Origin of the sequence: Leisingera sp. ANG-M1, from assembly GCF_000813745.1 — a bacterium.
Classification (GTDB): domain Bacteria; phylum Pseudomonadota; class Alphaproteobacteria; order Rhodobacterales; family Rhodobacteraceae; genus Leisingera.
Map to the genome: position 1 here is coordinate 1 of NZ_JWLC01000012.1, position 57,020 is coordinate 57,020.

55 protein-coding genes (1 of these 55 running past the window's edge) are annotated in these 57,020 nt (G+C 63.2%); 25 read left to right on the forward strand and 30 right to left on the reverse strand.

Features of this window, described 5'->3' with window-relative positions; translation table 11 throughout:
* The 7 genes from RA19_RS10470 to RA19_RS10500 all read right to left on the reverse strand — a co-directional run.
* The coding region (locus RA19_RS10470) for a formate--tetrahydrofolate ligase (RefSeq protein ID WP_039162093.1) at positions 1–321 on the reverse strand (321 nt) is incomplete at its 3' end.
* Between the two features lie 302 nt (positions 322–623).
* Positions 624–1,955, reverse strand: coding sequence for a type III glutamate--ammonia ligase (glnT, locus tag RA19_RS10475; RefSeq protein WP_039162263.1), 1,332 nt, complete (start codon positions 1,953–1,955; stop codon positions 624–626).
* A gap of 76 nt (positions 1,956–2,031) precedes the next feature.
* Complete coding sequence (locus RA19_RS10480; RefSeq protein ID WP_039162264.1) at positions 2,032–3,363, reverse strand: FMN-binding glutamate synthase family protein; 1,332 nt, start codon at positions 3,361–3,363, stop codon at positions 2,032–2,034.
* 17 nt (positions 3,364–3,380) lie between these two features.
* Complete coding sequence (locus RA19_RS10485) at positions 3,381–4,064, reverse strand: GltB/FmdC/FwdC-like GXGXG domain-containing protein (RefSeq protein WP_039162266.1); 684 nt, start codon at positions 4,062–4,064, stop codon at positions 3,381–3,383.
* Between the two features lies 1 nt (position 4,065).
* Positions 4,066–4,962 (reverse strand): class II glutamine amidotransferase, encoded by an 897-nt coding sequence (locus RA19_RS10490; protein ID WP_039133913.1) that lies wholly within the window; start codon positions 4,960–4,962, stop codon positions 4,066–4,068.
* A 133-nt stretch (positions 4,963–5,095) separates the two neighbouring features.
* A complete protein-coding gene (locus RA19_RS10495; RefSeq protein WP_039162267.1) occupies positions 5,096–5,311 on the reverse strand; it encodes a hypothetical protein in 216 nt (71 codons plus the stop codon).
* A gap of 11 nt (positions 5,312–5,322) precedes the next feature.
* Complete coding sequence (locus tag RA19_RS10500; RefSeq protein ID WP_039162269.1) at positions 5,323–6,696, reverse strand: ammonium transporter; 1,374 nt, start codon at positions 6,694–6,696, stop codon at positions 5,323–5,325.
* 555 nt (positions 6,697–7,251) lie between these two features.
* Here RA19_RS10500 and RA19_RS10505 point away from each other — a divergent pair.
* The 4 genes from RA19_RS10505 to RA19_RS10520 all read left to right on the forward strand — a co-directional run bounded on the left by RA19_RS10505 (position 7,252) and on the right by RA19_RS10520 (position 11,098).
* Positions 7,252–8,397, forward strand: a complete 1,146-nt coding sequence (locus tag RA19_RS10505; RefSeq protein WP_039162270.1) for an aminomethyltransferase family protein — start codon at positions 7,252–7,254, stop codon at positions 8,395–8,397.
* Positions 8,398–8,469: 72 nt separating this feature from the next.
* On the forward strand, positions 8,470–9,081 hold the full coding sequence (locus tag RA19_RS10510) for a dimethylamine monooxygenase subunit DmmA family protein (protein ID WP_039162271.1): 612 nt from the start codon (positions 8,470–8,472) through the stop codon (positions 9,079–9,081).
* Entirely contained in the window at positions 9,078–10,043 is a 966-nt protein-coding gene (locus tag RA19_RS10515) for a PDR/VanB family oxidoreductase (protein WP_039162272.1), read from the forward strand. The genes RA19_RS10510 and RA19_RS10515 overlap by 4 nt, the downstream gene beginning before the upstream one ends.
* Before the next feature lie 11 nt (positions 10,044–10,054).
* On the forward strand, positions 10,055–11,098 hold the full coding sequence (locus RA19_RS10520; RefSeq protein ID WP_039162273.1) for a heme-dependent oxidative N-demethylase family protein: 1,044 nt from the start codon (positions 10,055–10,057) through the stop codon (positions 11,096–11,098).
* Positions 11,099–11,409: 311 nt separating this feature from the next.
* Here the strand turns inward: RA19_RS10520 and RA19_RS10525 are convergent, their stop codons facing one another.
* The 7 genes from RA19_RS10525 to RA19_RS10555 form a co-directional block, all read right to left on the reverse strand.
* Entirely contained in the window at positions 11,410–12,066 is a 657-nt protein-coding gene (locus RA19_RS10525) for a helix-turn-helix domain-containing protein (protein WP_052261749.1), read from the reverse strand.
* Between the two features lie 230 nt (positions 12,067–12,296).
* On the reverse strand, positions 12,297–12,905 hold the full coding sequence (locus RA19_RS10530) for a hypothetical protein (RefSeq protein WP_039162275.1): 609 nt from the start codon (positions 12,903–12,905) through the stop codon (positions 12,297–12,299).
* Positions 12,856–13,563 (reverse strand): ABC transporter ATP-binding protein, encoded by a 708-nt coding sequence (locus RA19_RS10535; RefSeq protein ID WP_039162276.1) that lies wholly within the window; start codon positions 13,561–13,563, stop codon positions 12,856–12,858. Before RA19_RS10535 ends, RA19_RS10530 begins: the two co-directional genes overlap by 50 nt.
* Positions 13,553–14,320 (reverse strand): ABC transporter ATP-binding protein, encoded by a 768-nt coding sequence (locus tag RA19_RS10540; protein WP_039162277.1) that lies wholly within the window; start codon positions 14,318–14,320, stop codon positions 13,553–13,555. Before RA19_RS10540 ends, RA19_RS10535 begins: the two co-directional genes overlap by 11 nt.
* Positions 14,317–15,297 carry a branched-chain amino acid ABC transporter permease gene (locus tag RA19_RS10545; RefSeq protein WP_152615737.1) on the reverse strand — a complete coding sequence of 327 codons (981 nt, stop codon included), beginning with the start codon at positions 15,295–15,297 and terminating at the stop codon, positions 14,317–14,319. Before RA19_RS10545 ends, RA19_RS10540 begins: the two co-directional genes overlap by 4 nt.
* On the reverse strand, positions 15,290–16,159 hold the full coding sequence (locus tag RA19_RS10550) for a branched-chain amino acid ABC transporter permease (RefSeq protein WP_039162279.1): 870 nt from the start codon (positions 16,157–16,159) through the stop codon (positions 15,290–15,292). Before RA19_RS10550 ends, RA19_RS10545 begins: the two co-directional genes overlap by 8 nt.
* 75 nt (positions 16,160–16,234) lie before the next feature.
* Positions 16,235–17,524: an ABC transporter substrate-binding protein gene (locus RA19_RS10555; RefSeq protein ID WP_039162280.1), complete on the reverse strand. Its 1,290-nt coding sequence runs from the start codon at positions 17,522–17,524 to the stop codon at positions 16,235–16,237.
* A 479-nt stretch (positions 17,525–18,003) separates the two neighbouring features.
* Between RA19_RS10555 and RA19_RS10560 the strand changes: the two genes are divergently transcribed.
* Positions 18,004–18,729, forward strand: coding sequence for a FadR/GntR family transcriptional regulator (locus RA19_RS10560; protein WP_039162281.1), 726 nt, complete (start codon positions 18,004–18,006; stop codon positions 18,727–18,729).
* Between the two features lie 6 nt (positions 18,730–18,735).
* Here the strand turns inward: RA19_RS10560 and RA19_RS10565 are convergent, their stop codons facing one another.
* Positions 18,736–20,037, reverse strand: coding sequence for an ABC transporter substrate-binding protein (locus RA19_RS10565; RefSeq protein WP_039162283.1), 1,302 nt, complete (start codon positions 20,035–20,037; stop codon positions 18,736–18,738).
* Between the two features lie 162 nt (positions 20,038–20,199).
* On the opposite strand from RA19_RS10565, the gene RA19_RS10570 reads away from it, so the two are divergent.
* The gene (locus RA19_RS10570; protein WP_039162284.1) at positions 20,200–21,546 is read left to right on the forward strand and encodes an NAD(P)-binding domain-containing protein; all 1,347 of its coding nucleotides are present in this window, start codon (positions 20,200–20,202) and stop codon (positions 21,544–21,546) included.
* 91 nt (positions 21,547–21,637) lie between these two features.
* Positions 21,638–22,642, forward strand: coding sequence for a GlxA family transcriptional regulator (locus RA19_RS10575; protein ID WP_039162285.1), 1,005 nt, complete (start codon positions 21,638–21,640; stop codon positions 22,640–22,642).
* A 4-nt stretch (positions 22,643–22,646) separates the two neighbouring features.
* Here RA19_RS10575 and RA19_RS10580 read toward each other — a convergent pair whose 3' ends face one another.
* Positions 22,647–23,627: a sterol desaturase family protein gene (locus RA19_RS10580; protein WP_039162286.1), complete on the reverse strand. Its 981-nt coding sequence runs from the start codon at positions 23,625–23,627 to the stop codon at positions 22,647–22,649.
* A gap of 99 nt (positions 23,628–23,726) precedes the next feature.
* Here RA19_RS10580 and RA19_RS10585 point away from each other — a divergent pair, with 99 nt between their 5' ends.
* On the forward strand, positions 23,727–24,671 hold the full coding sequence (locus RA19_RS10585; RefSeq protein ID WP_039162287.1) for a LysR family transcriptional regulator: 945 nt from the start codon (positions 23,727–23,729) through the stop codon (positions 24,669–24,671).
* A gap of 32 nt (positions 24,672–24,703) precedes the next feature.
* On the opposite strand, the gene RA19_RS10590 is transcribed toward RA19_RS10585, so the two are convergent.
* From RA19_RS10590 to hpaR, 5 genes are all read right to left on the reverse strand, one after another.
* On the reverse strand, positions 24,704–25,285 hold the full coding sequence (locus RA19_RS10590; protein WP_039162288.1) for a sarcosine oxidase subunit gamma: 582 nt from the start codon (positions 25,283–25,285) through the stop codon (positions 24,704–24,706).
* Positions 25,278–28,289, reverse strand: a complete 3,012-nt coding sequence (locus tag RA19_RS10595; RefSeq protein WP_052261750.1) for a sarcosine oxidase subunit alpha family protein — start codon at positions 28,287–28,289, stop codon at positions 25,278–25,280. The genes RA19_RS10590 and RA19_RS10595 overlap by 8 nt, the downstream gene beginning before the upstream one ends.
* Positions 28,290–28,300: 11 nt before the next feature.
* Positions 28,301–28,588, reverse strand: coding sequence for a sarcosine oxidase subunit delta (locus tag RA19_RS10600; RefSeq protein WP_039133862.1), 288 nt, complete (start codon positions 28,586–28,588; stop codon positions 28,301–28,303).
* A 16-nt stretch (positions 28,589–28,604) separates the two neighbouring features.
* The gene (locus tag RA19_RS10605; RefSeq protein ID WP_039162290.1) at positions 28,605–29,855 is read right to left on the reverse strand and encodes a sarcosine oxidase subunit beta family protein; all 1,251 of its coding nucleotides are present in this window, start codon (positions 29,853–29,855) and stop codon (positions 28,605–28,607) included.
* Between the two features lie 272 nt (positions 29,856–30,127).
* Positions 30,128–30,568, reverse strand: a complete 441-nt coding sequence (gene hpaR, locus RA19_RS10610) for a homoprotocatechuate degradation operon regulator HpaR (RefSeq protein ID WP_039162291.1) — start codon at positions 30,566–30,568, stop codon at positions 30,128–30,130.
* A 114-nt stretch (positions 30,569–30,682) separates the two neighbouring features.
* On the opposite strand from hpaR, the gene RA19_RS10615 reads away from it, so the two are divergent.
* The 8 genes from RA19_RS10615 to RA19_RS10650 all read left to right on the forward strand — a co-directional run bounded on the left by RA19_RS10615 (position 30,683) and on the right by RA19_RS10650 (position 38,418).
* Complete coding sequence (locus RA19_RS10615) at positions 30,683–31,075, forward strand: 5-carboxymethyl-2-hydroxymuconate Delta-isomerase (RefSeq protein ID WP_039162292.1); 393 nt, start codon at positions 30,683–30,685, stop codon at positions 31,073–31,075.
* A complete protein-coding gene (gene hpaE / locus RA19_RS10620) occupies positions 31,075–32,586 on the forward strand; it encodes a 5-carboxymethyl-2-hydroxymuconate semialdehyde dehydrogenase (protein ID WP_039162293.1) in 1,512 nt (503 codons plus the stop codon). Before RA19_RS10615 ends, hpaE begins: the two co-directional genes overlap by 1 nt.
* Positions 32,587–32,665: 79 nt before the next feature.
* A complete protein-coding gene (gene hpaD, locus RA19_RS10625; protein WP_039162294.1) occupies positions 32,666–33,520 on the forward strand; it encodes a 3,4-dihydroxyphenylacetate 2,3-dioxygenase in 855 nt (284 codons plus the stop codon).
* Between the two features lie 13 nt (positions 33,521–33,533).
* Complete coding sequence (gene hpaD, locus RA19_RS10630) at positions 33,534–34,514, forward strand: 3,4-dihydroxyphenylacetate 2,3-dioxygenase (RefSeq protein ID WP_039162295.1); 981 nt, start codon at positions 33,534–33,536, stop codon at positions 34,512–34,514.
* 61 nt (positions 34,515–34,575) lie between these two features.
* Entirely contained in the window at positions 34,576–35,988 is a 1,413-nt protein-coding gene (locus tag RA19_RS10635; protein WP_039162385.1) for a pyridoxal phosphate-dependent decarboxylase family protein, read from the forward strand.
* Positions 35,988–36,839: a fumarylacetoacetate hydrolase family protein gene (locus tag RA19_RS10640; RefSeq protein ID WP_039162296.1), complete on the forward strand. Its 852-nt coding sequence runs from the start codon at positions 35,988–35,990 to the stop codon at positions 36,837–36,839. Before RA19_RS10635 ends, RA19_RS10640 begins: the two co-directional genes overlap by 1 nt.
* A complete protein-coding gene (hpaH, locus tag RA19_RS10645) occupies positions 36,836–37,636 on the forward strand; it encodes a 2-oxo-hept-4-ene-1,7-dioate hydratase (RefSeq protein ID WP_039162298.1) in 801 nt (266 codons plus the stop codon). The genes RA19_RS10640 and hpaH overlap by 4 nt, the downstream gene beginning before the upstream one ends.
* An 11-nt stretch (positions 37,637–37,647) precedes the next feature.
* Entirely contained in the window at positions 37,648–38,418 is a 771-nt protein-coding gene (locus tag RA19_RS10650) for an aldolase/citrate lyase family protein (protein WP_039162300.1), read from the forward strand.
* Between the two features lie 190 nt (positions 38,419–38,608).
* Here RA19_RS10650 and RA19_RS10655 read toward each other — a convergent pair whose 3' ends face one another.
* The 4 genes from RA19_RS10655 to RA19_RS10670 form a co-directional block, all read right to left on the reverse strand.
* Entirely contained in the window at positions 38,609–40,189 is a 1,581-nt protein-coding gene (locus RA19_RS10655) for a DUF4139 domain-containing protein (RefSeq protein WP_241479054.1), read from the reverse strand.
* Between the two features lie 169 nt (positions 40,190–40,358).
* Positions 40,359–40,691, reverse strand: a complete 333-nt coding sequence (locus tag RA19_RS10660) for a hypothetical protein (protein WP_039162304.1) — start codon at positions 40,689–40,691, stop codon at positions 40,359–40,361.
* Positions 40,692–40,814: 123 nt separating this feature from the next.
* Positions 40,815–41,837, reverse strand: a complete 1,023-nt coding sequence (locus tag RA19_RS10665) for an aspartate-semialdehyde dehydrogenase (protein WP_039162306.1) — start codon at positions 41,835–41,837, stop codon at positions 40,815–40,817.
* Positions 41,838–41,919: 82 nt separating this feature from the next.
* Entirely contained in the window at positions 41,920–43,092 is a 1,173-nt protein-coding gene (locus RA19_RS10670; RefSeq protein ID WP_039162309.1) for an MFS transporter, read from the reverse strand.
* A gap of 129 nt (positions 43,093–43,221) precedes the next feature.
* Between RA19_RS10670 and RA19_RS10675 the strand changes: the two genes are divergently transcribed.
* The 4 genes from RA19_RS10675 (at position 43,222) to RA19_RS10690 (ending at position 47,452) form a co-directional block, all read left to right on the forward strand.
* A complete protein-coding gene (locus RA19_RS10675) occupies positions 43,222–44,385 on the forward strand; it encodes a DUF3095 domain-containing protein (protein WP_039162312.1) in 1,164 nt (387 codons plus the stop codon).
* Positions 44,386–44,774: 389 nt separating this feature from the next.
* Positions 44,775–45,134, forward strand: coding sequence for a hypothetical protein (locus tag RA19_RS10680; protein WP_052261751.1), 360 nt, complete (start codon positions 44,775–44,777; stop codon positions 45,132–45,134).
* A gap of 85 nt (positions 45,135–45,219) precedes the next feature.
* Positions 45,220–46,602: a leucyl aminopeptidase family protein gene (locus RA19_RS10685; RefSeq protein WP_039162317.1), complete on the forward strand. Its 1,383-nt coding sequence runs from the start codon at positions 45,220–45,222 to the stop codon at positions 46,600–46,602.
* Between the two features lie 4 nt (positions 46,603–46,606).
* Positions 46,607–47,452: a C40 family peptidase gene (locus tag RA19_RS10690; protein WP_039162320.1), complete on the forward strand. Its 846-nt coding sequence runs from the start codon at positions 46,607–46,609 to the stop codon at positions 47,450–47,452.
* A gap of 95 nt (positions 47,453–47,547) precedes the next feature.
* On the opposite strand, the gene RA19_RS10695 is transcribed toward RA19_RS10690, so the two are convergent.
* The 3 genes from RA19_RS10695 to RA19_RS10705 form a co-directional block, all read right to left on the reverse strand.
* Complete coding sequence (locus RA19_RS10695) at positions 47,548–47,892, reverse strand: DUF2794 domain-containing protein (protein WP_039162322.1); 345 nt, start codon at positions 47,890–47,892, stop codon at positions 47,548–47,550.
* 115 nt (positions 47,893–48,007) lie between these two features.
* A complete protein-coding gene (locus RA19_RS10700) occupies positions 48,008–48,697 on the reverse strand; it encodes an ArsR/SmtB family transcription factor (protein WP_039162325.1) in 690 nt (229 codons plus the stop codon).
* A 74-nt stretch (positions 48,698–48,771) separates the two neighbouring features.
* Complete coding sequence (locus RA19_RS10705) at positions 48,772–50,466, reverse strand: Y-family DNA polymerase (protein ID WP_039162328.1); 1,695 nt, start codon at positions 50,464–50,466, stop codon at positions 48,772–48,774.
* Between the two features lie 136 nt (positions 50,467–50,602).
* Here RA19_RS10705 and RA19_RS10710 point away from each other — a divergent pair, with 136 nt between their 5' ends.
* Positions 50,603–51,079, forward strand: coding sequence for a c-type cytochrome (locus RA19_RS10710; protein ID WP_039162388.1), 477 nt, complete (start codon positions 50,603–50,605; stop codon positions 51,077–51,079).
* A gap of 57 nt (positions 51,080–51,136) precedes the next feature.
* On the opposite strand, the gene RA19_RS10715 is transcribed toward RA19_RS10710, so the two are convergent.
* A complete protein-coding gene (locus tag RA19_RS10715; protein WP_039162330.1) occupies positions 51,137–51,754 on the reverse strand; it encodes a TetR/AcrR family transcriptional regulator in 618 nt (205 codons plus the stop codon).
* A 146-nt stretch (positions 51,755–51,900) separates the two neighbouring features.
* Between RA19_RS10715 and mbfA the strand changes: the two genes are divergently transcribed.
* Positions 51,901–52,875 carry an iron exporter MbfA gene (mbfA, locus tag RA19_RS10720; protein WP_039162332.1) on the forward strand — a complete coding sequence of 325 codons (975 nt, stop codon included), beginning with the start codon at positions 51,901–51,903 and terminating at the stop codon, positions 52,873–52,875.
* 306 nt (positions 52,876–53,181) lie between these two features.
* Here the strand turns inward: mbfA and RA19_RS25770 are convergent, their stop codons facing one another.
* Complete coding sequence (locus tag RA19_RS25770) at positions 53,182–53,922, reverse strand: hypothetical protein (protein ID WP_152615738.1); 741 nt, start codon at positions 53,920–53,922, stop codon at positions 53,182–53,184.
* Positions 53,923–54,131: 209 nt separating this feature from the next.
* Between RA19_RS25770 and RA19_RS10730 the strand changes: the two genes are divergently transcribed.
* The 3 genes from RA19_RS10730 to sthA form a co-directional block, all read left to right on the forward strand.
* The gene (locus tag RA19_RS10730) at positions 54,132–55,055 is read left to right on the forward strand and encodes an AEC family transporter (RefSeq protein ID WP_039162334.1); all 924 of its coding nucleotides are present in this window, start codon (positions 54,132–54,134) and stop codon (positions 55,053–55,055) included.
* A 296-nt stretch (positions 55,056–55,351) separates the two neighbouring features.
* Positions 55,352–56,185 carry an S-formylglutathione hydrolase gene (gene fghA, locus RA19_RS10735; RefSeq protein WP_039162336.1) on the forward strand — a complete coding sequence of 278 codons (834 nt, stop codon included), beginning with the start codon at positions 55,352–55,354 and terminating at the stop codon, positions 56,183–56,185.
* 18 nt (positions 56,186–56,203) lie between these two features.
* Positions 56,204–57,020, forward strand: the 5' portion of a protein-coding gene (sthA, locus tag RA19_RS10740; protein ID WP_039162337.1) for a Si-specific NAD(P)(+) transhydrogenase. It continues 680 nt past the right edge of the window; 817 of the gene's 1,497 nt are visible here — the first part of the coding sequence; it begins with the start codon at positions 56,204–56,206; the stop codon falls past the right edge of the window.

Consider the following 57,020-nt stretch of genomic DNA (forward strand, 5'->3'; position numbering starts at 1 on the left):
CTTCATGCCGAAGTTCGGGCCCAGGCTCGCTTCGCGGATACAGATCATCGCATTCTTGCCGATCCGGTTCAGGCCGTCGCCCAGGCCCACGGTGGTGGTGGTCTTGCCTTCGCCCGCAGGCGTCGGGTTGATCGCGGTCACCAGAATCAGCTTGCCGTCTTCTTTGCCCTGAACCGAGTTGATAAACTCCTGGCTCACCTTCGCCTTGTCGTGGCCGTAGGGCAGCAGATCGTCGTTCGAGATCCCGATCTTCGCGCCAATCTCCTGGATCGGCTTCTTCTGCGCTTCACGCGCAATCTCAATGTCACTCTTGTAGCTCATGGCCCTCTCCCTGTTGCCATCTCTTCCGGTTCAGGCCCCGCCGCTGATTTTCCCCGCGAGGCAAGATATATTCCTATTACTCAAATTATTTTCCTGCACGTCAACACATTCCTGCAGGATTTTGCCTGAAAAACAGGGGGATTTTGCTGTTTCTGCCGCGGATCGGAAACAGGCCGAATTTCACCCTGGGTGAAAGCGGCGCATATGCGGCAAAGCCTGCCGCAAACAAAAGAGGCCCGGGCGATGCCCGGGCCGTGCGTAGTCCAATCCGAAGACCGGACAGGGGGAATCAGAGGCAGGACTCAGATATCCAGCGTGTTGTCCTTCTCCCAGCGGGAGAAGTGATTGACGAAGGAGTTCCACTCCTGCTGCTTCATCTTCATGTAGGCGTTGGAGAACTCCTCGCCCATCATGCTCTTCAGCTCTTCGTCCTGATCATAGAAGCGCAAGGCATCCAGCATGTTCAGCGGCAGCTTCGGCGCATCGGTGATGGTGTGGCCTTCGGCATACATGTCGATGTCGTGGCGCGGGCCGGGATCCGCCTTGGTGCGGATGCCGGAGAGGCCCGCGGCGATGATCACCGCCTGAAGCAGATAGGGGTTCACCGCACCGTCGGGCAGACGCAGCTCAAACCGGCCGGGGCCCGGGACACGCACCATGTGGGTGCGGTTGTTGCCGGTCCAGGTGACGGTGTTCGGCGCCCAGGTGGCACCGGACATGGTGCGCGGCGCGTTGATCCGCTTATAGGAGTTCACCGTCGGGTTGGTGATCGCCGCCAGCGCCGAGGCGTGTTTCATGATGCCGCCAAGGAAGTGGCCGCCCTGCTCTGACAAGCCCAGCTCAGCAATGTCACCTTCGCCCTTTTCGCCGGCAAACACGTTGACGCTGGCGTCCTTGCCCGGCGCGTCCCAGACCGAGATATGCGCGTGGCAGCCGTTGCCGGTCAGGCCCTCAACGGGCTTGGGCATGAAGGTCGCCCGGAAACCGTGCTTTTCCGCGACGGATTTGGCCATGAACTTGAAGAAGCTGTGCTTGTCCGCGGTCGCCAGAGCGTCGTCAAAGTCCCAGTTCATCTCCCACTGGCCGTTGGCGTCTTCGTGGTCGTTCTGATAGGCGCCCCAGCCCAGCTCCAGCATGTAATCGCTGATCTCGCGGATCACATCGAGGCGGCGCATCATTGCCTGCTGGTCGTAGCAGGGCTTCTCCGCAGTATCGAAGGGGTCCGAGATCTCTTCGCCTTCCGGGGTCAGCAGGAAGAATTCGGCTTCGATGCCGGTCTTCACATGCAGGCCCTCGTCCGCGGCTTCCTTGATCAGGCGGCGCAGCACGTTGCGCGGCGCCTGGGCGACATCCTCGCCTTCCATCACGCAGTTGCCCGGCACCCAGGCGATTTCCTTGTTCCAGGGCAGCTGGATCACTGCCTCCGGATCCGGCACCGCCAGCATGTCCGGATGCGCCGGAGTGAGGTCGAGCCAAGTGGCAAAACCGGCAAAGCCGGCCCCGTCTTCCTGCATATCCGCAATCGCCCGTGCCGGCACCAGTTTGGCGCGCTGGCCACCGAACAAGTCGGTGAAGGAGATCATGAAATATTTAACGCCTTTTTCTTTTGCGAAAGCAGCCAGATCTGTCGTCATGGTCCTACTTCCTTTCCCTGTTGCATGTTGCTTGTAAAAGAGGCGCGGCCAGTAACCAGCCGCGCCCCGAAAATCATCAGAACCCTGCTTTGCCCGGGTACCAGTCGGTGCCCGCCAGCGGCACGCGCGCCATAGCGGCGGCCTCCATGGTCAGGGCGCACAGATCCTCGGGTTCGAGGTTGTGCAGGTGGTTGTGGCCGCAGGCGCGGGCAATGGTCTGGGCTTCCAGGGTCATCACCTTGAGATAGTTGCGCAGACGGCGGCCCGCATCAACCGGGTCGACGCGCTTCATCAGCTCGGCGTCCTGGGTGGTGATGCCCGCCGGGTCCATGCCTTCGTGCCAGTCGTCATAGGCGCCGGTGGTGGTGCCCAGCTTCTGGTACTCGCTCTCCCATTTCGGGTCGTTGTCGCCCAGCGCGATCAGCGCCGCGGTGCCGATGGCCACCGCGTCAGCGCCCAGCGCCATCGCCTTGGCCACGTCCGCACCCGTGCGGATGCCGCCGGAAACGATCAGCTGCACTTCGCGGTGCACGCCCAGGTCCTGCAGCGCCTGCACGGCAGGGCGGATACAGGCCAGGGTCGGCAGGCCGACATGCTCGATGAACACGTCCTGGGTTGCAGCGGTGCCGCCCTGCATGCCGTCCAAAACCACAACGTCGGCGCCGGCTTTCACGGCCAGTGCAGTGTCGTAGTAGGGACGGGTGCCGCCCACTTTCACATAGATCGGCACCTGCCAATCGGTGATTTCGCGCAGCTCCAGGATCTTAATCTCCAGGTCATCCGGGCCGGTCCAGTCCGGGTGGCGGCAGGCAGAGCGCTGGTCGATGCCTTTGGGCAGGCAGCGCATCTCTGCAACCCGGTCCGAGATCTTCTGGCCAAGCAGCATGCCGCCGCCGCCGGGCTTGGCGCCCTGGCCGACCACAACTTCGATGGCGTCCGCTTTGCGCAGGTCATCCGGGTTCATGCCGTAGCGGGACGGCAGATACTGATAGACCAGTTTCGAGGAATGACCGCGTTCTTCCGGGGTCATGCCGCCGTCACCGGTGGTGGTGGAGGTACCGGCTGCGGATGCGCCGCGGCCTAGGGCCTCTTTTGCGGGGCCGGACAGCGCGCCGAAGCTCATGCCGGCGATGGTGACCGGGATATCCAGCTCAATCGGCTTCTTGGCGAAACGGGTGCCCAGGGTCACTTTGGTTTCGCATTTCTCGCGATAGCCTTCCAGCGGGTAACGCGAGACCGAGGCGCCGAGGAACAGCAGGTCATCGAAATGCGGGACCCGGCGCTTGGCGCCGCCGCCGCGGATGTCGTAGATCCCGGTGGCTGCCGCGCGGCGGATTTCCGCGTTGATCGGGTTGGTGAAAGTCGCCGACTGGATCGGCTCGGTACGGGGGATGTTCTTGTTATCCATGCCTTTTGATCCTGTCCTTAGTACGCTTGCGCGTTGTCGACGTCGAAGTTGTAGAGCTGGCGGGCCGAGCCGTAGCGCTTGAACTCTTCCGGCTTGGCGTCGGAGCCCGCGCGTTCCAGCAGATCCTTGAGGATCTCGATATGCTCGGGCCGCATCTCTTTCTCGATGCAGTCGGCGCCCAGGCTCTTGACCGAGCCGCGCACGAACAGGCGCGCTTCATAGCAGCTGTCGCCCAGCGCATCGCCGGCATCGCCGCAGACAACCAGGTTGCCCGCCTGCGCCATGAAGGCGCACATATGGCCGATGTTGCCGTGCACGACGATGTCGATGCCTTTCATCGAGATACCGCAGCGCGAGGACGCATTGCCCTTGATGACCAGCAGCCCGCCATGGCCGGTGGCACCGGCATACTGGCTGGCATCGCCTTCGACGATCACCTGGCCGGACATCATGTTCTCGGCCACGCCGGGGCCAACCGAGCCTTCGACGCGCACGGTCGCCTGCTGGTTCATGCCGGCACAGTAATAGCCGGTGGAACCCTTGACGGTCACGTCGATCGGCGAGTCCAGGCCCACGGCAATCGCATGGCTACCCTTGGGGTTGACGATTTCCCAGGCAGTCTTGTTGGTTCCGCCGTTCTGCTCCTGCAGGGTCGAGTTCAGACCGCGCAGGCCATTTGCTTCAAGATCGTATGTCTGCATCTTAGTGGTTCCAGAAGTAAACGGTTGCGGGTTCGGGCTCCCAGACCTTGGCATCTTCGATGCCCGGCAGGTTCACCAGCGCGCGGTATTCGGAACCGAAAGCCACATACTGGTCGGTTTCCGCCATCACGGCCGGCTTACAGGCGATCGGGTCGCGGACCACGCCAAAGCCGTCCTTGGTGCCCACCACGAAGTTGAAGAACCCGTCCAGGTCTTCCAGGGTGCCTTCCAGCGCTTCACCCAGGGTGGCGCCGTTCTGCATCTTCCAGGTCAGATAGGCCGCGCCGACTTCGGTGTCGTTCTGGCTTTCGATCCGCACACCGTCGCGGCGCAGCTTGCGGCGCAGCGAGTTGTGGTTGGAAAGCGAGCCGTTGTGCACCAGGCACTGGTCCGAGCCGGTCGAGAACGGGTGTGCGCCCTCGGTGGTCACGGCAGATTCGGTGGCCATACGAGTGTGGCCGATGCCGTGAGTGCCGCTCATGCCGCGCACGTCGAAACGCTCGGCGACTTTCTCGGGCAGACCCACTTCCTTGTAGATCTCAATGGTGTCGCCTGCGCTCATGACGCGCATGCCGGGGCGCAGCTCGGCCAGCGCGCTGCGCGCCTCTTCGGCCTTGCCCGCGGCCACATCCAGCACCGCGTGGGTATCGATCACCCGGATCGACACATCGCTGCTCAGCGCTTCGGCCAGGGCGCCGTCCAGCCCGTCAAAGGCCTCCTCCGGCGCATCCGACTGAACGGTCAGCTTGGTGCGTCCGTCCGCTTCGGATCCGTAGATTGCAATGCCCGCACTGTCGGGACCGCGGTCCGTCATGGTGATGAGCATATCGGTGAGCATATCGCCCAGTTTTGGCTCTAGTGATTTGTCTTTCAGAAAAAGACCGACAATCCCGCACATGGGTGTGCCTCCTGCTTTTCATCTCGAATCAACGCTAGCAGTTTGCCGGCAGTCGTTCAACTCTTATGAAACTTATTTTCCCCTGAAGGAAAGAAAAGGCGCGCCGTCTGGCGCGCCTCTGGTTGGGTCCGGGTCAATACTTCTCCAGCAAAGAGTGTATTTTTTCCCTATCTCCCATCTGCTTAGCCTTCTTGAGGTGTTCGCCCTCTCGGACAAACTGGATCCGGTGCCAAGCGATCCAGAAGATCACCCCCAGGACAACCATCAATCCTTCTGATCCTTGGAAGGGGTAAACCGGGCCCACTTCTGCCAGGTCGACTGCCCAGCTGTCGTATCCGATCGTAGACATTTCAAATCTCCTTATTCAGCTGGAACGCCGCCGCCATTCACCGCAGCCTTGTCGGCGGCAATGATTTCGGCCTTGGCATCTTCGTAGGCATGGTGCTCGGCGTAATCGAGGCCCTGCAGTTCCACCTCTTCCGGGATCCGCAGCACGCCGGCAGCGGCCTGCATCTTGGCGATCACAAAGCCCGGCAGCCAGCCCAGCACGCCAAACATGATCACCGCACCGATGGTCTGGCCAACCGGGTTCACCGCGGCAAAGCCTTCATACGGGGAGCTCGGTGCGCCCCACAGCAGGAAGCCGGAGATGATCAGGCCGACAACGCCCGAGTAGCCGTGCACGGCAACCGCGCCGACCGCATCGTCGATCTTGAAAGTGCGCTCGACCCAGTAGTGCAGCTTGTAGACGATCACGACACCAACGGCGCCCACCAGCATCGCCTGGATCGGGTGATACAGGTCATTGCCCGCGGAAGCAGTGATGATGCCCGCCAGGCCGCCGGAGAAGGTCCAGAACGCATCGCCGCGCGACACCACATAGGCCGCCATCAAACCGCCAGAGAGCGACATCAGGAAGTTGAAGGTGATCGCGGACAGCGACGTCGGAGCCAGATAGATGTTGGTTGCCGTCCAGGTTTCGCCGGTGATCAGACCGCCAATGCCTTCGGGCGAGATCGCCGGAATGTTGCAGGCGGCATAGAAGCCCCAGAAACCGGAGTAGATCAGGAAGATACCAATGGTCAGCATCCAGGGGTTATGCGGCGGGATATCGCGCGGGGTGCCGTCAGCGGCAAACTTGCCCAGGCGCGGGCCCAGCACCATAATCACGCCCAATGCGTAACCGCCGGCAATCGCGTGGATAACACCGGACGCATAGGCATCGTGGTAGCCCAGATACTTCACCATCCAGCCTTCGGCATGCCAGCCCCAGGCCGCGTCGATGATCCAGAACACCGAGCCGATCATCACCGCATGCACCCACAAGGCGGACGAGCGGATCCGCTCGATCACCGCGCCGGACACGATCGAGGCAGCAGTCCAGGAGAACAGCAGGAACGCTGCCCAGAACACGCCGGTGATCCGGTCGGAAAGGTTGGTGCCCATGTTTTGCGACCACGGCAGGTTTGCCGAACCAGCGTCGTGGTTCAGGCCGCCGAAGAACGGGAAGCTGGGGAAGGCCCAATAGATCCACCAGCCGAAGAAGAAGAAGGTCACCGTGACCAGCGGAATGATCATGATGTTCTTCATCAATGTGTGCATGTGGTTGCGGTGGCGGCTGGCGCCGACCTCATACATGCAGAACCCCACGTGAATGAGGAACATGAAGACAACGGTCACCCAGTAATAAAACTCGGTGAACACCGTTGTTAACGCGTTCAGATTTCCATCCAATTTTTTGCCCTCCTGTTGGCAGTGTTCCCGGGCATTTTTTGCCTCTTGGGAATATTATTTTACCTTATTATTGGGTCTCAGCGGGCAGACCTGTCAATCTTCATGTGAAAATTTGTTCACCAGCAGGGAACTTCATGCCGCTTTTGGCGCCCCCTTCCTGCCGCTTTCCAGACCAGTTAAGTCCCGGGCGCCCAAAGACTTAGCGCTAACTGGCCCTGACCGGTTCCGGGCGGCGGCACCCCATTGCTGCGACCGCCAAACCCATGCCCCAACTGCGCATTTGCGACGGAATCACGCGAATCTCCGGCACTGCGCCCGCATGATTCTCCCCCGGAACGGGTTGGCCAGCGCTTACTGCAACCGTAAGCCTGATGTCGAAAAAGACCATTTCAGGCCAATTCATGCCGCAAACCCATTCGAAACCGGCATTTTCGGCAAAATCTTTTTCCTGTTAGGAATAATCATTGACATTGAACCCCCTCCCTTGGCTAACTGGACCAGACCAATGGAACCAAATCAAGAATTTTGGTCCGCACCAATAGGGAGAAACGAACAATGGCCATCATCTGGCGGACTTCAGCACTGGCCCAGCGCCACAAGGAAATCGGCGGCGAGCTGGAAGATTGGAACGGCATGGGAACCGCCTGGTTCTATGACCACAGCCCCGAGCGCGCCAAAGCCGACTATGAGGCGATCCGCACCAAGGCCGGCCTGATGGATGTGTCCGGCCTGAAGAAAGTCCACGTGGTGGGCGAGCACGCCGCGCAGGTCATCGACCGGGTCACCACCCGCAACGTCGAAAAGATCATGCCGGGCCGCTCCACCTATGCCTCGATCCTGAATGACCAGGGCAAATTCGTGGACGACTGCATCATCTACCGCCTGTCGGTGAACAGCTGGCTGGTGGTGCATGGCACCGGCACCGGCATGGAGCAGCTGAACACGGTCGCGGCCGGCAAGAACTGCTCGGTGATCTTCGACGACAACATGCACGACATGTCGCTGCAGGGCCCGGTTGCCGTGGACTTCCTGGCCGAATACGTGCCCGGCATCCGCGATCTGGCCTATTTCGGCATCATCCAGACCAAGCTGTTCGGCTGCCCGGTGATGATCTCACGCACCGGCTACACCGGCGAGCGCGGCTATGAGATCTTCTGCCAGGCCAAAGACGCGGTTCACCTGTGGGACAGCATCCTGGACAAGGGCAAGGGCATGGGCATCGTGCCGGTGCAGTTCTCCACCCTCGACCTGCTGCGCACCGAAAGCTACCTGCTGTTCTATCCGGGCGACAACTCGGAAACCTACCCGTTCGACAACGAGACCTGCGGCGACACCCTGTGGGAGCTGGGCCTCGAGTTTACCGTCTCTCCGGGCAAGACCGGCTTCATCGGCGCCGAGAACCACTATGCCGCCGAAGGCAAAGAGCGGTTCAAGATCTACGGCGTCCAGCTGGAGGGCACCACCCCGGCGGATGAAGGCGCAGACCTGCTGCAGAACGGCGAAAAGGTCGGCGTGGTCACTTACGGCATGTACTCCGACGTGAACAAACACAACGTGGGCATCGCGCGGATGCCGGTGGCTTGCGCCAAGCCGGGCACCGAGCTGACTGTCCGCAACGGCGACGGCACCGAGATTGCCGCCACCGCCGCCGAGATGCCCTTCTACGACAAGGACAAATCGATCCGCACCGCAAAGGGCTGATCCGGATCCCGGGCGTCTCCATCCCGGAGGCGCCCGCTTTCGTTCACCCGGACTGCAGGAAAAGCGACCCACATGTCTAAGACCGTATTCCCCCCTTCGATCAAAAGCCGCCCCGTCTACGGCGAGCTTGAAGCCCGCGCCGGCAGCGGCCACCTGATGATTGCCGACGCCGAGGGCGCTGAGGCGATCCTCGATCTGGCCAAATCCGCCGACGCGGCGTTCTGGGCCAAGGCCCATATCATCTACATCCCCAAGGGCACCGGCACCAAATACAGCAGCCAGCTGGAAGAGCTGGGTGCTGGCCAGTACTACGCAGGCCCCTCCTACGAGGCCGCGCAAAGCCGCATCCGCCGCGCTCTGCTGGACTGCCACATGGGTACCCAGGTATACCTCACCGGCACCGAAAGCCTGATGGGCCAGGCCATGGCCGAGGCCACCGCCGCCGGCATTCCGCATACCGCGATCCAGACCGAGCACCGCGGCTCCACCGCGCGGCGCATGCAATGCGTGCACTGCAAGGGCATCACCGAGGACGTCACCACCGACCCGTTCGAATGCAGCCACTGCGGCCTCAGCCTGTTCGTGCGCGATCACTATTCGCGCCGTCTCGCCGCCTTCCAGGGCGTGCGGGTGGATGCCGAAGATCCGGGCAACATCCCCGAAAAAGTGGAGCTGTTCAAATGAGTGCTGGCACCGCAAAACTGAATGTCACCGTGGCCGAGGTCAAACCGATCAACGACCTCGTCACCCGTTTCAAATTCGTCCGCACCGGCGGCGGCGACCTGCCCACCTTCTCGGGCGGCGCCCATACCGTGGTGGAAATGCAGGACGGCGATATCACCCGGCTCAATGCCTATTCGCTGATGTCCGACCCGGCCGACCGCGGCGCCTACATGATCTCGGTGCGCCGCGATGACGAAGGCCGCGGCGGCTCCAAATTCATGCATTCCCAGGTGAAAGAGGGCATGGAGATGGTGATCTCCAACCCGGTCAACCTGTTCTCGCTGGATCTGCGCGCCAAAAAGCACCTGATGCTGGCCGGCGGCATCGGCATTACGCCGTTCATTGCCCAGATGCATCAGCTGTCTATGATGGGCGGCCAGTTTGAGCTGCATTACTCGGTACGCACTGCCTCGCTAGGCACCTATGCCGAAGAGTTGTCAGCGCAGTACCCGGGCAAGGTGCATATCTATCACGACGACCAGGACGAAGCGATTGACCTCAATACCCTGCTCGCTACTCAGCCGCTTGGTACTCATGTCTATGTCTGCGGCCCCAAGGGCATGATCAACTGGGTGCACGGCACCTCCGAGGACATGGGCTGGCCGCGCGAGGCTGTGCATTCCGAGGAATTCCTGGCGCCTGCATCGGGCAAGCCGTTTGAGGTGAAATGCGCCGTGTCCAACAAAGTGGTCCAGGTCGGCGAGCACCAGTCTCTGCTGGAAGCACTGGAAGCGGCGGGCATCGACGCCCCCTATCTCTGCCGCGGCGGCGCCTGCGGTCAGTGCGAGACCAATGTCATCGGCTATGACGGCAAGTTCCTGCACTACGACCACTGGCTGACCGACGAGCAGAAGGCAGGCGGCAAGCACATCATGCCCTGCGTCTCGCGCTTTGAAGGCAAAACCCTGGTCCTGGACCGCTGAGGGAGACAGATATGACCATCCAATTCAACGACGAAACCTTCCACGGCGACTTCACCTTCAAGAACTCGGACTGGGCGATCAAACGCTTCCCCTTCCCGTTCCACGAAGACAGCTACATGTATTCCGTGAACATGGAGCCGCATAAGTCCTACCGCCCCGGCTCGGTGTTCGAAAAAACCTTCGACGTGGACGAGCATTATGTGGCGGAAATGAAGGACCGCGCCCGCGTCCTGGCCGACGACCCGCTGCGCTGCCAGTCGCTGCCGCATATGACGCTGGCAGGCTGGGACCTGGTCGAGCTGATCATGGAAGCCAAAGCGGCCGAATACCCGGATCTGTTTGAACTGCATAAAGACGGCAACCGCTGGCGCTGGATCAACAAGCCGCTCGGCATCGACGACACCTTCACTTTCCTCGATGAAAGCACCCTGCCTTACGGGCCGATGGAATACATCACCCGCCAGACTCAGGGCGACTTTGCGGTGCTCGACCAGCGCGACGACAACCTGTGGATGGATGCCGGCATGGTCACCACCCAGGCCGACTGGTCTCTGGACTTCGACATCGGCATGAACTTCTTCGAATGGCACGCGCCGGTGCCGAAGGCGCACGAGATGGGCATCTTCGTCCGCGCGCTGAAGTTCCTCTTGAACATCCAGCAGGGCCAGCCCGCCCGCCGCCTGAACTGGACCATGACGGTCAATCCTCTGCTCGACACCTCCCCGGAGAACTACCACAAATGGGGCACCATGAAGCAGGGGCTCACGATGGAGAACATCGGCGAGAAGCAGCACCTGCGGGTCGAACTGCAGACCTTCTTCCGGCTGCCGCGCTCCAACGCACTGGTGTTCCCGATCCGCTGCTACCTGATCCGGTTTGAAGATCTGGTGACAGTGCCGAAATGGGGCCGCCGCCTGCACCGGGTGATCCGCGATCTGCCCGAGGAGCTGGCCACCTACAAGGGCTTCATCGATAACCGCCCGCTGATGGTGGAATGGCTGTCGCAGTACGACGACGGCAGCCCGACCTCGGACGGTATCTGGCCCGACGATTGATCCCGAGCGGACCTGGCGGGCCGTCCCTACCCCCTGTCACTTAGGCCCGCCTCACTGACTGCCGTTGCTTTGCGCTCCGGCAGTTTCTTTTTTACCTATAGGGGGGGTGCTCCCGCCCCTGCATCAGACGGCTGGCTTCGCCTGCCCCCTGTGCAGCGTTGGGCCGGGCAGCGCGCTTCGCGCGCTGCGGGCGGCAGATAGCAAGCTTAAGGCAATACGCAACCGCGCCGCGCATCGCGCGGCGCTACGCCCAACTGCGCAAGGACATCTTCAGATGTTCCTGAAGCAGGCGGGAGCACACCCGCCGCAGGTCAGCTCGACTGCGGATAGGAAATGATCGACAGGTAGCGGGCCGGCAGTTTCACCAGCCCTTCCGGCCCATGCGGCGCGTCGGCATCGAAGAACAGCGTATCCCCGGCCTTCAGGGAAAACACCTTGTCGCCATGCCGGTAGTCCACTTCGCCCTCCAGCATGTAAAGCATCTCGATGCCGTCGTGCTGGAAGGTCGGGAACACATCCGACTCTTCGGTGAGGGTGATCATGTAGGGTTCAACCACCACACCGGATGCATTTGCCCCCAAGTGACCTAAAAGCTGGTATTGGTGCCCAGCCCTTGTGCCCGCACGCTCAGTCTCCATCCCCTCGCCCGATCTGGTATGAACCGCCTCCCGGGTTTCTTCAAAGCGGCGGAAGAACGACGTGATCGGCACGCTCAAAGCATTGGCCAGCAGCTGCAGCGTGGTCAGCGACGGCGAGGTATTGCCATTCTCGATCTTCGACAGCATCCCGATCGACAAGCCCGTCAGATTGGCCAGATCCGCCACCGTGATCCCCTGCTGGCGCCGGAACGAGCGGACCTCGCGGCCGATCGCTACTTCCAGGACTTTTTCCGCGCCATCGCGGACTCGATGCGGATCTTGGGAAAGGTTGTTGGCCACTGCGTCGGTATCGTCTTTGGGTTTTGCCACTGTGTTATCTTCCTTCTGGACGGCCTCTGACAAGCGCGCAGCGGGGATTACGCAAAAACTTTTACGGACACAAGAAACCACGCGAAAATTATTTTACTGCCATTACCAGTTTTTCCCAAGCCCTCACCGTCACAGGAAAGAAATTTGTTGCCCCGCCGCTCCAGCCCGGAACATCGAAACCCGGGGCCAAGGGCCCCGGGCTTGCTCCAGCTGCCGCAAAACGCAGCGTCTCAGTCATCCAGCAGCAGCAGACAGGCCCCGAGCACCTTGCGGGTGCCATCAAACACCACCGGCTTCTCACCGCGCCACCGGCTGGCATGACGGTGGTCCACGGGCCAGCCGGACGTCAGGCTGCGCAGGGTCTCTTCCGTTTCAGAAGCAATCGCACCGATCCTGATTTTGAGATTGCCGTGGTAGGTCTCCCGGTGCAGCGCCTCCATACGCAAATGAAACAGCGACGAGCGGCTGCGCGGAGCGATAAACATCTCCGCCACTTGCTCCGAGGCCCCGCTCCAAACCCGCAACGCGCGGGCTTGCAGCTTCTCAGCCTCCTCCAGCGCCCCCGACCGGAACGCCAGCACCGCCAGATTGGCGGGGGCTGCGGCCTGCCGCAAGTCTGCGCCAGGAAAGGCAATCCGCGCCAGCAGACCAGCCAGCCGGAACAGGCGCATCGCCTTGCGCACATGCCCCGCCGCAGCCTCTGCCAGCGCCCGCTCCATCAGCCGCTCCCAGATCAGGTCGGCGCGGGACCAGCCAGCCGCGCGCGCCACCCGCATTTCCGCGTCCTGCTTAAAGCCCCAGATACGCGGCGCGGACGTGTTCGTTTCCGTGAAGCTCATCTGCAGGTCCCTCCATTGCTGCATTTCCGGTTTCCAGGACATAGGCGTAGTCAGCCAGTTCCAGCGCCAGCTCCGCATTCTGCTCGACCAAGACGACCGACAGACCGTTGGCGTTGATCTCCTCAACGATCTGAGCAATTTCCTCGACAATCACCGGCGCCAGCCCCATCGACGGCTCGTCCATCAAGAGCAGCCGCGGCTTGGACATCAGCGCGCGGCCGATGGCCAGCATCTGCTGTTCGCCGCCCGACATCGTCTTGGCCATCTGGGTGCGCCGTTCGCGCAGCCGCGGGAAACGTTTGAAGACATCTTCCAGATCCGCCTCAATCGCTTCCTTGTCCTTGCGCAGGAATGCCCCGGTGCGCAGGTTCTCCTCCACCGTCATGTCGGGGAAAATCCGCCGCCCCTCCGGCACATGGGCGATACCGTTGGCCACCACCTTATGCGCGGGCAGATGGTCGATCCGCTTGCCCTCAAAGGTGATCTCGCCCGCGGTGATCGGCAGCATCCCCGACATCGCCCGCAGGGTGGTGGTCTTGCCTGCCCCGTTGCCACCGATGATGGTGACGATCTTTCCCTCCGGCACCGCCACCGAGATGTTCCGGATGGCGTTGATCTTGCCGTAGTTGACGGCGATGTTCTTCATCTCAAGCAACATGGCGCGCGCCTCCCAGATAGGCCTCGATCACCGCCGGATGGTTGCGGATCTCCTGCGGGCCGCCCTCGGCCAGGAACTTGCCAAAGCTCATGCAGGTGATGTTGTCGCACAGCCCCATGATCGCCTGCATGTCATGCTCAACGATCAGGATGGTGATCCCGTCGGCCTTAAGCCGTTTCATCAGATCCATCATCTGCCGGGTTTCTTCCGGGTTCATGCCGGTGAAGGGCTCATCCAGCAGGATCACATCCGGGTGGCTGGCATAGGCCACCGCCATGCCCAGCGCCCGCTGATGCCCGTGGCTCAGGTCGCCCGCCCGCTCCTGCATCACGTGATCCAGGCCAAAGAACTCCAGCGCCTCCTTGGCCCGCGCCTCGGCGCCGCTGCGGTCTTCCTTGTCCCAGCCGATGATCGCGGCAAAGATATTGGGGCGGAACGGCATATGGGTGCCGACCAGCGCATTCTCCAGCACCGTCAGCTCGGCAAACAAAGTCGAATGCTGGAACGTCCGCACCACCCCGCGCCGGGCCACCTCATGCATCTGCAGGCCGGAGATATCCTCCCCCCGCAAGAGCACCTGCCCCGATGTCGGCTTGTAAAACCCCGAAATCATATTGAACGTCGTGGTCTTGCCCGCCCCGTTCGGGCCGATCAGACCGTGGATCGAGCCATGCGCCACCTTGAACGACAGGCTGTCCACCGCAATCAGGCCGCCAAACCGCATGGTCAGGTCTTTGACTTCAAGAAAATCGGTCATTCTGCCGGGCTCCGTTCCGGCGCGCCGCCAGCAGCGCGTCTTTTGGTGAGTTTCTGCACGATGCTTTCCAGGCCGTTGGGCAGGAACAGGATCGACAGGATCATGATGGCGCCGTAGATCAGCGGCCGCATCTGTTCGAGCCCCAGCTCGCGCAGAACAACTTCGTTGATGACGGTCAGCACCACACAGCCCAGGATCGGCCCATAGAAAGTCGCGGTGCCGCCAACAATCGCCCAGGTCAGCACAAAGACCATCAGGTCGATGTCAAAGGCATTGGGGTTGATGGTGCCCACGTAATGCGCCAGCAGCGCGCCGGAGATGCCGGCAAAGCCCGAGGCAATGGCAAAGGCCAGCGTCCGGTAGGCCCGCACATTCACGCCCGAGGCCTGCGCCAGCTTGTCCTGCCAATGCACCGCATGGAAGGTGAGGCCAACCGGCGACTTCTCAATCCGCCACAGGATCCACAGGCAGACCGCCACAACAACGCCTGCAAAGTAGTAGTAGGACGTCGGCTCGAAGAAATCGAACTGGTAGAAGCCAACCGAGAAATCCGGCATCGGGTCGATCCCCTTGATCCCCTTGGCGCCGCCAAATGGATCACGGAACCGTTTCCACAGCAGGCGGATGATCTCACCGGCCGCAAACGAGCCTATCAGGAAATAAAACCCTTTCATCCGGAACAGCGGGAAAGACAAAAGCACCGCAATCAGTGCCGCAATGACCCCGCCCAGCAGCATCGACACCGGCACATAGACGCCCAGCTTCTTGGTCAGCAGCGCCGAGCTATAGGCCCCCACCCCCATGATCACCACGTGCCCCAGCGACCATTCGCCGGTCAGGGTCAGCAGCCGGTAGCTCGCCACCAGCAGCACATTGATGGTCAGGAACACCAGGATTTCCTGCTGCGAGAAGCTGAGCCCATGCGGCAGGGCGATCAGCGCGGCCAGCGCCGCAATCCATATCAGGAACTTAGGCACGGTCCGCACTCCCAAACAGGCCAGTGGGCTTCACGATCAGCACCAGCAGCATCAGCGACAGCCCGACGATGTCGGCCAGCACGCCGTCCCAGAAAGTGGTCACGAATGTATGCACCAGCGCATAGGCAACCGAGGCAACGATGGCACCCTCCAGCGAGCCGACCCCGCCGACAATGATGACGATGAATGCCGTGACGATCACCGAATGCCCCATATGCGGGTTGACCGAGACCAGCGGCGCCGTCAGCGCACCGGCAATCCCCGCCAGGCCTGCACCGATGAACATGGCAATCCTGGCGGTCTGGGTGATCGAGATGCCCTGCAGCGCCGCGGCTTCAGGATCCTGGGCAGACGCCCGCAGCGCCCAGCCGAATTTTGTCCGTTTCAGGAAGTACCAAAGCGCCGACAGCAGCACGATGGCGGCGATGATCACATACAAACGCGCCACCGGCAGCCGCACTTTCTCGGAGAACGCAATCACCTCCTGCGTGACCGGCGGGATATGCACCATCCGCACGCCAAATCCCATCACCGCCAGCGCCTGCAGAATCATTAGGAACCCGATCGAGGCCACCAGCCCGCCCAAGGGGTTGTCCTTCAACGGCCGGAACAGTGCCTTCTCCATCAGCAGGCCCAGGCAGCCCACAAACAGAAGCCCCGCCGCCACGGCCAGAAAAAACGGCACATTCAGCCCGGCATATAGCGCCACAATGGCATAGGCGCCCGCCATGAACAGTTCGCCATGGGCAAAGTTGATCACCCCCATGACACCAAAGATGAGCACAAGCCCCACAGCAACAAGGGAAATATAGCTCGCAGCATACACGGCGTTGAGGCCGGTCTGCGCCAAAAGGTCCAGCATTGGATTGTCTCTTTTTTCAGTCGGTCCCGCGGTGCGGGGACTTGTCCCGCACCGCCTGATTGCCTGCCTGAAAGGTCAGCTGCGCTGATCCCACATCTGGTCATAAGCTTTCATATGCTTGACCAGCAGATCGCCATGTTTGGCGTACCAGTCCGGGATTGAGCGGAACTCCTTGATCGTGGCCTTGCCGCCCTCGATCGCCACCACCGGCCAGTCGCCGACCAGCGCATTGTCGATGCCAAAGAGCTCGGTGCCCCACCAGTCGGCATCGCCAAAGGCATGTTTGCCCTTGCCCTGCTTCATCGCCGAGGCCACCGCATCCGGGCTGGCCGACCCGGCCTTCTCAGCCGCCGCCTTCCACAGATCCATGATCGAGGCATATTCCCAGCTCACCGCGCCCCACTGGCCCGGATGCCGCTTGTTGAACTCGGCAAAAAAGCCGTTCGGGTCGGTGAAGTTGATGTTGTCGCCATTCAGCGCCGGATCATCAAAATCCGGGAACTGGAAGACGAACCCTTCCATGAACTCTTCCGAGGTCTTGGCGATCATCTGATCATAGAAATCCGCGGTGCAGGAGATGATCTGCCCCTTGAACCCCTGCTGGAACAGCTGCTCAGCAATCGGGTGCACATAGTCGGAATAGCAGGTGTCGAGGCAGACGATATCCGGGTTCTTGCTGATCAGGCGGGTCACAACCGGGGCAAAATCGGTGGTCGCCGGGTCAAACAGCAGCGGATCGTCCAGCATCTCAATGCCCGCCGCCTCAAACGCGGCCAGGTAGGTCGCCACCGAGGGCAGCCCCAAAGCATCGTCCTGCGCGCACATCACCGCGGTTTTCAGCTCCGGCTTGTTCTCGGCCAGCCACTCCACGCCGGTGACGTTGTAGATCGGATGCACCTCGGCCGGCGCAATCAGCGTGTTGGTATCGGGCGACAGGTCCGACGGCAGCAGGGTCGAGAACAGCATGCCGGTCTTGTCCGCCACCGGCTGCACGCCGGGCCAAGTGTCGCCGCCCAGCATCATGATGAAACTCACACCGTCCTCGCGGATCAGCTTGGTGGCGCCGGTGCGCGCCTTGGCCGGGTCGTATTCGTTGTCATAGGCCACGAACTCGACATTGTGGCTGCCATCGCCCAGCTTGATGCCGCCCGCGGCATTCACCCGCTCGGCCCAGATCTCGCAGCCGTCCAGCCCGGGCTTGCCCCAGGCCGCCACCGCGCCGGTCAAAGGCGCCAGAAAGCCGATCTTGATGGTGCTGCCCGCTGCCAGCGACGCGCCCGGCAGCCCGGCGCTCATTGCGGCAGCTGCTGTCGAATGAAGGAACGTCCGCCGGGTCAGCCCCGATTTCACGATCTTGGAAATCATCTTCTTCTCCCATGTTGGACCCGCCTGTTTGTTTTTGCGGCGGTGTGTTCTGCGGAATGAGGCCCACTTGCGGGACCCGCGGGTTCAGCCCAACGTCACTGAACCAGTTAATCCAAATTGGACCCATCCTGGCTCAAGGCTGGCAGCCACATGGTTCACCGTCAAGAAATTTTCTTTCACTTTCGGGACCGAAAAGGCACCAAAACCAGACCAAAGGCACAGAAATGCGGCAAATGAAGTCTTAAAAACGGCATTAAAACATGCCTTTACCCCTCACCTTAACAAGGCAAGCAGAAAACCAATTTTTGAACCAATTTCCGCATCTTTCTTGCCGTCCGGTGCGGAAACCGGTAGGCTGAAAGCCAATCACAGCTGCGTCAGATGGTTGCAAAAAGGCCTCTAAAGCCGGTATTGGCACCTCTGTTGCAGTGACCAGGAGCAGGGGATTCTCCCGCTCAGCCGGCCGGGAAAACCAGATTATGAGCTCAGCGGAAGAAACCACGTCGCAGATCCTGACCACCCATTCGGTGGGCGCCACCGTGCAGGTGGTGATCGACACTTTGTTTGCCCGCATCAAATCCGGCACCTATCCGGTCGACACCCGGCTGCCATCGGAACGCACCCTGGCCTCGGAACTGGGTGTTGCCCGCAATACCGTACGCGAAGCATTGGATGTGCTGGCTGCGCAAAACGTGATCCACCGCCGTCCGGGCTCCGGCAGTTTTGTCAAATTCCGCTCCGATCCCAAGCCCGAGGCCACGTACTCCTCGCTTGCCAAAGAAGTCTCGCCGCTGGACCACCTGGTGGTACGCGGCATCCTGGAGCCGGAGCTGATCCGCCTGGCCGTGATCAACATGACCCCGCGCCAGATCGAGGAACTGGACGAGATCCTCTCCCGCATCGAGGCCGTGCGCACCGACACGGATGCGTTCATCGAGGCGGAGGAAGACCTCTACCGCAAGATCGCCGAGGGCTCCGGCAACCCGCTACTGCATTCCTGCTACGAGCTGACGATCGAGGCCTGCCGTCTTTCCTACCGCACCGCCCTGCGCCGCCGCCACCTGACGCCGCAGCGGATGCAGGACTACCAGAAGCGTTACAACACGCTGTTCAACGCCATCGCCTCGCGGGATGTGGAATCCGCGGTGGAGTTCATCAAGCTGCACCTGATCGACGAACAGAAACTGCTGCTGCAGGAAGTCTGAACCGGTTTATCCCAGAACCGCCCGCGCACTGGCTTCATTGCCAGGCGCCGCGCTTTCCAGCCGCTGATGCCACAGCTGCCCCAGCGCCGCCATTTCCGCCTTCAGCAGGTTGGAATGCTGCGCCAGCCAGCCCGGAATCGACCCGAACCCGGCAATCCGCGCCCTGCCCTCCTGGATAGTAACCACCGGCCAATCCCCAACCAAAGCGTTGGAAATCCCAAAGATTTCCTCGCCCCACCATTCCGCATGGCCAAAGGCGTGGGTGACATGCCCCAGCTGTTTCATCGCCGCCAGCACGGACGGGGACTCGACCGAGCCCGCCTTCTCCACTGCGCTGTGCCAGATGTCGAGGATCGCCACATATTCCCAGCTCACCGCCGACCAGGTGCCCGGGAAACGGCGGTTGTATTCCTCATAAAACGTGTGCGGCTGGTTGAAGAAAAATGCCTTCTCCCGCAGCAGCGGATCGTCGAAGTCCGGGAACTGAAACAGCACCCCTTCCATGAACTCTTCCGAGGTCCGCTCCACCAGCTTGCCGTAGCCATCCATGGTGCAGCTGATGATCTGACCCTTGAACCCCTTGGCATAGGCGTATTCGGTCATCGCATGCACCATCGGGGTATACGACGAGCACCAGCACAGGATATCGGCGCCGCTTTCCAGCATCGGATCGACCACTGGCCCCGGGTCCATTGAGCGCGCATCATACTGCACTTCCCGCAGGATCTTCTTGCCCGCTGCCTTGAAGGCCGCACGGTAGACCGCCTGCGTCGGCAGTCCCAGCAGATCCATCTGGCTGCACAAGGCCACTGTCTTCAGCTCCGGCCGGTTCTCGGCCAGCCAGGTGACGCCGGTCACATTCTGGATCGGATGCGCTTCGCTCGGCGCAATCAGATAAGGCGTATCCGGCGACAGATCGGTTGGAAGCAGGGTCGAGGTCAGCACCTTGTTGCGCATCAAGAGATCCTGCACCGGCGCAAAGGTGTCGCCGCCCAGCATCAGCATCAGCTTGACGTTGTGTTTTTGGACCAGTTCCACCGCGCCTTCCAGGGCGCGGTCCGGGTTGTAGCCGCAGTCGTAGGAATGGATCCGAATCGGATAGCGGCGGCCGCCAACCAGCACCCCGCCGGCCTTGTTCAGCCCGTCTTCCCAGATCCGGCAGCCGTTCAATCCGGGCAGCCCCCAGCTCTCCACACGGCCCGAAAGCGGGCCTAGAAAGCCGATATTCACTGATTCTGTCATCCCCACCGACAGCCGCGGCAGCGCCGCGCGGGCCGTCAGCTGATGTGCAAAACTGGTCGTCTTCATGCTTTGAATCCTAACAATAATTTTGCGCGCTTCCAGTCCAATTGCGAAGAATCTTATTCCTCCAGTGAAAATTGGTTGACTTACCGGCCCAAATTTGGACCTATTTGGATCAGACCAAATGAACCAAATAAAGACATTGGTCTGAACCAATGGGAGAGCCACATGACCAAGAAACGCATTGCCATCATCGGCGCAGGCCCGTCCGGCCTGGCGCAGTTGCGGGCATTCCAGTCCGCAGCCAACAAGGGGGAAGAGATCCCCGAAATCGTCTGCTTCGAAAAGCAGGACAACTGGGGCGGCCTGTGGAATTACACCTGGCGCACCGGCCTGGATGAAAACGGTGAGCCGGTGCACTGCTCGATGTACCGCTACCTGTGGTCCAACGGCCCCAAGGAGGGCCTGGAGTTTGCCGACTATTCCTTTGAGGAGCATTTCGGCAAGCAGATCGCATCCTACCCGCCGCGCGCCGTGCTGTTCGACTATATTGAAGGCCGGGTGAAAAAAGCCGATGTGCGCAAGTGGATCCGCTTCAACTCGCCGATCCGCTGGGTGGAATACAACGAGGACAAGGGCAATTTCACCGTCACCGTCCACGACCACGCCAAGGACAGCACCTACAAAGAAGATTTCGACCACGTGATCTGCGCCTCGGGCCACTTCTCGACCCCGAACGTGCCGTTCTACCCGGGTTTTGACACCTTCAACGGCCGCGTCCTGCACGCCCATGACTTCCGCGACGCCCGCGAATTCGCAGGCAAGGACATCCTGATCCTCGGCGCCTCCTATTCGGCCGAAGACATCGGTTCCCAGTGCTGGAAATACGGCGCCAAGTCGATCACCACCTCCTACCGGACCGAGCCGATGGGCTTCAAATGGCCGGACAACTGGGACGAGGTTCCGGCGCTGGAATCGGTCAGCGGCAACACCGCCACCTTCGTTGACGGCACCCAGAAAGAGGTTGACGCGATCATCCTCTGCACCGGCTACAAGCACTACTTCAACTTCCTGCCGGATGATCTGCGCCTGAAGACCGCCAACCGCCTGGCCGCTGCCGACCTCTACAAAGGCGTGGTCTATGCCCATAACCCCAAGATGTTCTACCTGGGCATGCAGGACCAGTGGTTCACCTTCAACATGTTCGACGCGCAGGCCTGGTGGGTCCGCGACGCGATCATGGGCAAGATCGAGATCCCGGCGGACAAGGAAACCCTGCTGGCCGACGTGAAAGAGCGCGAAGAGCGCGAAGAAGCCTCGCCGGACGTCAAATACGCGATCAAATATCAGGGCGACTACGTGCTGGAGCTGATCGAAGAGACCGACTACCCCACCTTCGACGTGGCTGGCGCCTGCCAGGCTTTCTACGAGTGGAAGGGGCACAAGGCGGAGGACATCATGGCTTTCCGCAACAACTCCTACAAATCGGTCATCACCGGCACCATGGCGCCCGTGCACCACACCCCGTGGAAAGACGCCTTGGACGACACGCTGGAAGTATATCTGCAAAACTAAGCAGATCCGCCTGCGCCGTTTGCCTTCCTGTACGGCGCAGGCACCCCTTCGCTGCTGTGCGAATCCCCCTTCGCAAGCTAAGATCCACCTCATGCAGCGCGGCAAAAACATGACTCTCGGATTTTTGATTTTCCCCGGCTTTCCAATGGCCTGCCTGACCTCGGCCATCGAACCCCTGCGCGCGGCAAACGAAATTGCCGGCACTGATACTTTCCGATGGAAACTTGTGTCCGAGACCGGCGCCAGCGTGAATGCCTCTGCCAACGTCGCCTTCCAGCCCGACTGCTCGCTGGATCAGGCCGATGAAATCGACACCTTGTTCCTGCTCTCCAGCCCGCAAGGCAAGTTCGAAGACCCCAAGAGCTCGAATGGCAAGCTGCGCCATTTGGCCCGCCACGGCACCAAGATGGGCGCGGTTTCAGGCGGCGTTTTCCCGCTGGCACGCTCCGGCCTCTTGGACGGGCACAGCTGCTCGGTCCATTGGTGCTACAAGGCTGCCTTCACCGCAGAGTTCCCTTCGCTTGCCACCACCGACGACGTGATCGTGCTTGACCGCCGCCGATTTACGGCCAGCGGCGCTGCGGCGATGTTCGACCTGTCACTCAAGCTGATTGAACAGGCCCTGGGCGATGCAGTGATGACTGAGGTCGCCTGCTGGTTCCAGCACCCGATGGTCCGCGCCGAGGGTGTGCGCCAGAAGATCCCCGCCTTCAAAACCGACAGCACCGCTGACAGCCTGCCGCCGCCGGTGGCCAAGGCGGTCGAGCTCTTTGCCGATAACCTGGAACACCCGGTCTCGATCCGCGATGCCGCCAGCCAGATCGGTGTCTCGCCGCGCCAGCTGGAGCGCAGCTTCAAATCCTCCACCGGCCAGAGCCCGGCAATTTACTACCGCACCCTGCGGATGAATGCCGCCCGGCAGCTGGTGATGTATTCCCGCGACTCGATCACCTCGATCGCCAATGCGGTGGGCTACGCCACCTCCTCGACCCTGTCGCAGCACTACCGCGAAAGCTTCGGCGTCACCCCGCAGGAGGAACGCCGCAAGGTGAACCTGTTCCGGGTCCAGGACAACCGTCCGATCCCCTCCGCCTGACGCATCAGCTTCCCATGATCCGTTTGCGGCGCTCCTTCATTACCGCGTCAGCCTCGACCGTGCCGTCGTGGAAGGAGCCGAACACCTTGTCCCAGGGCACCTCCAGCGAGCCGTAATTGCACTCGAAATAACGGTGGTGCATCTGGTGGTGAAAGGTGCCCAGCGTCAGCCGGTTCTTGTCCTTCATCAGCAACCCTTCGAACCCAGTATGGGTGGTTGCTGCGGTCAGCGCGTTGAACTGCAGGTGGTAGAGGATATGAACCGGATGCGCCGCCACCACCCAGTGGATCAGCACTGAGCCGAGGAAAATCAGATGCTCCACCGGGTGCATCGACATGCCTGACCAGGGGCCGACGTTGATATTGCGGTGATGCAGCGCGTGCACGTGCTTGTAGAAGAACGGCACATGCAGCAGCCGGTGGATCCAGTAGAAGTAAAAGCTCTCCCAGATCGGGATCAGCCAGAACAATGCAATGAACCAGACCGGATGCGCCGCCCAGGTGATCATGGGGGCATAGCCATTGGCCATCGCCCAGAACATCAGCACCTCGTAAGCGGTCCAAAAGAACACGCCGCTGGTCATGGTCCAGAACATATTGTCCCGGATCTGTCCGCCCAGCGTGAACTGGCGGCCGTTCTTCATCAGCGGCCGCGGATCGTATTTCAGCCGCTGCCCCTGCGCGGTGAAACTGTAGAAATAGAGATGCAGCAGCCCGGCCACCCCTGCCATCAGAACCAGGTTGCGCAGGTACATCGGCGCGATCCAGCTGAGCGATAGATTTTGGCTCTCCTCCAGAGGCGGCTGGAACCAGTAGAAGGAGATCAGCGCAATGCCCGCAATGATCAGCTTTTCCGAGATCAGGAACCAGCCGTTCAGCCACCACTTCAGCGCCGCAACCGGCCGCGGCGGCCAGTGAAACAGTGGCGAGGTCTGCAGCGGCAATGCCGGCAAGTGGTTCCAGCCTTTCAGTTCCTGTTCGCTCATCTGCTGCCCTCCCTTCAGGATAGCGATAGCCTGCCGCGGAATTTCATCTTTGAAAAACAGAATATTCAGATAATCTTCCTCTGAAATTCAGAGGTAAAGATGCCCTTCACCCTCAAAGCCATGCGCTATTTCACCACTGCCTTGCAGCACGGCAGCATCAGCCGCGCCGCCGAGGAGCTGCATGTGGCGGCATCCGCCGTCTCGGCGGCAATTGACCAGATCGAGGCGCAGTTTCAGCTTCAGCTCATCACCCGCCACCGCGCCCGCGGCATCGAACCCACCCGGGCAGGCCGCGACATGGCCCGCAAGTTCACGCGTCTCTTGGAAGATTACGACTTAATCCTGGCCGAGGGCGCCGAGCTGAAACAGGAGTTCACCGGCAGTTTCCGTCTTGGCTATTACGCGCCCGTGGCCCCCGGCTTCCTGCCGCAAATCCTCGCGCCCTTCCTGGCGCCCCGGCATCAGGTCGCGCTGGAGCTGGAGGAATGCCACAACGATGCCGCCCAGGCAGGCTTGCAGGACGGCCGCTATGACGCAATCCTGTTTGTCCCGGACGGCAGCCACCCGCAAATCGACTACGAGGTGCTGCTGCAGGCGCCGCCGTATGCACTGCTGCACCCTGGTCATCCGCTGGCGGAAAACGAAGCGCTCAGCCTCTCCGACCTGGCAAATGAACCGCTGATCGCACTGAACCGCCCGATGGTCACGGATTATCAGCTGCGCCTCTTTGCCGGCCTCACCCGACGTCCCGAAACCATCGTGCAGGCCAACACCACCGAGATGGTCCGTGCCATGGTCGCCGCGGGCCACGGCTGTGCCATCCTGAACATGCGCCCCGCCACCGATCTCAGCTATGGCGGCCAGCCGCTGGCGGCGCGGCCAATCGCGGACGGCGGCACCCCGCTGTCACTGGCCGTCGGCTATAACCGCACCAACCCGCGCCGCATCACCAGCACGTTTGCCAAAGCCTGCAAAGACTGGGCCGCCAGCCCCGCCGCCGCCGAGTTCATTGTGCTGCCGCCAAATGAAACAAGCGCCCCGTAAGCCGGAGCGCCTGCCAAATTCTTTTTTTGGTCTTAAATCGCCGACTGCGCCGCCGCCACCAGCGCGTGGTGCAGCGACCCGGCAGAGCTGCGCGGCCCCACAATCGAGTATTTCTGCCCCGGCTCATGGCACAGCAGGAAGACCCCCAGATGCTCCATCGAGGTGCGGCTGGCATCACCCGGTTTGCCCGTCCGGATATTGGCGTTGCAAAGGCGTTCTAGCACGTCAAAGCAGCGGCTGCCTTCCATGTCGAAGCGGCACCAGCCGTCGGTCTGCTCCACCACGGAACCGGCGTCGCCCACCGCTTCCTTCAGCTCCCCCGCCAGCAGCTCGTGGCTGTCATGCGGCGCCGAGACCATCCACAAGTCCGGCCCCATCCACCAGGCTGCAAACTCGCCATTTGCGTTCCAGCTTGCAGGCTCCGGCAAAGCCCCGCCCAGATAGGAGGCGGCGGCGGATTTCACCGCATCTTCACTGCCCTGGCGCGCCGCCAGAGAGGCCAGCGCCCGGTCCGTTACTTCACGGATCAGCAGCCCGGCAAAAGCATCCACATGCGGTTCATACCCGCCCAGGGGAGAGACCGCTTTCAGACCATGATTATCGAACTTACCCACGGAGACGCTCCCCTTCCGGATCCACAAAATGCGCGCTGACAACTTCGACCTGGACTTCCTTGCCCTCCAGCGGATTGACCGCGCGGATCACCTCGCCTTTGCGGCTGTCGCCGCTTTTCAGGAAGCCGATCCCGATCGAACAGCCCAGCACCGGCGAATAGGCGGCCGAGGTGATATAGCCCTGATCGGTTGCTGCGCTGACCTCGCCATCGGCGTTCATCAGATGCGCCCCGGCCTGCACCGGATCAGCGGCATTCACCGGCTTGAAACCAACCAGCTTCAGCGCATTCTCCTGGTTCATGCCTTCGCGTTCACTCAGCGTATTGCCGATGCAGTCCTTTTTCTTGCTGACCATCCGGCCCATGCCGAGGTTCAGCGCCGAGGTGGTGCCGTTCAGCTCGTTACCGGCGGCATGGCCCTTCTCGATCCGCATGACGCCCAGCGCCTCGGTGCCATAAGGCACCGCGCCGAACTCCTCGCCTGCTTCCATCAGCTTGCGGATCATCGCATCGCCGTAACGGGTCGGAACCGCGATCTCATAGGCCAGCTCGCCAGAGAAGGAGATCCGGAACAGCCGCGCCCGGCAGCCGCCTGCCACAGTGACTTCACCGCAAGCCATGAAGGGGAACGCCTCATTCGAGATGTCGAACTCAGGGTCCACAACCTTTTGCAGCAGCTTCCGGGCATTCGGACCCGCCACCGCGAACTGCGCCCAGGCCTCGGTGGTCGAGATCAGCTGCACATCCATGTCAGGGAACAGGCACTGGCGCGCAAATTCCATGTTGCGGTAAACCAGAACTGCGTTGGCGGTGGTGGTGGTCACTACAAAATGATCCTCGGCAAAACGCGCCGCGGTGCCGTCGTCATAGGCAATGCCATCCTCGCGCAGCATCAGGCCGTAGCGGACCTTGCCCACCGGCAGCTTGGCAAAGGCATTGGCATACATCTTGTTCAGGAACGCCGCCGCATCCTTGCCCTGCACGTCGATCTTGCCCAGCGTGGTCACGTCGCAGATGCCCACCGAGTTGCGGGTCTGCAGCACCTCGCGGTCCACCGACTGACGCCAATGGGTCTCGCCCGCCTTGGGGAACCACTGGGCGCGCAGCCATTGGCCGACCTCGACAAACTCGGCGCCCTGCTCCTCCGCCCATTTGTGGCTGGGGGTCTTGCGGGTGGGGCGGAATTCCTCGCCCACGGACCGGCCTGCCATCACGCCAAACGAGACCGGCGTATAGGGCGGGCGGAACATGGTGGTGCCGACCTCGGGGATCTGCTTGCCTGCCAGTTCAGCCATGATCGCCAGGCCGCCCATGTTGGAGGTCTTGCCCTGATCGGTCGCCATGCCAAGGGTGGTGTAGCGCTTCAGATGCTCGACCGAGCGGAAGTTCTCCTGATGCGCCAGCTTCACGTCCTTGACGGTGACATCGTTCTGCTGGTCCAGCCAGGCGCGGCCCTTGCCTTCCTTGACGTACCAGAAGGGAGTCACGTTGATGGGCGCATCCTCGGCCTCGGGCAGATCGCCCGCCTTGGCCTCAATTCCCAGCTCCGACAGTGCGGCCACGGCGCCCTCGGCACCGGCCCGCAACGCGGCAGCGGTGGAGAAATCACCATTCGCAGCCCCAGCCACCGACATGTTTTGCGGCAGTGTCCCCGCGGGGACAAAAGCGGCAATGTCTTCGCGCCAGGCCGGACGGCCGCGCTGGTGGCAGGTCAGATGCACATTCGGGTTCCAGCCGCCGGAGACCGCCAGCGCACCGCAGGGCACATCGCGGGTGGTGCCATTGGCCAAACGCACGCGCGCCCACTCCAGACCCAGCCGGCCCTTGGTATCAACCACCTGGGCACCAGCAAACAGCTCGGCACCGTCCACTTTCGGCGCATCCGCACGGGTATCAATGACCGCAGTCACTTTCACACCCTTGGCGATCAGGTCCGCCGCCGTGCGGTGGCCGTCGTCGTTGTTGGTGAAGACCGCAACCGTCTGGTCCGGCGTCACCGCCCAGCGGTTGGCATAGGCACGCACGGCACCGGCCAGCATCACGCCGGGACGGTCGTTGTTCTCAAAGGCAATGGGCCGCTCGGTTGCACCCGCCGCCAGCATCGCCCGCTTGGAGTAGATCCGCCACAGGATCTGCCGCGGCTTGCCTGTTTCCGGTGCCAGCACGTGGTCGGCAGTGCGCTCCACCGCGCCATAGATGCCATGGTCATAGGCCCCGATGATCGAGGTGCGCGGCATCACCCGCACATTCGGCATCGACGCCAGCTCAGCCTGCGCCTGCTCCACCCAAGCCGCGCCGGTCAGGTCGCCAATGCCAAAGGTCTCGGCATTCAGACGCCCGCCCAGCAGGAAGTCCTCATCCGCAATGACCACCTGCGCCCCGGCACGGCCCGCGGTCAGCGCCGCCATCAGGCCGGTGGGCCCGGCCCCGATCACCAAGAGATCGCAATGCAGGAAGCCCTTGTCATAGGCATCCGGGTCATCCTCAAAGCTGATGCTGCCCAGGCCCGCTGCCTTGCGGATGATGGGTTCGTACAGCTTTTCCCAGAAGGCCGCAGGCCACATGAAGGTCTTGTAGTAGAACCCCGCGGTCAGGAAGTTCGAGAACCGGTCGTTCACCGCCATGAAGTCATGCTTCAGCGACGGCCAGCGGTTCTGCGAGTTTGCCTCCAGCCCGTCATAAAGCTCGGCCACGGTGGCGCGGGTGTTCGGCTCCTGCCGCCCGCCGCTGCGCAGCTCGACCAGCGCATTGGGCTCTTCCGAGCCAGAAGTCAGCACCCCGCGCGGACGATGGTATTTGAACGACCGGCCCATCAGCCGCACGCCGTTCGCGAGCAGGGCTGAAGCCAGGGTGTCGCCCTCAAACCCCTTGTAGCGCTTGCCGTCAAAGGTGAAGTTCAGCGCCTTGCTGCCCTTGATCAGCCCGCCATCCAGGCGGTTCACCTGCACGCCCTTGCGGGCACCGGTGCTGCCGTCGGCCTGGAACGCAACCGTTCCTGCATTCATCACTGCGTCAGTCATTTGCTGCGCCCCCTTGCCCGGGCCACATCGCGGGCCAGTTCGACATTCAGGATTTCATGGGTCACGGTGTTGCGGGTCACCACCAGCCAGGAGCGGTCGCCCTGCTCGTGGAACCACAGCTCGCGGTGCTCGCCCGCCGGGTTGTCGCGCAGGTACAGGTAGTCGTGGAACTGCCCTGCCGCGTCATCAGCTTCCCAGTCGGGACGGTCGATCAGGGTCGCATCACCCAGATAGGTAAACTCCTGGCTGTCCCGCGGCCCGAGGATCGGATGGTTGATAATCATCGCTGTCTTCCTTTCCTCAGTGCAGGTTCGGCTGGGCGCCCTGGCCCTTTTCGTCGATCATGCAGCCGCGGCGGAACCGGTCGAGCCGGTATTCCGTGGCCACCTTATGCGGCGTGTCCGTTGCCAGCAGATGCGCATAGCACCAGCCCGAGGCCGGGGTCGCCTTGAACCCGCCGTAGCACCAGCCGCCGTTGAAATAGAGGCCGTCCACATGGGTCTTGTCGATGAAGGGAGAGCCGTCCATCGACATATCCATGACACCGCCCCAGCTGCGCAGCATCCGCACCCGGCCCAGCGCCGGGATCAGCGCCATACCGCCTTCGATCACATCCTCGACCACCGGCAGATTGCCGCGTTGCGCGTAGGAGTTGTACATGTCCAGATCGCCGCCGAAGACCAGGCCGCCCTTGTCCGACTGGCTGCAATAGAAGTGGCCCGCGCCAAAGGTGATCACCCCATCCAGCACCGGCTTCAGACCTTCGGATACAAAGGCCTGCAGCACATGGCTTTCGATCGGTAGGCGCATGCCCGCCTTCTCCATCACCCGGCTGGAGGAGCCGGCCACGCAGCTTGCCACCTTGTTGGCGCCGATGAAGCCCTTGGTGGTCTCCACGCCCAGGCACTTGCCGTTCTCGATCTTAAAACCGGTGACCTCGCAGTTCTGGATAATGTCGACGCCGCGCAGGTCGGCGCCGCGGGCATAGCCCCAGGCCACCGCATCGTGGCGCACGGTGCCGCCGCGGCGGTGCAAGAGGCCGCCCTTGATCGGGAAACGCGCGTTGTTGAAGTTCAGGAACGGGTACATCGCCCGGACACCGTCCACATCCAGCAGCTCCGCGTCCGATCCATTCAGGATCATCGCATTGCCCCGGCGCCGCGCCGCGTCGCGCTGCGCGTCCGTGTGCACCAGGTTCAGAATGCCGCGCTGGCTGACCATGGCGTTATAGTTGAAGTCCTGCTCCAGCCCTTCCCACAGCTTCAGCGACAGCTCGTAAAACGGCTCATTGCCGTCCAGCAGGTAGTTGGAGCGGATGATGGTGGTGTTGCGGCCCACATTGCCGCCGCCGATCCAGCCCTTCTCTATCACCGCGACATTGGTGATGCCGTGGTTCTTGGCCAGGTAATACGCCGTCGCCAGCCCGTGGCCGCCGCCGCCGATGATCACCACATCGTAGCTTTTCTTGGGTTCCGGATCGCGCCAGGTCGGGCGCCATCCCTTGTGGCCCGTCAGGGCCTCCTTGATCACTTTCAGGCCGGAATACCGCATGATGTCCTCTCAACTGTCCCGGTAAGGGTCGTCGAGAAACGCCGCCTTTCACAGAGCGATATCGGACGCCGGACACGCCATTTGCGTCATATTCCGCAAATCACCAATGCAGATGCAGCATGGATTCCGGCGCAATCACAGCGGGATTTTAGTATCAACAAACTGTTTTTACGCAATAAAATTGAAATTCAGCACAAGTTCAGAGAAACCACCGCGTCACACCGGTTTGCGCCAACCGCCCCGGCATCTGCGTCAAATGCGGCAGAAACGACTCACTCCGAAAGGTCGATCTGATCCAGCTCGTTCAACAGATCCAAAAGCGCCTCATAGCGCTCCGCTCCCATCTTGGCCCGGGTGCGGTTCATCAGCTCAAGACTCGCGTCAATGTTGTCGGCGATGATTTCCTCGCCCGCCGGCGCAATCCGAACCACCTGGCGGCGGCGGTCTTCGGTGTCGCGTTCGCGGCTGATCAGCTGCTTCTCCTCCAGCTTCTGCAGGATCCGCGTCAGGCTCGGCAGCAGCAGGCAGGCCTTGTCGGCAATCTGGGTCGGATCGATCGGCCCGTCCTCCTGCACCACCCGCAGCACCCGCCACTGCTGTTCAGTCAGATCAGCGCCGCTCAAGAGGGCGCGGATCGGCCCCATCACACGCTCGCGCGCCCGAAGAAGCGCAATCGGAAGGGATCGGTCTGTGGCCGGCATCATCTTGGTCATATCCGATTATCACCCCCCTTCCGGGTAAACGCAATTGCCGCTTGGATTTCTTCTGCTTGACTCACGGTACTCCAATTGGTAAACATGTTAAGTAATTCACGAGAGGTAACGCAGATGCCGCACATCACGCTGGACTACTCAGCCAACATGGAGGAGCGCACCGATATCGCCGCGCTTTGCAGCCACTTGCGGCAGGCAGCAGCGGCCACTGGCGTGTTTCCCCTGGCGGGTATCCGGGTGCGCGCGTTCGCGGCAAACTATGTCTCGATTGCCGATGGCAATCCGCAGCACGGTTACATCGACATCTCGGTGCGGCTGCGTGCCGGCCGCGACCTGGACACCCGCAAGCGCGCCGCCCAGGCGGTGTTTGAGGCGGCGCAATCCTTCCTTGAACCGGCCATGCAGCAGCACTCCATCGCGCTCTCGCTTGAGATGCGCGACATCGACCCCGGGCTTTCCCCAAAATGCGGCACCATCCGCGACCATATGCAGAAGGCGGACCAGTGATGAGCGACCTGACCACCAACATCGAAACGCTGAACAGCCACCTGAACCGATTCCGCGACACCGGCATCCTGAACCTGATCGGCGGCGAAAGCCGCCCTGCGGCCTCCGGCGCCACGTTCGAAACATCTTCGCCAGTGGACGAGAGCACAATCTGCGCCGTCGCCAAAGGCGGCAGCGAAGACATCGACGCAGCAGCTGCAGCCGCCAAGGCGGCCTTCCCGGCCTGGCGCGACATGCCGGCGCTGGAGCGCAAGAAGATCCTCAACCGCATCGCCGACCTGATTGTCGAACGTGCCGAAGAGATCGCCCTTTGCGAATGCTGGGACACCGGGCAGGCCCTGCGTTTCATGTCAAAGGCTGCCCTGCGCGGTGCCGAGAACTTCCGTTTTTTTGCCGACAAGGCGACCTCGGCCCGCGACGGCCAGCAACTGCAGTCACCCACCCTGATGAACGTGACCACCCGGGTGCCGATTGGCCCGGTGGGCGTGATCACCCCCTGGAACACGCCCTTCATGCTGTCGACCTGGAAGATTGCCCCCGCGCTCGCCGCAGGCTGCACCGTGGTCCACAAACCGGCCGAGTTCTCCCCGCTGACCGCGCGCATCCTGGCTGAAATCGCCCATGAGGCCGGGCTTCCACCGGGCGTCTGGAACCTGGTCAACGGCTTCGGCGAGGATGCCGGCAAGGCGCTGACCGAACACCCGGACATCAAGGCCATCGCCTTTGTCGGCGAAAGCAAGACCGGATCGATGATCATGAAACAGGGCGCCGACACCCTGAAACGCGTGCATTTCGAACTGGGCGGCAAGAACCCGGTGGTGGTCTTCGACGACGCCGACCTCGACCGCGCGCTGGATGCCGCGATCTTCATGATCTACTCGCTGAATGGTGAGCGCTGCACCTCCTCCTCGCGCCTGCTGGTGCAGGAGAGCATCGCAGACGGCTTCGAAGCCAAGCTCATCGAGCGGGTCAATAACATCAAGGTCGGCCACCCGCTGGATCCGGCCACCGAGGTCGGCCCGCTGATCCACAAGGTGCATTTCGACAAGGTCACCTCCTACTTCGAGACCGCGAAACAGGACGGCGCCACCATCGCCGTCGGCGGCACCCGCGCCGGCGATCAGGGATGGTTCGTGCGCCCGACCCTGTTCACCAATGCCACCAACGATATGACCATTGCGCAGGAAGAAATCTTTGGCCCCGTCCTCACCGCGATACGTTTCAAGGACGAGGATGAGGCTCTAACACTGGCCAATGACAGCCAATACGGCCTCACCGGTTACGTCTGGACCAACGACCTGACCCGCGCCCTGCGCTTCACCAACCATCTCGAGGCCGGGATGATCTGGGTGAACTCGGAAAACGTCCGCCACCTGCCTACGCCCTTTGGCGGGGTCAAGGCCAGCGGCATCGGCCGCGACGGCGGCGACTGGAGCTTCGAGTTCTACATGGAGCAGAAGCACGTCGGCTTTGCCCTGGGCCAGCACAAGATCCCGCGCCTGGGGGCCTGATCCGCTTCTTCCTCTTGCCCCAAATATCCCGGGGAGCGCGAGGGGCCGGCCCCTCGCCCTATCAACTGGAGACACCCTCATGGGAGAAATCGTTCTCGCCGCCAAATGCACCCATGTGCCTACCATGCTGATGTCGGAACAGCCCGGCCGGCTGGAGGGCGCCCGCAAGCCCGCCATCGACGGCCACCGGGAAATCGCCCGCCGCGCCAAGGAACTCGGCGCCGATACCATCGTGATCTGCGACACCCATTGGGTGATCAACGCAGGCTATCACATCAACGCCAACAGCCGGTTCAAAGGGCTGTTCACCTCCAACGAATTCCCGCAGTTCATCCAGAACCTGCCCTATGAGTACGAGGGCAATCCGGCACTTGGCGACGCCATCGCGGCAGCGGCCTCGGACAAGGGCGTCTATACCCTGTCGCATCAGCTCGACTCTCTGGAACTGGAATACGGCACCCTGGTGCCGATGCGCTTCATGAGCCGCGAGGGCGACTTCAAAGTGGTCTCCATCGCCGCCTGGTGCACTGTCCATGACCACGACGAAAGCCGGGTGATCGGCGAAGCCATTCGCGAGGCGGTTGAAGCCTCGGACAGCAAGGTTCTGCTGGTCGCCTCCGGCTCGCTCAGCCACAAGATTTGGGCAAACAGGGACTATGCCGCCAACAACGGCACCTTCACCATCAGCTCAGAGTTCAACCGCCAGATGGACTTGCGGGTGCTGGAGCTGTGGCAGAAGGGTGACCATGCCACCTTCCTCAGGATGCTGGGCGAATACGCCGACTTCTGCTGCGGCGAAGGTTCCATGCACGACACCGCCATGCTCTACGGCGCGCTTGGCTGGGACAGCTACACCGCCCCTTGCGAAGTGATCACCGAGTATTTCCCCAGTTCCGGCACCGGCCAGACCAACGTGATCTTCCCGGTTCAGTAATAGGAGACCCCCAATGCCCGTCCCTGCCCCGAACCTCTATCCGCCCTTCAACATCGTGCGGCTCAGCCACGTCGAATACGCCGTGACCGACCTGGCCGCCTCCCGTGCCTTCTATGTGGACACGCTTGGCCTGCAGGTGACGCATGAGGACTCCGTGCGCATTTATCTCCGCGCAATGGAGGAACGCGGCCACCACTGCATCGTGCTGGTGCAGGCGGATGAGGCCTCGGTCGGGGTGCTGGGCTTCAAGCTTTATGATGAACCGGATCTGGACAAGGCGGCAGAGTTCTTCGCCTCCAAGGACCTTCCCGTCGAGTGGGTCGACCGCCCCCACATGGGCCGCACCTTACGCACCCGCGACCCCTGGGGCATCCCGCTGGAGTTCTACGTCAAAATGGACCGGCTGGAGCCGATTCATCAGCAGTACAGGCTCTATAACGGGGTAAAACCGCTCCGCATCGACCATTTCAACATGTTCAGCGCGGATGTGGACGCCGCAGTCGCCTTCTATAATGAAATGGGCTTCCGGACCACCGAGTTCACCGAGGATGACGAGAGCGGCAAGGTCTGGGCCGCCTGGATGCACCGCAAGGGCGGCGTGCATGACGTGGCCTTCACCAACGGCCTGGGCCCACGCCTGCACCACACCGCCTTCTGGGTGCCGACCCCGTTGAACATCATTGACCTGCTCGACCTGATGTCGACCACCGGCTATGTCGGCAACATCGAGCGCGGCCCCGGCCGCCACGGCATCTCCAACGCCTTCTTCCTCTACGTGCGCGACCCCGACGGCCACCGGATTGAGATCTACTGCTCCGATTACCAGACCGTCGACCCGGATCTGGAGCCGATCAAATGGTCGCTCACCGACCCGCAGCGCCAGACCCTCTGGGGCGCCCCGGCGCCACGCAGCTGGTTCGAAGAAGGCTCAGTCTTCGAAGGCGCAGAACCGAAACCAAGCGCCTTGAAAGCCCAGCCGATTATTGCACCCTGACGCCACACAGGACCGCACCCGTGCGCGGTCCGCGCTTTGGGCAGGCACAAAGGAATACGACATGAAATGGGATGAATTCTCCGAATGGGGCCGCAAGGCCGCGGACTGGGCGCAGGACTACCACCTGACCGTCGGCGACAGGCCGGTACGGGCCCAAACCGCACCGGGAGACATGCTGAACGCCCTGCCCGCAACCCCGCCAGAGGACGGAGAGGGGATGGAGGCGATCTTCCGTGACTTCGAAGACATCGTGATGCCCGGCATTACTCACTGGCAGCACCCGCGCTTCTTCGCCTATTTCAACTCCAACGCGGCGGCGCCCTCGGTGCTGGCAGAGTTCCTCGCCTCTGCCATCGCGCCGCAATGCATGCTGTGGCAGACCTCCCCCGCAGCGACTGAGATGGAAACACGGATGATGGACTGGCTGCGCCAGGCGCTGGACCTGCCGGACCAGTTCCAGGGCGTCATTCAGGACTCCGCCTCCTCCGCCACCCTTGCCGCAGTGCTGACCATGCGGGAGAAAGCGCTGAACTGGCAGGGCAACCAGCAGGGCCTGTTCGGCCAGAAAACACTCCGGATTTACTGTTCATCTGAGGTTCACACATCCATCGACCGCGCCATCTGGGTTGCCGGCATCGGCCAGCAAAATCTGATCCGTGTGCCGATCAAAGGCGATTGGCGCGGCATGGACGCTGATGCGCTGGAGGACGCTATCCAGGCCGACCTCGCAGCTGGCCACCAGCCCGCGGGCGTCATCCTCTGCGTCGGCGGCACCGGCGTTGGCGCCACCGACCCGGTGGACCAGGTGCTGGACGTCGCTGAAAAGCATGGCCTCTACACCCATATCGACGCCGCCTGGGCCGGCTCCGCGATGATCTGCCCGGAATACCGCCACTACTGGCCGGGGGTGGAGCGTGCCGACAGCATCGTCTTCAATCCGCACAAATGGCTCGGCGTGCAATTCGACTGCTCCGCCCATTTCCTCAAGAACCCGGATGACTTGGTGCAAACCCTCGCGATCAGTCCGGAGTACCTCAAAACCCACGGCCATGACGGCATCATCAACTATTCCGAATGGTCGGTGCCGCTGGGCCGCCGCTTCCGGGCGCTCAAGATCTGGTTCCTGATCCGCACCTACGGGCTTGAGGGCCTGCGCCAGCGGCTGCGCAATCACATCAACTGGTCGAACCAGCTGCACGACAGGCTCAAGTTAGAGCCTTATTTTGAGATCACCACTGCACCGATGTGGTCGCTCTGGTCGTTTCGCTATGCCCCCGATGGCGCCTCGGACTTGGACGATCTGAACCTCGCATTGGTCAATGCGATCAACGACGACGGCCGCATCTACCTGACCCAGACCCGCCTCGACGGCCAACTGGTGATCCGCTTCCAGGCAGGCCAGTTCGAGACCACCGAAGCAGACGTGATGATGGCTTTCGATGTCATCACCGAAATCGCAAGGAGCCTGACCTGATGCGCTTTGCCACCTACAACGCCAATGGCGAGGCCTTTTATGGCGCGGTCACAGATGCGGGCATGATTGCCCTGTCGCCGCAGTTCCCGGACTGGCCCACGATGCGCGACGTGATTGCCGCCGAAGGTCTCCCGAAACTGGCAGAGGCCGCCGAAGGCCAGCCCGTCACCCACACGGAATTCACCTATGAAATCCCGGTCCCAAACCCGGAAAAGATCATCTGCGTCGGCGTCAACTTCCCGGACCGCAACGCGGAGTACAAGGACGGCTCTTCCCAGCCCAAGCACATGTCCCTGTTCCCCCGCTTCCCGCGCTCCTTCACCGGCGCCGAACGCCCGCTGATCCGCCCGCCGGAAAACCACACGCTGGATTACGAGGGCGAGGTCGCCGTGGTGATCGGCAAGGCAGGCCGCCGGATCAAACCGGAAGACGCCTACGATCACATTGCGGCTCTAACACTGGCGAATGAGGGCACCATCCGCGACTGGGTGCGCCACGCCAAGTTCAACGTGACGCAAGGCAAGAACTGGGACAATTCCGGTTCCATCGGGCCCTGGCTGGTGCCTTTCACCGATGCTGCACAGCTGGATAAGGCCCGCATCCTCACCCGCGTGAATGGAGAAGTCCGCCAGGACGACACCCTGGCCCGCATGATGTTCCCGATCCGCGAGGAGATTGCCTATATCTCCACTTTCACCACCCTGCAGCCCGGTGACGTGATCATCACCGGCACACCGACAGGTGCAGGTGCGAGGTTTGAACCGCCGAAATACCTGACCCCCGGCGATGTGGTAGAGGTCGAGGTCGAAGGCATCGGCATCCTGCGAAACACGGTTAAGGATGAGGCATGACCCCGGAGCAGCATCAGGAAGCCGCAGAAAAACTGTTCCGAGCCGAGGCAACTGGCCAGCAATGCGGCCTGCTTTCCTTGGCCTATCCCGGCATGACGCTGGACGACGCATATGCGGTGCAACAGGCTCTAATCCGGCAGAAACTGGCCTCCGGCCGCAAGAAAATCGGCTGGAAGATCGGCCTCACCAGCCGCGCCATGCAGCAGGCGCTGAACATCACCACCCCCGACAGCGGCGTTCTGCTGGACGACATGGCGTTCGAAAACGGCAGCACCGTCCCGGCAGGACGTTTTATCCAGCCGCGGGTCGAGGCGGAGATTGCCTTCATCATGAAATCCCCGCTCGCAGGCGCCGAGTGCTCCCGCGAAGACGTTCTGGCCGCCACGGATTATGTGACACCGTCGCTGGAGATCCTCGACACCCGCCTCCTGCGCGCAGACCCGGCAACCGGCCAGGCCCGCATCATCACCGACACCATCAGCGACAACGCCGCCAATGCCGGCGTGCTGCTGGGCGCCGAACGCCACGCGGTTGACGCTCATGATCTGCGCTGGGTGGGCGCCATCACCGCCCGCAACGGCACGGTCGAGGAAACCGGCCTCGGCGCCGGCGTTCTGAACGATCCCGCCACCTCGGTCCTGTGGCTGGCGCGGAGGATGGCGGAATATGGACAACAGATCGAGGCCGGGGATATCGTGCTCTCGGGCTCTTTCATCCGCCCCATCGAATGCCCGCCGGGCACGGAGATCGCCGCAGATTTCGGCCCCTTCGGTTCCGTATCCATCAATTTCGCCTGACAGGAGGCCCCATGCCCGCACCCACAAACAGCTTCAAACAGGCTCTATCACAGGGAAAGCGGCAGATCGGCTGCTGGATGAGCTTTGCCGACGGCCAGATCGCCGAGATCATGGGCACCTGCGGTTTCGACTGGCTGGTGATCGACGGCGAGCATGCGCCCAACGACATCCGCTCGATCCGCGACCAACTGATGGCACTGGCGGCCTCTCCCAGCCATCCAGTGGTGCGGGTGCCGGTGGGCGAGACCTGGATGATCAAGCAGGTGCTGGATGCCGGTGCCCAGACAATGCTGGTGCCGATCGTGGAAAGCGCTGAACAGGCCCGCGAGCTGGTCCGCGCCTGCCACTACCCGCCCAAGGGCGTGCGCGGCGTTGGCGCCACGGCGGCGCGCGCCACCATGTTCGGCACGGTCTCCGAGTATATCCAGACCGCCGATCAGGAGGTATGCCTGCTGGTGCAGGTGGAAAACCGCGCCGGAATGGAGGCACTGGACGAGATCCTGAAGGTCGAAGGCATCGACGGCGTCTTCATCGGCCCCGCGGACCTGTCCACCGACATGGGCCATCAAGGCAACTCTGCCCATCCGGAGGTGCGCGCCGCAATTGCTGATGCCATCACCCGAATCAAGGCCGCAGGCGTCGCCCCCGGCATCCTCGGCACAACTGAGGAAGCAACACAGGCCTACGCGGACATGGGCGCGCAGTTCCTGGCTGTTGGAATCGACGTGATGGTGCTGGCCCGCAACGCCCGCGATCTGGCCGCCAAGTGGAAGGCGGTCTAACGGCGGACCGCAAACCGCAACGGAAGCTCTCCCGCGCCTGCCCATTGCCCTGGCAAAGCCAGAGCAGCGGCAGCAGCCTTGGGCGTGGCACCGCGCGATGCGCGGTGCCACGCCCAACGGGAGGAAGGTATTTCCAATGCCTGACGACGGGCGGGAGAGCCACAATGGCAGGTCCGGGCCCGCCGCCGGATCAGCGCAGCACCATGCCTTCCGGCCATCTAAGCGTGGTGTCCAAGCGGATGGCACGGCTTTCGCCCGCAGCCAACTCCATGTCCCAGGCCAGGATCCCGCGCTGTTTTTCCACGTTTTCCTCCGAGGGCCGCGGCTTGGCGCTCCAGGCAATCCCCAGATCCTCCTGCTGCGAATAGGGCACCCGGTCCAGAACCCGCAGCGGCCAAGCCTGCCCGGTCAGATTTTCCACCTCAAGCTCCACGTTCTGCACCTGCTCATTGCTGCGCGAGATCAGCCCCTGGCCGCCTTCGCTCTGGTCCAGCACATCGCGGCGCACCTGCAGGCCTTCAATCGGACCGAAACCAGCCTTTGCCTCTGCCCCTGGCGCGAGGCCTTCAAAATACTCGACCGCCACCAGCTTTCCATCGGCAAACCGCTGCACGTATTCCGAGGCCAGCAACGGCTCGCCGAAACTGTTGGTGAAAGCTGCAACCCGGTAGGCCGTTTCATCCTGGGCAGGAACCGCCACCGCTGTCAGTTCCGCTGCAACCGTCAGGCTGTCCATCTCCAACCGCAGCAGGTCCGCGCCAGGCGCCACCGTGACCGGCTCACCGAAACTGTATACTACAGCCGCACCGCCCGCATCCGCGCTCCAAGGCGCGGCCTCTTCATAGATGGCAGCCGGTTCTATCACCGGTTCGGCCAGGGCGCTCATTTCAGCTCCGTCCGACAGCAGCCGTTTCTGCGTGCGCGGCGGTTCCGGCTCGGTGATCCTGCGCAGCCAGGGCCGCAGCACCGACGGGCCGCCCTGGCCGGAGGGCTTTGCCGTGGACAGCGTCAGCGCAACATCCTCCCAGGTCTCGCCGGTGCTCTGCTGCAGCACAACGGCCCGTTTCAGGGTGACTGTTGTCTCATCTCCCGTGTCAAGGTGCAGCTCATAGGAGGGCGACCAGCCGGTGCTGCCCCTGCCCTCCGTCAAATAGCGGACGGCCACCATCCCTTCGACCTCCTGTTCGACCGCCACATCCACGGCAATGAACAGCCGGTCTTCATCCTCCAGCTGGATTGCCGCCAAAGCCGCACGGGCTGCGTCCAGCTCATCCTCCAGAGCCTCCAGCTGCAGCTCAATCCGGCGGGCGTTGCTCTCTGCGCTCACGGCTGCCTGACCAGCCTTGCCCGCTTCGCGCGCAATCATCCGGGCAACTGCGCCCAGCGCGACCGCATCTGCCTGCGCCAGGCCTTCATTGGCCCCCAGCTGCTGCAAAAAGCCGATCGAAGCCTCCGCTGCCCGCGCCTCGGCCCGGGCCTGGCCGGCCTCGTCACGGACTGCGGCAATGCTGGCTTCCGCCTCGCGCACCCGCGCTTCGGCCGCCGCGGCCTCCGGATCGCCAGCCTGGCGCGGCGGCACGAAATCCTCCCGCATCAAAGTTGCGATGCGGCGGGCGCCCGCCACCTCGACTTGCAAGGTGTCCAGTTCCGCCGTGCGCGGCACGTTCTGCAGGATCAGCCTGTGCCGTCCTGGCGGCAGCGGCACCGCCGCCCTGCGGGTCACTTCGGCGAGGCCCGGGTAAAGGGTCACTTCCGCGACCCTGCTGGTCACAGGAATGGTTTCTGCCGCGGCTGGAACCGCGGCGAAAGCAAAGAGGTATGGAAGAACAGGCTTCAAGGAAATTCGCATGGCATCTCTCGAAAAAATCGCAGCAGGCTGAAACCGCCTGCCCGATGCCAATCCTAACGGCCGCCTGCCCGCCTGGCCAGCAGGCCGGGGTTCAGGGCTGCGAAGGCCCGAAACGCAGTTCCAGTTCATCGGCATCAATGCCCAGGCCGTCGCAGGAGGATATTGCCGCCTGGTTCTGCGCATCATGGACCCACAGATCGCCTTCGCGCCGCTTCAGGCAAATCCCCTTGCGGCGCAGGCCGCGGCACAGGGTGAACCAGTCGCCGGCCGCCGCAATCTCCGCTTCCAGATGCTGCCGAAGCTCAGCTGCCGACACGCAATTCAGCTTCGGCTGCGACAGGATCTGCGCCAGCGCGCCTTTCGGCTCAGCCGCGGCGGCGGGGACGACGGGAGCGGCGTTGCTGAAATCCTGCAGTGCGATCATGGCTGTGTTCCTCTTTGTCTGCTGTCCTCCTCAAATTAGCCGGACAGCCGCACACAAGGCAGCCGTGCAAAAGAAAAGGGGCCGCCTCTTCCGAAGCAGCCCCCTATCCCAAAGGATAAAATTTTAGCCTTTCTTCAGAACCTCACGGCCCAGCAGCTCGGCAATCTGCACCGCGTTCAGCGCCGCGCCCTTGCGCAGGTTGTCGCTGACACACCACAGGTTGATGCCGTTCTCGATGGTCGAGTCCTGGCGGATGCGGCTGATGAAAGTGGCAAAATCGCCCGCGCATTCGATCGGCGAGACGTAGCCGCCGGCTTCGCGCTTGTCGATCACCATGATACCCGGCGCCTCGCGCAGGATGTCGCGTGCTTCGTCCTCGTCCAGGAACTCTTCGAACTCGATGTTCACGGCTTCGGAGTGGCCGACAAACACCGGCACGCGGACGCAGGTTGCGGTGACCTTGATCGACGGGTCGACGATCTTTTTGGTTTCCACAACCATCTTCCACTCTTCCTTGGTCGAGCCGTCTTCCATGAAGACGTCGATCTGCGGAATGACGTTGAAGGCGATCTGCTTCTGGAATTTCTTCGGCTCAACCTCGGTGGTCGGGTTGTAGATCGCCTTGGTCTGATCCCACAGCTCGTCCATGCCGTCTTTGCCGGCGCCCGACACCGACTGGTAAGTCGAAACCACAACGCGCTTGATCTTGGCGCGGTCGTGCAGCGGCTTCAGCGCCACCACCATCTGCGCGGTCGAGCAGTTGGGGTTGGCGATGATGTTTTTGTTCTTGTAGTCGTGGATCGCTTCCGGGTTGCACTCCGGCACAATCAGCGGAATGTCCGGGTCGTAGCGGTAGAGCGAGGAGTTATCGATCACCACGCAGCCCGCCGCAGCCGCCTTGGGCGCGTAATCCTTGGTCGCGGCAGAACCCACGGCAAACAGCGCCATGTCCCAGCCCGCAAAATCAAAGGTGTCCAGATCCTGGGTAGTGAGTGTCTTATCGCCAAAGCTGACTTCAGTGCCGAGAGAACGGCGGCTTGCCAGCGCAGCGATCTCATCCACAGGGAACTGGCGCTCGGCCAGGATGTTCAGCATTTCGCGGCCCACGTTGCCAGTGGCGCCAACGACGACGATGCGGTAACCCATTTGTCTGTTTCTCCAGTATCACCCGGCCTCATGGCCGGCGGCGGAGTATTACTGCCATCGGAGACAAGTTTAAAGTCCCCTCTCAGTCCATGCTGTCCCGGCTGAGCAGATAAATTGCGCATCCCGCGCCCAGACACACCAAAAAGAACGTGAAAATCCCTGTATAGGGCAAAGTTAGGTCCGCACCGGTCATTTCTGCGTGAATGCGCCCGGTGGCAAACTGCATGATTCCCACGCCGCCGATGCCAAACAGGTTCAAGAGCGTGACACCCCGCCCGGCCAGATGCGGCGGCACAAAGGCGCGGCCATGCGCCATGATCACCGGGAAAGAGGCGCCGAAAAAGCCGACAGCAGCCATCATCACCACCGGCATCCAGACGGGTGCTCCGCCGGCCAGGATCAGCCCGCCTAAGCTCGCACAGCCCAGCACGTTGCCGCCCAGGATCAGCCATTTGCGGGTGCCCAGCACCCGGTCCAGCGGCCCATAGGCAAAGGTCCCGGCAATCATCGCCGCCCCCATCACCAGCGTCGCCAGCCCCACGGCTTGGGTGCTGAGGCCATAGACATCGTTCAGGTAGGGCCCGATCCACAGCCCCCTGAGCGCGCCCGAGGGCGCATAGGCCACCAGCATCAGCGGAAAGATCGCCCACATCACCGGCATTTTCAGCAAATCAAAGACCGATCCTTTGTGCTCGCCCTCCGGCTTGTCCGGGTCCGAGACGGTCACGAAAATCCCCGCGGCCACGACAGCCGAGATCACAGCCAGACCCGCCAGCGTCCCGCGCCAGCCGAACAGGTCCACCGCCAGCGCCGTCGGGTAAGAGGCCACCAGATTGCCGGCCGACCCCACGCCCAGCATCACAGCCGCCAAAGTGGCAAAGCGGGCGGGCGGGTACTGCCGCGCAAAAATGTAGTAGGAAGCCATCAGCACCGGCGAGCAGCCAATGCCGATCAGGAACATCGCGACGCTCACATGCAAAGGCGCCGTGGCAGCGGCAAACAGCGCCGCACCGCCGCCGCCGCCCAGCAGAAGCAGCAAGGCCGCAGTCCGCCGCGGCCCCACATGGTCCAGTGCCCAGCCCACCGGCAGCTGCATCGCCGCAAAGGACAGGAACCACATGCCCGAGGCAAAGGCGAGATCATCCGGCGCCGCGCCGATGTCCTGCCCCAGCACGCCCGACAGCACCGCCAGGAAGGCGCGGAAAAACTGGCTCAGCACATAGGCCAGGCATAACAATATCAATCCCGCCTGCATTTCCCGCCCCCCGTGATCTTTTCTTCTGCCGCACAGCTTGCATGTTTGGCCCCGCGGCACAATTCGTTTAGGCAGGAACGGCGGGTCACCGGGAGCAGGCCGCGGAAACAGGCAGCGGGGCGGAACGACATGACAACCGACACTTTCTACGCCAGCCTGCCCAAGATCCGCGCCTTCGCCAGCCTTTCAGGCCCTGAAGGTTTTGCACCGCTGCCGCCGGACTGGCACCTCTGCTGCACCGACATCGTGAATTCCACCGGCCTGGTGGCGGCGGGCCGCTACAAGACCGTGAACATGATCGGCGCCGCGGTGATTGCCGCCATGCGCAACGCGCTGCAGGGCGAGGCCTTCCCCTTTATCTTCGGCGGCGACGGCGCCTCCTTTGCAGTGCCGCCCCGGCACCGCGATACCGCAGAGCAGGTGCTGGCAGGGCTGCGCGCCTGGACCGAGGCGGAATACGGCATCGGCCTGCGGGCAGCGATGCTGCCGCTGGCCTGGATCCGGGCCGAGGGGCTTGATGTGCAAGTTGCCCGGTATGCAGTGTCAGACTATGCGGATTTTGCCATGTTCAGTGGCGGCGGCCTGGCCTGGGCCGAAGCGCAGATGAAAGCCGGCGCCTTTGAAGTGCCGCCCGCGCTGCTGGCCGAGCCGCCCGATCTGGCCGGCCTCTCCTGCCGCTGGAGCAACACGCCCGCACGCAATGGAATCATCCTGTCGGTGGTCGCCTTGCCCGCGCCTGATACGAAACCGCAGGATTTTGCCAGGCTTTCCGCCGAAGTGCTGGAACTGGCCGGCCAGTTGGAGGGCGGCGGCCATCCAGTTCCGAAAACCGGCCCGAAACTGCAGTTTCCGCCCGCCGGGCTCCACCTCGAGGCACAGTCCTCCCGCGGCAAAACCCCGCTTTTTTTAAGGAAGCTTTACCTATTCTTCCACAGCGCCTTTGCCGGGCTGATCTTTGCCACCAAACGCCGGGCCGGCAGCTTTGACCCGGTACATTACCTGTCCGTGCTCAAGGCCAACTCCGACTTCCGCAAATTCGACGACGGGCTGAAAATGACGCTGGATTGCACTCCCGGGATCCGCGACCGGATCCGGCAGCATCTGGAACAGGCGGCAGCCGGGGGCCTGGTGCACTTCGGCCTCCATGAACAGAACGCAGCTATGGTCACCTGCATCGTGCCATCGCCCTTGGAGGACGATCACATCCACTTTGTTGACGGCGCGGCTGGTGGCTATACGCAAGCAGCGGCCAATCTGGCGGCGGCGTTCGGCAGCAGGAAGCAAGAGCGCTGACGTCATGACCTGGCTTAAATGCCGGTCCTGCTGCCATATCCTTCCAGCCTGCTTTCGCCGGCATCATTCCTCTCTCCGCCAGGTCCAGGAGCTGACGCACGGGCGATGCCCGGTCCAGCGCCGCCGAGGTGCCATCGTGACCGCCGCCCGGGCCGAAACCGAGGCTCATTAGCCCAGTCCCGGCAGCCCAAAGAGGGTTTGGCAGAATCCCTTGCCGAATCCCCTATTCGCTGGCGCTGCCGGGTCCGTTGCGCCGCATTGTCCCTAAATTCGAAGGATTTGCCCCCTCGCCCGGAAACCTTTTGACAACCTGTGCGGCGCAAATTGGCAGACGTGCCGTGGGGGCATGATGAATTTGGGTGAATGTGGTGGCCAATATACTAACAGTGATGCACTCGGAGACAGTGCGCCTTGATCCTGACAAACTTACCGCGCTGTATGAACAGCTCGGTGAAACCGGTGCCGAGGACGTGGTCTGCCGGGCCGTTGAGGAAATGGCAGTCCGCCTGACGCATTGCGAGCGCCTGTGGCGTCAGAATGACATGATGAACCTGCGCAAGAGCGCCCGCTCGCTGATCGCAATTGCCGATCAGATCGGCATGACGGCGCTGGCATCGATTGCGGGTGACGTGACCCAGGCCATTGATGCCGACGACGGGCCGGCGGTTGCCGCCATTCTGTTCCGGCTGATGCGGGTTGGAGAACGCTCTCTCACCGCAGTCTGGGACGAGCAGGACATGACGATCTGATTCTTCCAGGCTCTGCGGGGCTTGCAGGCCGCGCTGCGGCAGCTACTCTGGCGCATCAAGACTGATCCGAACCCGGAGTATCCTCATGCCGCCCGTCTTTGCCGTTCCCAGCCCGGACGCCTGTCCGGTGCATGTCATCGATAGCGATTCTTCCGACAGCTGGCTTTCAGGCCAGCCGCAGCGCGTTCAGGCCTGGGCAAAAGCGCAGGGATTCACCGGCGCCTGCGGCCAAGCCCTGGCGGTGCCTGCGGAAGACGGATCCATCAGCATGGCGCTGGCCGGATACGGCAGCCCTGCGCAACGGGCACGCCGCCGCTTTGTGCTGGCGGAAGCCGCGCAAAAACTGCCTGCCGGGACTTACCGGATCGCCTCCGGGCTTCCAGCCGCCGCAGCAAGCACTGAGACGCTGGGCTGGCTGCTGTCTCAATACCGCTTCGACCGGTACAAAGACGGCAAGGGCGAAGCCGCTGCGCTGGTCGCGCCGGACGGCCTTGATGCAGGCGCAGTCGAATCGCTGGCCGCCGCCGAATGCCTGACCCGTGATCTGATCAACACGCCCGCCTCGGACATGGGGCCGGACGAACTGCAAGCAGCAGCCTTTGCGCTGGCCGGGGAGTTTGGCGCCACAGCCTCTGCGGTTCTGGGCAACGATCTGCTGACGCAGAACTTCCCGCTGATTCACACTGTTGGCCGCGCCTCGGACCGCAGTCCGCGGCTGATCGACCTGCGCTGGGGCGATGCCGGCCCCAAGCTGACCCTGGTCGGCAAAGGCGTGTGCTTTGACACCGGCGGGCTGAACCTCAAGCCCGGCAACAGCATGGCGCTGATGAAAAAGGATATGGGCGGTGCCGCCAATGTCCTGGGGCTGGCCCGGATGATCATGGCCGCAGGCCTGCCCGTGCAGCTGCGGGTGCTGATCCCCGCAGTGGAAAACGCCGTCTCAGGCCCCGCCTTCCGGCCCGGCGATGTGCTCACCTCGCGCAAAGGCCTGACGGTCGAGGTCAACAACACCGACGCCGAAGGCCGCCTGGTGCTGGCCGACGCCCTGGCGCTGGCTGCCGAGGACGAACCCGATCTGCTGGTCTCGATGGCGACCCTCACCGGCGCTGCGCGTGTGGCAGTGGGGCCGGACCTCTCGCCCTTCTACACCGATCATGACGCCGATGCTGCCGCTCTGTCCGTAAGCGCCGCTGCCAATGCCGACCCCGTCTGGCGGATGCCCTTCCACGCGCCGTATGAAAAGATGATCGAACCCGGCATCGCTGACTTGGACAATGCGCCTTCGGGCGGTTTTGCAGGTTCCATCACCGCGGCGCTGTTTCTGCGCCGCTTTGCCGGCGAGGCCCGCTACATGCATTTCGATATCTACGGCTGGACCCCGGCCGCGGCGCCCGGCCGCCCCAAGGGCGGCGCCCTGCAAGGCGCCCGCGCGCTGTTTGCGGCGCTGCCCGGCATGCTGGAGCTCTGAACCGATGGCCGACCGCCGCCTGACCCCGGCAAACAGCCGCGTCGCTGCCGCTTATCTTGAGGATCTGCCGGAAGGAGTTGAGCGGGTAGACGGCACCGCCGCCCGCATCGGAGTGCCGGTTGCCGACCTGCTGCGCGCGCCCAATGGCGCACGCGACCGCCAGCTTGTTTATGGCGAGCCGGTCACCGTCTACGAAGAGCACGAGGGCTGGGCCTTTCTGCAGGCGGCCAAGGACGGCTATGTCGGCTATGTCGGCTATGTGCCTGGCACCGCCCTGATCCCGGTTTTCGAGGCCACCCATTGGGTCAGCGCCCCCGCCACCCACGCCTATACCGCGGATGATTTCAAATCGCCCGAGACCCGCGCCCTCAGCCATGGCAGCCGGGTGCAGGTGCTGGGCGGCGCCGGGCAGTTACCTGGGCGGTTCCTGGAAACCAACCTCGGCTTCATCCCCGCCCGCCACCTGTCGCCTTTGGGCGCCCATGCGGATGACACCGTGGCAGTGGCCGAACTGTTCCTCGGCACGCCGTATCTCTGGGGCGGCAACAGCCGTTTTGGCATCGACTGCTCCGGCCTGGTGCAGGCGGCCTTGCTGGCCTGCGGTATCCCCTGCCCCGGCGACAGCGACATGCAGGAGGCAGAACTGGGGGCACCGGCCCCGTCCGGAGATTACCAGCGCGGCGACCTCTTGTTCTGGAAAGGCCATGTGGCAATGGTGCGGGACGCGCAAACGCTGATCCATGCCAATGCTCATGACATGGCGGTGGCACTTGAACCCATAGATGCCGCCATCGAACGGATTCAGACGCAGGGCGACGGCCCGGTCACCGCGCACAAACGGCTGGCCTAACGCGCATTCGCCACCTCAGGCGGCAAAAATCCTACAAAGAGTGTTGGCCGGAAAATTCGAATTTTCCGGTCCCCGCTCCGCCGCGATCCCTGCGGCTACTCCACGGAGCGGATCAGCTTGCGCTCCAGCACCCGCAGCACGGTCTTCAGATCCGCGCCGCGCTTGAGGATGTGACCGTCCATACCGACTACCGAATACTGCCCCTGCCGCTGCCGCAGCTTGGGGCGCTTTTCGATACGGTAGAGCGGATGCTCTGCCGTGCGCCGGAAGACCGAGAACACTGCCAGATCACGCAAGGAAGAAATCCCGTAGTCACGCCATTCGCCCGCCGCCACCATCCGCCCGTAAAGCGAAAGAATGACCGACAGTTCCCGCCGGTCAAATGCGACTTGCTGAGGAATGGGAGATCCGGGAAAAGGCTGCACCTGATCAAAGCTCATAAGATAAAGCTTGCCTCATTTGCCCGGCAAATCAAGGTTTATGACGTTCGAATTTTCCTGTGATGCACCCGGCGCACAGGCTTTGCACTGCGGTTTCACCGGGTTTTGAAGGGGTTCAGGCCGCCGCCAGCTCCCCGCACTGCACGCCCAGGATCTGCTCTAAGGCCACCCGCCCCGGCGCCGTCAGCATCAGGCCGCGCTTGTGCCGGTGCCGCTTGACCCAGCCGCTGTCCAAGGCGTGATCCAGGATCTGCCGGCCCATCGGGCCGGCCACATGCAGCTTGCGCTCGGTCCAGTCGAGGCAGGGCCTGGCAAAGGGCTGGCGCGCGGGTTTCTCCGGCAGCACAACCCCCATCTTCAGCCATTCCCCGGCCGGTTCCGCACGAAAGGCCCCGTGCTCCTCGGCCAGCATACCGCGGTCCAGAAACGCCCGGGTCATCGCCACCGCCAATGGCCCCGCCAAGTGGTCATAGCAGCTGCGCAGCTGCGCCAGGCCGCCCGCCTTGCGCTGCTGGGCCCGATGCAGGCTGTCGGCGGGCGCAATTGCCGCCAGCTGCTCCAGCGCATGGGCCACCTCGGCGCTGGCCAGCCGGTGATAGACGCAGCGGCCGCGCTTTTCAGCCAGCACAAGTCCCGCGTCCTGCAGCATCCGCAGATGTGCCGAAGCGGTCTGCGGCGTCACCCCGGCCGCCGCTGCCAGCTCCTTATTGGTATAGGCGCGGCCTTCCATCAGCTCGCACAGCATCTGGGTGCGGCTAGCGTCGCTGATGGCCTGGCCCAGGATATCGAAACGCGGTGTGGTCATAGCTTTATCCTACGCCCTTACGGCCCTGAGGCCCAAGAAAAACCCTTCGTCCCCCGCCGAACTGTCCGCGCCGTTCAGGCAAAGGAGCCATGGCAGAACCAGCCCCTGGACAGCGCGCCGCCATGGGCAAAAAACAGCCACAGCCGGGTACCGCAGGCGGTCGCCACCACCCAGTAGTCGCGCACCCCGCTGCGCCACTCGGGGTCCTCCAGCCACCATTCGGGCGCGATCCGCTCGGGGCCCTCGGCATGCGCCAGCTCCCAGTCCTGGCCCCGCCAGCGGAAACGCCCCGGCAGCTGCGGCACATCCGGCGCATGGACCAGCTCGGGCCGCCACAGCAGCAGCGGCCGCGGCCGCGGGGACCGCGGCCACTCCCCTGACGCAGGCTCGGACCAGGCTGCGGCCTGCACGGTGAAAGTCTTCTCCGGAATATGGCTTTCGGCGGGGTGATAGCGGGTAATCGCCTCCAGCCCCAGCCGGGCGCCAAGGCGGCCGATCAGATCCTCCAGCGCCGCCGCATTCTCCTGCCGCCCCTCCTGCCGCGCCCGCGCCGCGGCGCCTGCCTCGGCATGGCCCGCGGGGGTGCGGTCATGGATGGCTTCGGTCTGCAACGCCTCCAGCCGCAGCATGTCGATGCCATAGCCCGCGTCGATCTGCTCCAGCTTCATCTCAAGCAACGGCCGGATGCGGGCCGGATCGCGGGTCGCCCGCGCCAGGCCGACCGCCACCGCCTCCATCGCCTGATCACAGCGGTGCGCCTCCAGCCGCAGGCTGCGCAGGCCCCGGCCGCGCGCCTCCAGCCGGGCGCAGAGCCGCGGCAGCATCCGGTCGATTCCGGCCAGGAGATCCTCCATCAGCCCGATCGGATCCGGCAGGGTCAGCCGCACCGCAAAATGGTCCGGGCTGCGCGCAGGCGAGACCGGCTCGGGCGCGCTGCCCATCGCCTGGTCCAGCCGCAGGACCAGCCCACGGCCGAAACGGCGCGCCAGCCCAGCGCGCGGCTGTCCCAGCAGATCGCCGATCCGCCGCAATCCCAGCCGGTTCAGCTGCGCCACGGTGGCGCCGTCCAGCCGCAGCGCCGCCACCGGCAAGGGCCCAAGCGCGGCATAGGCCTGCCCCGGTTCGGCAATCCGCCCCGTCTGCGGCGGCACCGCCTGGACCTGCGGCGCGGCACCGCCGCGGGTCCAGTGGCGGCGCTTGGCGCTTTGCCGCGGTGTGCGCTTCTGCGCCCGGGCGCGGGTCGCGGGCGCCTCCTGGTCGATGGCATCGCCGGAGCGGTCCGGCGCCGCTTCCTGCCCGGCGTAGCGCGCCAGCGCCCAGGCGGCGCCGAGGGTGTCGGCCAGCCCCATCTGCACGCTGAGGCCCATTTCTGCGCAGTCCGTCCCCGCCGCCTCCATCAGCGCCGCCTCGCCGCCGAACAGATGGGCGCAGCCGCTGATGTCCAGCACCAGCCCGTCCTCCTCTGCCTCGGCCACCCAGGGGCTGAACTTGCCCGCCCAGCGCCTGAGCGCGGCCAGAAACGCAGCCTCGGCAGCGCGGTTGCGCGGCCGCACCACCAGCGCAGCGCACATCGCATGGGCATCGCGCAACGGCTGGCCCGCCTGCAAGCCCTCTGCCAAAGCAGCTGCGTTTAACGCAGAAATAACCTGCGTGTTGGACACTTCGCAGGCAACGGCCAGCGGCCCGGTGATGCCGCCGCGCTCAGCCCGCATGGCACGCTCCGCCCCAAGACGCGGAAACCAAAGCGAGAGGATGCGGCGGTGAAGCATGGGCAACGGGTCGGCAACGGGGGCAAAGCATGCGGCAGCGCAAGCCGCAAGCAGGCCAGATTATGGGAGTGTCACACTATATGTTCTTATTTTGTTCTTGTCATTTGATTCGATCAAGCTGCCGGGGGATGCCGCGATGAAGCTCCGCCTCGCCAAAGCCGCTGCCTTTCTGGCAGTCATTGCCGCCCTGGCCATCGGCAGTTCCGCTCCCAGCACCGCCGGCAATGGCTTGAACAAGCACGTGACGCGCCGGATTGCTCTGATGACCTCGCAGAAGGCCGCCATGGATGAACTCACCAGCATGATGGCCGGGCGCAGCTATTTCGATCCTGCCAAAGCCAAGGCGGCCCGGCGGCTGCTGGTCAAATCCACCGGGTCGATCCGCAAGCATTTCAAGAAACCGCGGCTGGATCCGCGCTCAAATGCCCGGCCTCTGATCTGGCACGCCTGGAAGGATTTCGAGGCCCGCGCGGACTTGGCCCAGACTGCCGCCAAATCACTCAATGCGCGCACCCTGCCCGGGCTGCGCCGGACTCTGCCCAGCCTGATGCAAAGCTGCATCAGCTGCCACGAGACCTTCCGCAACACGCCGAATACATTCATCACTCATTGAACCGTTCGAACCACTAAGCAGCCGTGCGGGACAGTCCCCTGTCCCGCCTCCCCGGCTTCAGGCGCCGTAACGGGCCAGGAAAGTGTCGATCGCGCCGCTGATCACCCGTTCCAGCTCGGCTTCGGAAAAGCTCTCGTCAATCTTGAACAGGAAACGCAGGAACACATCCGCCTTGCACAGCTCGATGAATTGCGCCGCTGCCAGATCGACGTCCGCAATTGCCAGCTCGCCGCGCTCAGCCGCCACCGCCAGGTAATCGCGGATCTGCCCGTGCAGCACCATCGGGCCGCTTTCATAGAACATCGGCCCCAGTTCCGGAAACCGGTCGGCCTCGGCCACGAAAATCCGGAACAGCTGCAGGCTGAAACCGTTCAGCAGCACTCCGTGCACCCGCTCTGCTGCCAGCCGCAGCACATCGCGCGGGCCGCAGCAGCCCTCCGCCAGATCCAGCGAGCTGTCCGCCTGCTGCACGCAGACCGAGCGCACCACCTCCATGAACAGCACCCGCTTGTCGGGGAAATAACTGTACAGCGTCGCCTTGGACACGCCGGCCGCCTTGGCAATCTTGTCGACGCTGGCGCCCTCGAATCCGTCCGCCAGGAACACCTCGCGTGCGCCCTCCAGGACCTGGTCGAATTTCCGGCCGGTGCGCAGAACGCTGGCTTGCTGGTTCATGAGGTCTCCTCAGGATACGGGCTAGGGGCAGCAGGATCTGCCCCTAATGTAATCCGGGACGCCGCTTTGCAACAGGGTTGCTGTGCCGTCTTGCAGCTGCTCAAGGAACCGTTATGTTTAGAATCATTCTAATTTGAGGGCATCCCATGCGTTTTTTCACCCAGCGCAAACACTTTGCAGAGCTGACCGGGCAGCAGGTTCTGGCCCTGGCGATCTCCTCGGAAGAGGATGATGCGCGCATCTACCGCGGCTTTGCCGCACGGCTGCGGGCGGACTACCCCGCCAGCGCGGCGCTGTTCGACGGCATGGCAGCAGAAGAGGACGCGCACCGCGCCCAGCTGATTGCCCTGCATGAGGCGCGTTTCGGCCCGGCGATACCGCTGATCCGGCGCGAGCATGTGGCGGGGTTTTACGCCCGCCGCCCTGTTTGGCTGACGGAGAACCTGAGCCTGGACCGCATCCGCGACGAGGCCCGCGCGATGGAGCGTGACGCCGAGCGTTTCTACACCGCCGCCGCTGCCCGCACACAGGATGCCGCCACACGCAGGCTGCTGGGCGATCTGGCCGCGGCGGAAGCGGGCCACCAGGCCCGGGCCGGAGAACTTGAGGAGGCGCATCTGGACGACGGTACCCGTGCCGACGAGGACAGGGCCGCCCACCGCCAGTTTGTGCTGACCTGGGTGCAGCCCGGCCTGGCGGGACTGATGGACGGCTCGGTCTCCACCCTGGCACCGATCTTTGCCACCGCATTTGCCACCCAGGACACCTGGACCACGTTTCTGGTCGGGGTGGCAGCCTCGGTCGGGGCCGGCATCTCGATGGGCTTCACCGAAGCCGCCTCGGACGATGGTGAACTTTCTGGACGCGGCTCGCCGGTCAAGCGCGGCCTGGCCTCCGGCGTGATGACCACCGTGGGCGGTCTCGGCCACGCCCTGCCGTACCTGATCCCCGAGTTCTGGACCGCCACCACGCTCGCCCTGCTGATTGTCTTTGTTGAGCTTTGGGCGATTGCCTGGATCCAGAACCGCTTTATGCAAACACCGTTCTGGCGCGCCACGATGCAAGTGGTGCTGGGCGGCGCCCTGGTGCTGGGCGCCGGCGCGCTCATCGGCAGCGGCTAGTCACCGCGCCGGTGGCACTCCCGCCCGCTCCGGAGCAGCCCAAGGCTGCCCTTCCCGGTTGGGCCCGGCAGCGCTGGCGCGCTGCAGATGGCGCCTGCGGACAGCACCGGGTCAGGGATGAGCATGCTTCCCGGAAACCCTCCGGGTGGGCAGTCTGTTTTCCAGCGGGCGGAACTCCGGCAGCGGCCGCAACCAGTCAGGCGGTCTCAGAACATATTTGCTCATAAAGCGCTTCCCGGCAGCCTCCCTGCGCCGTGCACTGCACGGCGCCCCTGGCCCAAGCCGGCATTATGCATGGGGCATCAGTTAACCCAGGTTGCGCACCTTTTCGTAAAACGCCCGGTTGCGGGCCCGCGCATCTTCCAGCACCCCTTCCCGCGTTTCCGCCGCAGCGAGTTTGTCCGGCCAGTCCTGCGGACCGGCAAACACCGGATTCTCCCGGAACTGGCGGAATTTGTCGCTAAAGGGCACCGACAGCACCCGGTGCCCCAGGCACATCGCCCAAAAGGTGCCGTGGTAGGAATTGGCCACCACGATCTCGCCGCTGGCGAGAAAGGCAAGCGCCTCCTCCATATCCGCCTGCCCATTGGTCAGTTCCGGGATCCCCGCCACCCGCGCCAAGCCGTCCGGCTTCTGCGTGTGGCTGAACAGCACAACTTCATGCTCCGGTTCCGCCTGGACCTCGAACAGCGGCGACATGGCGCTGGGGCAGGGCACAAACTCACACCCCGGAACATCCCAGTTCCGGGAGGACATCAAGGCGCAAATTCCCTGCAGGATATCAAATTCGATGCTGGCAGCCGCGGTGCGGCCGATACCGACGCCCCGGATCACCCGGTGCTTCGCCTCCGGCGTGCCGTAGATCACCGAATTCACGCAGTCCCCGAAAACCTGCCCGCCCCCGAGCACAGCCAGCCGGCTGGGCGGCGGGGTCTCGCTGAAGTCCAGAAAAGCGGTTTCACCAAACTGGAAATAGAGACCTGGCGAGCAGTACAGATCACCGGTGTTGCGGCCCTTGCGGCGGTGCTGAAAGACGGTATCTAGCATGGCCGGCATTTAAACCGCCACCCGCCCGAAAAGCCCGTATTTCCTGCCTCCCGCAAAGGCACTCCGCCGGCAGGGCCGCGCCGTGCGCAGCGCGGCGCCACGCCCAACTGTGAGGGGCATTCTCCAGAATGCCCATGAACAGGCGGGAGTACCCCCTCGCCTTGAAATCAGCCTTTGCCAATTGGTCAATTCAGGTTACCAATCCGCCAATGGCCGAGATTTTCTTCCGCACCCTGCCCTTCTTTGCAATCATCGCCCTCGGCTACGGCGCCGGGCGCAGCCGGTTCTTTACCGAAGAGGCCACCGCCTATCTCACCAAATTCGTCTTCTACTTTCCGCTCTCGGCAATGATCTTCCGCTTTGCCGCAAACCTCTCCTTTGCCGAAGTCTTCGACCCGGCGCTGATCCTCGGCTATCTGGCCGGCACGCTGGCGGTCTACCTGCTGGTATCCGCCGTCGCCATGATCCGCAGGCTGGACATGCAGACCGCAGCAGTCGAGGCGCAATGCGCGGCGATCGGCAACGTCGGTTTCCTCGGCCTGCCGATGATGGCAACCCTGTTCGGGCCCGCGTCAGTGGCGCCGATGATGCTGGTGCTGAGCGTGGACCTGGTGGTGTTCTCCTCACTGATCGTCATCCTGATCAATGCAGGCCGCGGTCAAGGCCCCGGGCTGGGGACGCTGAAACTGGTCGGGCTGGGCCTGCTCAAGAACCCGATGATACTGGCAATTTGCGCAGGCCTCGCCTGGTCGGCGTCAGAGCTCCGGCTTCCGGTGCCGGTGAATGACTTCCTCACCCTGCTCGGTGCAGCCGCCACGCCCGGCGCGCTGTTTGCCATCGGTGCCTCGCTCGCCTCGAAATCCGCCGAGCGGCTGCAGGTCGCAGGCTGGCTCAGCTTTGCCAAGCTGGTGCTGCACCCGGCCTGCGTCGCCCTCGGCGTGCTGTGGCTGATGCCGGTGGCGCCGTATTCCGCAGCCATCGCAATTGCAGCAGCCGCACTGCCGGTCGCAGGCAATGTCTACATGCTGGCGCAGCATTACGGCGTCGCGCCGCAGCGGGTCTCGGCCGCCATCCTGATTTCCACATTACTGTCGATCGCCACCGTTCCTGCCGTCATCGCCTGGGTTTCCTGACTGAGGCCTGCACAACCCGGGAAGGCTCCCGCGCCCGCAGGACGCCCTGACTGGCGTCAGCGCGTCCTTGGCGGCCTTGGGCCCGGCCCGGCGCTGTGCGCCGGGCCGGGCCCAAGGGGAGCGGAGCATGCCCCATGCTCCGGCCACAGGCGGGAGCCATTCCTTGCCTGGGCCGCGGATGTTTGCGATTTCGCAAGCCTTCTGCCGCAAAAACAGGCATTGCCGCCGCCCGCCCGCTGGACGCTGCCGCGATCAGCCGTTAGCGATAGGGCTAACAGATTCAAGGAGCCTCACGCATGGAAACCGTTTCCGAGAACCGCGCCTTTGGCGGCACCCAGGGCGTCTACAAGCACGCCAGCAGCGCCACCGGCTGCGACATGACCTTTGGCCTGTTCCTGCCGGAAGAGGCCCAGGACGGCCCGGTGCCGGTGCTGTGGTACCTCTCGGGCCTCACCTGCACCCATGAAAACGCCATGACCAAGGCAGGCGCCCAGGCCTGGTGCGCCGAGCAGGGCATCGCCATTGTTTTCCCCGACACCAGCCCCCGCGGCGAAGGCGTCGCTAACGATGACGCCTACGACCTGGGCCAGGGCGCGGGCTTCTATGTAAACGCCACCCAGGAACCTTGGGCGCCGCATTTCCGCATGTGGGACTACGTGGCCGAGGAGCTGCCCGCACTGCTGGGTGAAAAATTCGCCATCGACCTGGACCGTCAGGCAATCACCGGCCACTCGATGGGCGGCCATGGCGCACTGACCTTGGCGATGAACCTGCCGGGCCGTTACAAGTCGGTTTCTGCCTTTGCGCCGATCTCCAACCCGACCGCATCGGACTGGGGCCGCAAGCAGCTGAGCGCCTATCTGGGCGACGATGAAGCGGCCTGGGCCAAGCATGACGCCACCCTCTTGATGCGCGAGAAAGGCTTTGACGGCCCGATCCTGATCGACACCGGCACCTCGGACCAGTTCATCGACCTGCTGAAGCCCGAAGCGCTGGCCCACGCCGCGGCCGAGCGCCGCCAGCAGGCCGTCCTGCGGATGCAGCCGGGCTACGACCACAGCTATTTCTTCGTGTCGACCTTCATGGAGGAGCACGTCTCCTTCCACGCCGACGCACTGTACCAGAGCTAAGAGACAAAGGACGCGGCCATGAGTGACGAATTTGATTATGACCTGATCATCATCGGTTCCGGCCCCTCGGGCCGCGCCGCCGCCATCCAGGCGGGCAAACTGCACCGCCGGGTGCTGGTGATCGACCGCAAGGACCGGCTCGGGGGCGTGTCGGTGCACACCGGCACCATCCCGTCGAAAACCCTGCGCGAGACCGTGCTGAACCTGTCGGGCTGGCGCGAGCGCTCCTTCTACGGCCGCTCCTACCGGGTCAAGGATGACATCCTTGCCGAGGACCTGAAGGCGCGCCTGCACAAGACCCTGGACCACGAGGTCGATGTGCTGGAGCATCAGTTCAACCGCAACCACGTGGACACCCTGCTGGGCCTGGCCAAATTCGTTGGCCCGAACGAGGTAGAGGTCGCGACTGAGGCCGGCGAAACCACCCGGCTGACGGCGGAGAAATTCCTGATTTCCACCGGCACCAAGACCTACCGGCCGGACTACGTGCCCTTCAACGGCTCCACCATCGTTGACGGCGACGAGTTCCTCGAGATGGCGGAAATCCCGCGTTCGCTGGTGGTCATCGGCGCCGGCGTCATCGGGGTGGAATATGCCACCATGTTCTCCGCCCTCGATGTGCGCGTCACCCTGATCGAGCCGCGCGAGACCTTCCTCGACTTCATCGACAAGACCCTGATCCAGGAATTCACCCATCAGATCCGCGAAAACGGTGTCGACCTGCGGCTGGGCTCGGCAGTGGAAAACATCGAAGACGCGGGCGAACATGTCGAGGTCACCCTGGCCAACGGCCGCCATGTGCGCGCCGAAATGCTGCTGTTTGCGGCCGGCCGCA

Coding starts and splice junctions, on each gene's coding strand:
- glnT (WP_039162263.1), bottom strand. CDS start 1,955: ATGACGACAGATCTGGCTGCTTTCGCAAAAGAAAAAGGCGTTAAATAT.
- RA19_RS10480 (WP_039162264.1), bottom strand. CDS start 3,363: ATGGATAACAAGAACATCCCCCGTACCGAGCCGATCCAGTCGGCGACT.
- RA19_RS10485 (WP_039162266.1), bottom strand. CDS start 4,064: ATGCAGACATACGATCTTGAAGCAAATGGCCTGCGCGGTCTGAACTCG.
- RA19_RS10490 (WP_039133913.1), bottom strand. CDS start 4,962: ATGTGCGGGATTGTCGGTCTTTTTCTGAAAGACAAATCACTAGAGCCA.
- RA19_RS10495 (WP_039162267.1), bottom strand. CDS start 5,311: ATGTCTACGATCGGATACGACAGCTGGGCAGTCGACCTGGCAGAAGTG.
- RA19_RS10505 (WP_039162270.1), top strand. CDS start 7,252: ATGGCCATCATCTGGCGGACTTCAGCACTGGCCCAGCGCCACAAGGAA.
- RA19_RS10510 (WP_039162271.1), top strand. CDS start 8,470: ATGTCTAAGACCGTATTCCCCCCTTCGATCAAAAGCCGCCCCGTCTAC.
- RA19_RS10515 (WP_039162272.1), top strand. CDS start 9,078: ATGAGTGCTGGCACCGCAAAACTGAATGTCACCGTGGCCGAGGTCAAA.
- RA19_RS10520 (WP_039162273.1), top strand. CDS start 10,055: ATGACCATCCAATTCAACGACGAAACCTTCCACGGCGACTTCACCTTC.
- RA19_RS10530 (WP_039162275.1), bottom strand. CDS start 12,905: ATGAGCTTCACGGAAACGAACACGTCCGCGCCGCGTATCTGGGGCTTT.
- RA19_RS10535 (WP_039162276.1), bottom strand. CDS start 13,563: ATGTTGCTTGAGATGAAGAACATCGCCGTCAACTACGGCAAGATCAAC.
- RA19_RS10540 (WP_039162277.1), bottom strand. CDS start 14,320: ATGACCGATTTTCTTGAAGTCAAAGACCTGACCATGCGGTTTGGCGGC.
- RA19_RS10550 (WP_039162279.1), bottom strand. CDS start 16,159: ATGCTGGACCTTTTGGCGCAGACCGGCCTCAACGCCGTGTATGCTGCG.
- RA19_RS10555 (WP_039162280.1), bottom strand. CDS start 17,524: ATGATTTCCAAGATCGTGAAATCGGGGCTGACCCGGCGGACGTTCCTT.
- RA19_RS10560 (WP_039162281.1), top strand. CDS start 18,004: ATGAGCTCAGCGGAAGAAACCACGTCGCAGATCCTGACCACCCATTCG.
- RA19_RS10565 (WP_039162283.1), bottom strand. CDS start 20,037: ATGAAGACGACCAGTTTTGCACATCAGCTGACGGCCCGCGCGGCGCTG.
- RA19_RS10570 (WP_039162284.1), top strand. CDS start 20,200: ATGACCAAGAAACGCATTGCCATCATCGGCGCAGGCCCGTCCGGCCTG.
- RA19_RS10575 (WP_039162285.1), top strand. CDS start 21,638: ATGCAGCGCGGCAAAAACATGACTCTCGGATTTTTGATTTTCCCCGGC.
- RA19_RS10580 (WP_039162286.1), bottom strand. CDS start 23,627: ATGAGCGAACAGGAACTGAAAGGCTGGAACCACTTGCCGGCATTGCCG.
- RA19_RS10585 (WP_039162287.1), top strand. CDS start 23,727: ATGCCCTTCACCCTCAAAGCCATGCGCTATTTCACCACTGCCTTGCAG.
- RA19_RS10595 (WP_052261750.1), bottom strand. CDS start 28,289: ATGAATGCAGGAACGGTTGCGTTCCAGGCCGACGGCAGCACCGGTGCC.
- RA19_RS10600 (WP_039133862.1), bottom strand. CDS start 28,588: ATGATTATCAACCATCCGATCCTCGGGCCGCGGGACAGCCAGGAGTTT.
- RA19_RS10605 (WP_039162290.1), bottom strand. CDS start 29,855: ATGCGGTATTCCGGCCTGAAAGTGATCAAGGAGGCCCTGACGGGCCAC.
- hpaR (WP_039162291.1), bottom strand. CDS start 30,568: ATGACCAAGATGATGCCGGCCACAGACCGATCCCTTCCGATTGCGCTT.
- RA19_RS10615 (WP_039162292.1), top strand. CDS start 30,683: ATGCCGCACATCACGCTGGACTACTCAGCCAACATGGAGGAGCGCACC.
- hpaE (WP_039162293.1), top strand. CDS start 31,075: ATGAGCGACCTGACCACCAACATCGAAACGCTGAACAGCCACCTGAAC.
- hpaD (WP_039162294.1), top strand. CDS start 32,666: ATGGGAGAAATCGTTCTCGCCGCCAAATGCACCCATGTGCCTACCATG.
- hpaD (WP_039162295.1), top strand. CDS start 33,534: ATGCCCGTCCCTGCCCCGAACCTCTATCCGCCCTTCAACATCGTGCGG.
- RA19_RS10635 (WP_039162385.1), top strand. CDS start 34,576: ATGAAATGGGATGAATTCTCCGAATGGGGCCGCAAGGCCGCGGACTGG.
- RA19_RS10640 (WP_039162296.1), top strand. CDS start 35,988: ATGCGCTTTGCCACCTACAACGCCAATGGCGAGGCCTTTTATGGCGCG.
- hpaH (WP_039162298.1), top strand. CDS start 36,836: ATGACCCCGGAGCAGCATCAGGAAGCCGCAGAAAAACTGTTCCGAGCC.
- RA19_RS10650 (WP_039162300.1), top strand. CDS start 37,648: ATGCCCGCACCCACAAACAGCTTCAAACAGGCTCTATCACAGGGAAAG.
- RA19_RS10660 (WP_039162304.1), bottom strand. CDS start 40,691: ATGATCGCACTGCAGGATTTCAGCAACGCCGCTCCCGTCGTCCCCGCC.
- RA19_RS10665 (WP_039162306.1), bottom strand. CDS start 41,837: ATGGGTTACCGCATCGTCGTCGTTGGCGCCACTGGCAACGTGGGCCGC.
- RA19_RS10670 (WP_039162309.1), bottom strand. CDS start 43,092: ATGCAGGCGGGATTGATATTGTTATGCCTGGCCTATGTGCTGAGCCAG.
- RA19_RS10675 (WP_039162312.1), top strand. CDS start 43,222: ATGACAACCGACACTTTCTACGCCAGCCTGCCCAAGATCCGCGCCTTC.
- RA19_RS10680 (WP_052261751.1), top strand. CDS start 44,775: ATGCACTCGGAGACAGTGCGCCTTGATCCTGACAAACTTACCGCGCTG.
- RA19_RS10685 (WP_039162317.1), top strand. CDS start 45,220: ATGCCGCCCGTCTTTGCCGTTCCCAGCCCGGACGCCTGTCCGGTGCAT.
- RA19_RS10690 (WP_039162320.1), top strand. CDS start 46,607: ATGGCCGACCGCCGCCTGACCCCGGCAAACAGCCGCGTCGCTGCCGCT.
- RA19_RS10695 (WP_039162322.1), bottom strand. CDS start 47,892: ATGAGCTTTGATCAGGTGCAGCCTTTTCCCGGATCTCCCATTCCTCAG.
- RA19_RS10700 (WP_039162325.1), bottom strand. CDS start 48,697: ATGACCACACCGCGTTTCGATATCCTGGGCCAGGCCATCAGCGACGCT.
- RA19_RS10705 (WP_039162328.1), bottom strand. CDS start 50,466: ATGCTTCACCGCCGCATCCTCTCGCTTTGGTTTCCGCGTCTTGGGGCG.
- RA19_RS10710 (WP_039162388.1), top strand. CDS start 50,603: ATGAAGCTCCGCCTCGCCAAAGCCGCTGCCTTTCTGGCAGTCATTGCC.
- RA19_RS10715 (WP_039162330.1), bottom strand. CDS start 51,754: ATGAACCAGCAAGCCAGCGTTCTGCGCACCGGCCGGAAATTCGACCAG.
- mbfA (WP_039162332.1), top strand. CDS start 51,901: ATGCGTTTTTTCACCCAGCGCAAACACTTTGCAGAGCTGACCGGGCAG.
- RA19_RS25770 (WP_152615738.1), bottom strand. CDS start 53,922: ATGCTAGATACCGTCTTTCAGCACCGCCGCAAGGGCCGCAACACCGGT.
- RA19_RS10730 (WP_039162334.1), top strand. CDS start 54,132: ATGGCCGAGATTTTCTTCCGCACCCTGCCCTTCTTTGCAATCATCGCC.
- fghA (WP_039162336.1), top strand. CDS start 55,352: ATGGAAACCGTTTCCGAGAACCGCGCCTTTGGCGGCACCCAGGGCGTC.